Source organism: Pseudoalteromonas sp. NGC95 (assembly GCF_015864705.1).
In the GTDB taxonomy this organism is placed as follows: domain Bacteria; phylum Pseudomonadota; class Gammaproteobacteria; order Enterobacterales; family Alteromonadaceae; genus Pseudoalteromonas; species Pseudoalteromonas arctica.
This window is the reverse complement of record NZ_JADYWR010000028.1, coordinates 1-43,888: the sequence shown is the minus strand read 5'-3', so window position 1 is coordinate 43,888 and position 43,888 is coordinate 1. Positions and strand designations below refer to the sequence as shown.

Below are 43,888 nucleotides of genomic sequence, written 5' to 3'. Positions count from 1 at the left end.
GCGTCGACAACTTGTAATTTAAAGCCTAATGAATAATCTCGTTGTGTTCGTTTGATCGGTGTATTATTTGACTTGGTCATAATAAATCCTAAATGTGTAAACACATTTCAGGACGAGACAAAAAATACAAAAAAGCCTGCACAAATTTTAATTTGTGCAGGCTTTTTTAATGCTTTTATAAAAGCACTACCATTTCTTTTTAGGAGCAAACAGTATATCTAAGTCGTCTTGCTCTTCTTCTGTTTTCTTTTTAAGTGCGCTTGCATTAGAAGCTCTCAGTTCAACACTAATTGCCTCTAAGTAACCCTCAACTTCTAGCCGTTTTGTTGTTACATATTCATCAGAGTAGGTAACTGCGCTGAGTGTTGCCTGCGCTTTTTCAAAGTACTGTCTTGCAGAGCCAACCATACTGGCTGAGCGGGCAGACAAGCCACGTTTTATTTGGCTTTCAATATTAATACGCAGTTGTAGTTTTTCGAGACGTTTATCTTCTAAAACAAAAACTTGGCTATCAATACGACCTTTGCTGTGTTCAGAGCGTAAAATTGAGCGTAATTTTTTAATGCCCTGAATTAGGCCTACAAGTTGTTTGTCATTACTCGGTAGCGTTAAAGCTTCACTGCTATTATCTTGAACTGGATTAGATAAGTGCGTTTTTGCTTCACTTAAGCGGCTTTTAAGTGCTTTAGATGTTTGCGAGTTAGTAACCATTGTATTTAAAGCTTCGTAGATACGGCGCTGTAATGTACGAATTAGATTTTCAGAAAGGGGGATGTTAGCACTATTCATTAGTGCCTCTTCTGTTTCTTCTATTATAGCTTTTTGTTTTGTAAGCTCTTTACGGCGTTCTGCCTCTTGTTTTTCTTTGTGTTGTTGTACAGCACTTACCCAAAGTGCAATCACAATCAATGCAACTATAAGCACTATTATAATAGAAACGATCATGGTGTAATTCTCGGATATATAACCTAATTATTTAATCTTACATTAAATATACGTTAACAGGGTAGCTTTGCGCCGATTAACTTAAAAAATATACCAAAAAATTGATAGGTTGAGCTCTTTATAAACTGCAGTAAGCCTAAGGGCTTATAAACTAAAGCTGAATAATCATCGCTACCTGAAGCATATTTATTATGCTAGCCTTGAGCTCTAATCAGATAATTGCACACCTAAAGACCTAAAGTGCTATTTTACGTAAATAACACTTGGTTTTAAGCGGTATTGCCTTTATAAATAATATGAATAATAACGTTAAAATTTGCAGCCATGAAATTACAACAACTCAGATACATCGTAGAAGTACAAAATCATAAATTAAATGTTTCAGCGACTGCTGAGAGTTTATTTACCTCGCAGCCAGGAATTTCTAAACAAGTACGCATGTTAGAAGATGAGTTGGGTGTGCAAATTTTTGGTCGCAGTGGTAAGCATTTAACGCATGTAACCGGTGCCGGCGAAGATATTATTAATATTTCTCGTGAAATACTCTCTAAAGTAGAAGGTATTAAAGCCGTTGCTAATGAGCATACGCTACCTGATCAAGGTAAGTTAAATATTGCTACAACACATACCCAAGCTCGTTATGCTTTGCCTAACGTAATTCAAGGGTTTATGAAAAAATACCCTGCGGTATCGCTTCATATGCACCAAGGTACTCCACAGCAAATATCGGATGCTGCAGCACGCGGTGATGCCGATTTTGCTATTGCAACAGAAGCACTGCATTTGTATTCAGATTTAGTTATGCTGCCTTGCTACCATTGGAATCGCAGTATTGTTGTCGCTAAAGACCATCCGTTGGCTAAAAAGGCAAATAGTTTAACCGTTGCTGATATTGCTCAATATCCACTTATTACATATGTATTTGGTTTTACGGGCCGCTCAGAGTTAGATAAAGCGTTTAGCGCACACGGGCTTGAACCACACATTGTATTTACCGCAACCGATGCTGATGTTATAAAAACATACGTACGACTGGGTTTAGGAGTTGGTGTTGTTGCTTCAATGGCGATAGATCAAGTAAGCGATACCGATTTAGTGTGTATTGATGCAAGCCACTTATTTGAAGCTAGTACGACCAAAATTGGTTTTAGAAAGGGCAGCTTTTTACGTACTTATATGTATGATTTTATCGAACGTTTTGCACCGCACTTAACTAAAGAGCGCGTGGAGCGAGCAAGCTTATTACGTAACCAAGATGACGTAGATAAGTTATTTGCAGATATAGAGTTACCCGTTAAATAATGTCACTACATTAAACGAATAATAAAAAAGCCGCCTATTTTAAAAATAGGCGGCTTTTTCTTTTTATAGCGAGCTGATTAACATTCGATAATATTAACAGCCAATCCACCGCGAGCGGTTTCTTTATATTTAGTTTTCATATCGTTACCAGTTTCAAGCATGGTTTTAATCACTTTATCAAGCGATACCTTTTGCTCGCCACTGCCACGTATAGCTAAACGTGAAGCGTTAATTGCTTTAATAGCGCCCATTGCATTACGTTCAATACACGGCACCTGTACTAAGCCACCAACAGGGTCGCACGTTAGGCCTAAATTATGTTCCATACCAATTTCTGCTGCGTTTTCTACTTGCACAACATTGCCACCAACAATTTCTGTTAATGCGCCTGCAGCCATAGAGCACGCAACGCCCACTTCACCTTGGCAACCTACTTCGGCACCCGATATAGAGGCATTCTTTTTATATAAAATACCAATAGCAGCAGCGGTTAATAAATAACGCGTGGCTATATCGCGGTCTACTTCTTTCACAAATGTGTGATAGTACATAAGCACAGCTGGTAAAATACCCGCAGCACCATTAGTTGGTGCGGTAACTACACGGCCACCTGCCGCATTTTCTTCGTTTACGGCAAGGGCAAATAAATCAACCCAGTCCATTGCACGAAGCGGGTCGTTACTGACCTCTATATTTAGTTTTAAGTATAAGCTGGGCGCACGGCGTTTTACTTTTAAGCCGCCAGGTAAAATACCTTCGGTGCGCATACCACGGTCAATACAAGCCATCATTACTTTCCAAATATGGAACAATGTGTCTTTTACTTCGTCTTCAGTACGCAGTGTTTTTTCGTTTTTCATCATCAAGGTAGAAACACTAAACCCAGACTCTTTACACATCTCTAGTAGTTCTTTTGCGCTACCAAATGGGAAAGGGGCTGGATTTTCTTCTCTAATATCGAGGGCCGCCTGTTTTTCGTTTTCAAACTCTTCGTCGGTAACAATGAAGCCACCGCCAATAGAGTAATATACTTTGCTGTAAACTTTTTCGCCGTTGTTTGAGGCGATAATTTCCATTGCATTAGAATGCTTAGGCAGTGTTTTACGACGATGAAAAACAATAGCACCTTGTTTTGGAAACTTAGCTTTGTGTGTTTTGTTTAGATAAATAACCTGATCTTTTTCGATGGTTGCTAAAATGTCGTCGACTAAATCGGCATCAATTGTTTCAGGATCGTAACCGGCTAAACCAAGAATTACGGCTTTACCCGAGCCATGGCCAACGCCTGTTTGACCAAGAGAGCCATAAAGCTCTACTTTAATATCGGTAACATTTGCTAATAATTGTTGTTCTTGTAGGTCATTAACAAATAAGCGTGATGCGCGCATTGGGCCAACGGTGTGTGATGACGAAGGGCCAATACCAATACTAAACATATCAAATGCACTGATCATAATGTGTGTCTCTACTTTGTTTTATCAGCACGAAGCTGCTCTTTGAACGGTCGAGCATGATAACGTGGAATTGTGATTGTGTAACTACTAATAACGAAGATTTAAACTGGTAAGGCGAGTTGTTTTGTAAAGTTTTTTATAATGCTTGCAGTCGCACCCCAAAGTAAACCATGCGGCGTTTTAAAACCTTGCAAAATAACCGTTTTCCCAAATCGTTGAAAAGGTAAGGGTTGCCAGTTAGCTTCGTTATTTAATTCAGTAACAGAGAGCAAAAAGCTCGCTTGTACTTCATTATAGTCATTTTCCCAGGTGGTGTTTTTTTTGAGTAAACCCACATAGGGGCTAATACTAAAACCCGTTAAGGTTGAATACTCAGGTAAGTGACCTAATACATTAACGTTGCTTTGGGCAATATTTAGCTCTTCTTTTAGTTCGCGAAGTGCTGTGGTGCGAAGGGTAATGTCGCTTACTTCAAACTTGCCTCCGGGCAAACAAATCTCCCCAGGGTGATGGTGTAAATAAGTAGGGCGTTTACACAGTAAAATATGTGCATGGTTATCTATATCAATAATTGGCAGCATAACAGCGCTAGCGCGTTTTTTACGTGTGTCTTTTAACTGATTTGGCGCAGTTGTAGGGCTTAACAGAAACCGCGCCATAATGTGTTCACTATTCAAAACGACCTACTGTTTTAATAAAGGGAGGATTTTATTTACTTTATCGTAAGTTTCTTGATATTCCAATTCGACTTTAGAATCAGCGACTATTCCGCCACCTGCCCAGCAGTAAATTTGCGCTTTGTGGCACACCAAGGTGCGAATAGTGATACTCGTATCCATATTTCCACATGCACTTAAATAACCAATTGAACCACAATAAATGCTGCGGCGATGCGGTTCTAATTCTTCAATTATTTCCATCGCTCTAATTTTGGGCGCACCGGTGATTGAGCCACCCGGGAAAGCCGCTTTTAGCTGATCGACCGCTGTTTTACCTTCATCAAGTTCTGAGGTTACCGTGCTTACTAAATGATGCACTGCCGGAAAGCTTTCAATAGCAAAAAGGGAAGGGACGTGAACGCTGCCAGGTTTTGCCACTTTGCCTAAGTCGTTACGCAGTAAATCAACAATCATTACATTTTCAGCGCGATCTTTAGCTGATGCTGCGAGTATTTTCGCTTGTTGTTGATCCTCTAGTGCATCTGCTTTTCTCGGCAGTGTGCCTTTAATAGGTTTGGTTTCTACAACGTTATTATTTACAGATATAAAGCGCTCAGGGGAAATTGATAAAATAGCCCCTTGAGGGTGATTTATAAAGCTTGAAAACGGCGCTTTATTTGCCTCACGCAGTTTAATATAAGCTGCCCAAGGGGAGCCTTCAAACTGAGCGTTAAAGCGCTGCGCTAAATTAATTTGGTAACAATCGCCACTTTTTAAATACTCCTCAATTTGAGCAAATTTTGTAGCGTATTCTTTTTTACTCATATTTGATTGCCAGTCGCTGTTTAGGGCAAAGGACTGCGTATTAACTTGGGAGTTAACGTGTGTATTTAAATATTGCTGATAAAGCGCTAATCGATCGGTGTTTGGCTGCGATACATAAAACCAGCTTTGTTGCTGCTTGTCGTAAATAAGGGCATCTAAGTAAAGGCCAATAGCCATTTGGGGAAGATTAATATCTTCGATAGCACGAGTGGGGATGTTTTCAATTGTACGGCCTAGGTCGTAGCCAAAGTAGCCAAGCCAGCCGCCGTTAAAGGGTAAATCGTAACCGGCTTTTGTTTTATCAAGATGCGAAAGCTCATTGTTCATAATTTCAAAGCAGTTATCACTACTTTCTATATTATTTAAAAAGCTTTTATTATTTTTTACTTCAAGGGTACTTTGCGGCTCAATGGCAATAATATCAAAACGGCTGTTTATATGATTACTATTTGCAGAATCTAATAGAATTGCGTAATGCAAATGTGAAAAATGCGCAAAAACGTCAATGCAGTTTTGTGTTATGCCTAATTTAATACAATTTTTTTTATTGTTTAGCATTTACTGCCCCTTTAAGAACTGGCTCGAAACGGGCTGGGAGGGTATCATAAGTCAAATTTTTTGGCAGCAATAAGCTGTAAAAAACAGTGCAAACCACCGTCACCGGTTTGATTTAGATTACGCGACAACGCGTAACGGTAACTTAAGGAACCACTATGAGTACAATTTGTCAGCAAGACTTTATTGATAGCATTGAAGATGCATTGCAATATATTTCGTTCTATCACCCACTTGATTTTGTTCAAGCTCTCGAAAAAGCTTACAACAAAGAACAAAGTAAAGCGGCTAAAGACGCCATTGCACAAATTTTAATTAACTCACGCATGTCGGCTGAAGGCAAGCGTCCACTTTGCCAAGATACCGGTATTATTACCTGTTTTGTTAAAGTAGGTATGGATGTTAAGTGGGATAAAACAGATTTAACCGTTCAACAAATGGTTGATGAAGGTACTCGTCGTGCATATTTGAATCCAGATAACCCTTTACGTGCATCTATTGTTGCAGACCCTGCTGGCACGCGTAAAAACACGAAAGATAATACGCCTTCGGTTGTGCATATTGATTTAGTAGCGGGCGGTAAAGTAGAAGTAATGGTTGCGGCTAAAGGCGGCGGCTCTGAAAACAAAAGTAAAATGGTTATGTTAAACCCGTCAGATGATGTTGCTGAATGGGTAGAAAAAACACTACCAACAATGGGTGCTGGTTGGTGTCCGCCAGGCATGCTAGGAATAGGTATTGGTGGTACGGCTGAAAAAGCGGCAGTAATGGCTAAAGAGTCGTTAATGGACCCGGTTGATATCCATGAACTAATGGAACGCGGCGCAGAAACGACTGAAGAAAAACTGCGTTTAGAAATTTTTGACCGTGCTAATAAATTAGGTATTGGCGCACAAGGCTTAGGCGGTTTAACAACGGTTGTTGATGTTAAAATTAAAACAGCACCAACGCATGCGGCTTCAAAACCTGTAGTAATGATCCCTAACTGTGCGGCAACTCGCCATGTACATTTTACACTTGACGGTTCTGGCCCTGCTAATTTAAAAGCACCTAAGCTAGAAGATTGGCCACAAGTAACATTTGAAGTGGGCGAAGGCACACGTCGCGTTGACTTAAATACACTGACTAAAAAAGATGTTCAAGAATGGAAAATGGGTGAAACTGTTTTACTTTCGGGCACTATTTTAACAGGTCGTGATGCAGCGCATAAACGCCTGCAAGATATGATCAACTCAGGTGAAGGTTTACCAAAAGGCGTAGACTTTGATAATAAATTTATTTATTACGTTGGTCCTGTGGATGCGGTACGTGATGAAGCAGTAGGTCCTGCTGGCCCTACAACAGCCACTCGCATGGATAAATTTACCGATATGATGCTAGAAAAAACAGGCATTGTAGGCATGATTGGTAAAGCTGAACGTGGCCCTGCAACGGTTGAGTCGATTAAAGAGCATAAATCTGTTTATTTAATGGCAGTAGGTGGCGCAGCTTACTTAGTATCTAAAGCGATTAAAAAAGCACGCGTAGTTGCTTTTGAAGATTTAGGTATGGAAGCTATTTACGAATTTGAAGTAGAAGATATGCCAGTGACCGTTGCAGTAGACAGTGAAGGTGCTAATGCGCACACACAAGGCCCTGCAATCTGGAAAGCTAAAATAGAAGAGCTTGATAGCAAGCTAAAATAACGTACGTTATGTTTTTAAAAAGCGAGCCTAGTGCTCGCTTTTTTGTTTTTTAAATAGAGTCATTACCAAGTTTACAGCTCTGACCAGTTTGCGAAAAAGCTCACTTTTTACTGGAAACCTATAGGCAGCAGTACGTGACGGGCAAGCAGCACTTGTATATTAAACTTTACACGCAATAGCTTTGTTACGTTCACGTAAACGTAAGTTGGTGTGGTTGTTCTATTTATAGTTTTTAAAACTTACAAATGACAATTTTGTGAATTTTTTATCTATACAATAGTTTTAATCCGGTTATTTAATTTAAGCTTGATGTTTTCATTGGTTTTATCTTCTGCGAGTATAGCGAACTCGAATATGAAGTGATAAAGTCTCGGCAATTTCCAGCGCGCATACCCTCTCACGGGTTAACTATTTCGGAGTATTTTAAGTGGCTGTGTTTAATCGAGTTGAATTTGATAACCATGAACAAGTGGTTTTTTGTTCTGATGAAGAGTCGGGTTTAAAAGCAATTATTGCTGTACATAATACCAACCTAGGTCCTGCTGTTGGCGGATGTAGAATGTGGGATTATGCGAACGACGAAGACGCTGTTTACGACGTGCTACGTTTATCAAAGGGCATGACTTATAAAAATGCAGTTGCGCGCTTACCATTTGGTGGCGGTAAATCTGTAATTATAGGTAATGCGAAAGAAATTAAATCTGAGCAATTATTCCGTGCATTTGGCCGCCAATTAGAGCGATTAAATGGCAGTTATTACTCAGCAGAAGATGTAAACATCACATGTGCTGATGTAGCTATTATGAATAAAGAAACTAATTACGTACTGGGCCTTGAAGGTAAAAGTGGTAACCCATCGCCATTTACAGCATACGGTACGTTTTTAGGAATTAAAGCAGCGCTACAGCATCAACGTGGTCATCAAAATTTTGCAGGTGTGAAAGTGGCTGTTCAAGGTTTAGGTGCTGTTGCATATGGTTTATGTAAGCATTTAGCCGATGCGGGCGCTGAGTTGTTTGTAACTGACATTAACCAAGTTGCAATTGATCGCGTAGTTAATGATTTTGGCGCGACTGCGGTTGGCATTGATGAAATTTACGACTTAGATGTTGATGTTTATGCACCGTGTGCATTAGGTGCAACTATTAACGATTTAACGATACCGCGTTTAAAAGCGACTATTATTGCAGGCTGTGCTAATAATCAGTTAGCAGAGTCTCGCCACGGTGAAGTTATTCGTGAAAAAGGCATTTTATATGCACCAGATTATGTAATTAACGCCGGTGGTATTATTAATGTTTATTACGAAACAGCGCCAGAAGGTTACAGTTCAGCAGCGTCTAATAAACATGTTGAAGGTATTTTTAATACGTTAGCTGAAATCTTTGCACGTAGCGAAAAAGAGCAAAAATCAACGCATTTAATTGCTGACGAATTAGCGCAAGAGATCATTAAAAACGGTCTGTGATCTAAGTTCTAATTTATATAAAGGTGTGCAATTGCACACCTTTTGTTTATCTGTAAGTTAATGCAATTATTACTGAACAGCGGTACACTTTATTTTTAATTTTGTGCGGCAAATTATGACTCCCTCAACTTCTCTCATGCAGCCTATCGATTTAGATAATTGGCCTAGAAAGCAACACTTTGAATTATTTAAACACTTTTCTCAGCCTTACTTTAATGTGTGTGTGCGTTTAGATGCTCAAGCACTTTACGACTATTGCAAAACCAATCAATTTTCTTTTTTTCAAGCGTATGTATATTGCACCTTAAAAGCGTGCCATGAGTACGATTCAATAATGCTACGTATAATAGATAATCAACCATGGTTACTTAATAGTGTTCGCGCAAGTGTGGTTGAGTTGTCTGAAAACGATACGTTTGTTTTTAGTTATTTTAATAGCGCAAGCGATTTTAAAGAGTTTGCAAATCATGCAAGTGACGTAAGCAAAAAAGCGAAATTACAGCCGTTATTTTCTAATGCATTTGCTCAAACAGAAGGGCAGGCAGATTTAATTCATATATCTGTTTTGCCGTGGCTGAATTTTAGTGCGTTTTCGCATGCATTTAGTGAAGGGCAGAGTTTAGGCATTCCTAAATTTGTATTTGGTCAGTTTGATAAACACACAGGCACAATGCCTTTAGCTATCGATGTACACCATTCATTAATGGATGGTTTGCACGTAGCGAAATTTATAAACACATTGCAGGGTACATTTGATACCTTTTGCAAAAATTAACTTTAAACACATCAGTAACGGCAGTGCAAAGCAGTAAACAATTTATAAGTAATCTATAAGCAATGCGAAGTGAATTACTTTATATTCAAATACATAACCTTGTATGCTTGAAAAGCACGTGTGCTGGACATATTTATATACCATACCTTAGCTCAGGAAATCCCCATGATAAATGGACTGTTAATTGTTGTTTTAATTCTTTTTGTGGTGATTTTCTGGCGTTGGCCATCAATTCAAAACCGATTATGGCGCAGTAAATATAAAGACTTTGCTTTAAATTCGCAGCAAAAAGATATTTTACTGCGTTGCATGCCCATCTATAAAAAAATGACCGACGCCGACAGAGAAAAATTAGAGCGACATATTACGTGGTTTTTAAACGAAAAACGCTTTGTCGGTTGTGATGGCTTAAGGCTAACGTCTGCAATGAAGTTAATTGTTGCCGCCGATGCGTGTGTATTAGTACTTAATAAACCGTGGCCGTTATATAGAAATGTAAAAGAAATTTTATTATATCCAAGTGCTTATTATGCTCCGCAATCAACTCGCGATAGTGCAGGACTTGTGAGTTACCATAATACGGTAAGACTAGGCGAGTCATGGCCTGGCGGCACGCTCGTTTTAAGCTGGCATGATGTACTTGAGGGTAATCGTTTACCAAGCGATGGACATAACTTGGTATTTCATGAGTTTGCGCATCAACTCGATCAAGAAACAGGTAAAACAACGGGCACACCCATTTTAAAAAGCTCAGCAGATTACAAAGAGTGGGGCCGAGTATTTAGCCGTGCTTTCACCCAGTTAAAAAGCCATGTTGCCTATAGCATGCCGCATGTTATTCACAGCTATGGTGCGACTAACGAAGCTGAGTTTTTTGCTGTACTCACCGAAACCTTCCTCGAAAAACCCGCAGAGCTTCGCCGATACGATCCTGAAATTTACAGTATGCTAGTTAATTACTATCAATTTGACCCTATTGTTTGGCATTAAACCTACATAAACCGCGCTTTATCATATAACGCTGGCAAGTTGCGTTTGTTTTTGTTGCAATCATGTGAAATAGTTTTTACTGCAACAATAACAAGCGAGAAACGCATGAAAAAAATGCTTCATACAGTATTGGCGCTGTCGGTGTCATTAGCGATAGGGCAGGTAAATGCCGCTGAAAAAGACGAACAAAAATGGCAAGTAGATTCACCTAAGGGGCAATTTGTTGACGCTGCAATTAGCGTTGAGCAGGGCACATGGATGAATATAGATATTAGCCCTGATGGTAAAACCGTGGTGTTTGACTTACTTGGCGATATTTACACTATGCCAATGAGTGGTGGTACAGCTACAAAGCTCACCTCTGATATTGCATGGCAAATGCAACCACGCTTTAGTCCTAACGGCAAAAGTATTGCGTTTACCTCCGACCAAGGTGGTGGCGATAACATTTGGATAATGGACTTAAATGGTGAAAATCAACACGCTGTTACCGATGAAACCTTTAGATTACTAAATAGTCCTGCATGGAGTCCTGATGGCGACTACTTAGTTGCGCGTAAACACTTTACAGCTAGCCGCTCATTGGGAGCAGGTGAAGTGTGGTTGTATCACAAAGCGGGTGGTAAGGGCGTACAGCTTACAAAACGCGAGAACGATCAAAAAGATTTAGGTGAGCCAATGTTTTCACCTGATGGTCGTTATGTATACTTTTCGCATGATGCAACACCCGGTAAAACCTTTCATTATTCAAAGGATTCTGTAGCGGGCATTTATAAAATTAAGCGCTACGACCGTGAAACGGGTGAAATTGAAACCATAATCGATACGATGGGCGGTGCTATTAGGCCTACACCATCATCAGATGGTAAAAAACTTGCTTATATAAAGCGTGATGACTTTCAAACTAGCTTGTATTTATATGACTTAACTAGCGGTGAGCACACTAAGCTTTACGATAAGCTTGAGCGAGATATGCAAGAAACATGGGCTATTCATGGTGTATACCCAACTATTGCATGGACACCCGATAACGAAGAGTTAGTATTTTGGGCTGGTGGTACAATTCACAAGCTAGATGTTGCAGACAAATCCGTTAAAACCATTCCTTTTAAAGTGCAAACTACTAAAAAAATTCAAAAAGCGGTGCGCTTTACACAAAACTTAGATACTGATGAGTTTGATGTAAAAATGCTGCGTAATGTGCAAGTAAGCCCAGATGGCGAAACGGCAATTTTTGAAGCGCTTGGGCATATTTATAAACGCGATTTAGAGTCGGGTAAAATTAAGCGTTTAACAAAGCAAACTGACCATTACGAATTATTTCCACAGTACTCTCGCGATGGTAAAAAAATAGTTTACACCACATGGGATGACAACAAACAAGGGTCTGTAAGGGTTGCGTCTGTGCGCAGTGGTCGTGGCGATACAATAATTAAAGAGCCTGGCAAGTACGTAGAGCCTACGTTTAGTCCAGATGGGAAAACGGTTGTTTATCGAAAAGCCACGGGGGGCAGTATTTTAAACCCTAAGTGGTCACTTAATCCGGGGGTTTATAGCGTAAGCGCAAAAGGCGGTAAAAGTGAGCTTATTTCAAAAAGTGGTTATCAACCACAATTTGGAGATGCAAACGATCGCGTTTTTATAATGAGTCCTTGGCCAAAACCAACGCTAAGTGTAGTTGAGCTTGAAAGTAAAAAAGTTCGTAAACTGTACGAGTCAGAACATGCGACAGAATTTAGAGTATCACCAGATGGGCAATACCTCGCTTTTGCTGAGCGATTTAAAGTATTTGTAACGCCGTTTGTTCAAAGTGGTAAAACAATTAATATTGGGCCTAAAGACAGTCAATTTCCAATAGAGCAGTTATCAGTGCGTGCTGGTGAAAACATTAGCTGGAGTGCTAAGAGCAACAAACTTTACTGGACATTAGGGCCTGAGCTTTATCATGCAAGCCTTGAAGGGATGTTTGCCATTAACAAAGCTGAAGATGCCGACTTTAAAGTGAAAAGTGGCGATAATATCGGTTTCATTAAAAAAATGGCAGAGCCTAAAGGTATGATTGCGCTCACTGGTGCAAAAATTATAACTATGGACGGCGAAAAGGTTATTGAAAATGGTGTAATTATCACTGATGGTAAGCATATTAAAGCAATTGGTACAGCCAGCGATATAAGCATTCCTAAAGGTGCTGAGGTTATTGATGTAACAGGTAAAACTATTATGCCTGGTATTGTTGATGCTCATGCACATGGCTCGCAAGCAAGTGACGAAATTATACCTGAGCAAAACTGGAAAAACTTTGCAGGTTTAGCGTTAGGTGTTACTACAATTCACGATCCATCAAACGATACCTCTGAAATATTTACCGCAAGCGAAATGCAAAAGGCAGGCATGATTGTTGGCCCGCGTATTTTCTCAACCGGTACTATTTTATATGGCGCAAATATGCCAGGTTATACTTCGCATATTGACTCGTTAGACGATGCTAAATTTCATTTAGAGCGCCTTAAAAAAGTAGGTGCATTTAGTGTTAAGTCGTATAACCAGCCACGCCGAGAGCAGCGCCAACAAGTTATTGAAGCAGGTCGTGAACTTGAAATGATGGTAGTACCAGAAGGCGGCTCATTATTACAACATAACTTAAGTATGATTGTAGATGGACACACAGGTATCGAGCATTCAATCCCTGTAGAGAACATATACGACGATATAAAGCAGTTATGGTCGCAAAGTGATGTTGGCTATACACCAACACTTGTAGTGGCTTATGGTGGCATTTGGGGTGAAAATTACTGGTACGATAAAACTGATGTGTGGAATCATCCACGTTTAAGTAAATTTGTGCCTAAAAATCAATTATTACCACGCTCTATGCGCCGCATTAAAGCGCCCGATCATCACTATAATCACTTTAATAACGCACGCGTTGCTGCTGAGCTGCAAGACCTAGGAGTATTGGTTAACTTAGGTGCTCACGGTCAGCGTGAAGGCTTAGGTGCGCACTGGGAGATGTGGATGTTTGCACAAGGCGGAATGACACCGCTTGAGGCTATACGTGCATCAACACTCGATCCGGCTAAGTATTTAGGGCTCGATAAAAACGTAGGCTCCCTTGAAGTGGGCAAACTGGCAGATTTAATGGTTATAGATGGCGATCCGCTTAAAAATATTCGAGATTCGGATAAAGTAGATTACACCATGATCAATGGTCGCTTATTCAATGCCGAAACAATGAATGAAGTAGGTAAAAAAGAGCGCGAACCACTTTACTTCGAAAAGTTATAATTTATTTTGATCTTTTGAAAGCGGCTACATAGCCGCTTTTTTAGTCTTACTCAACTTATAAGGCTCTATTTTTTTGATTAAATGGTGCAATTAAGGTTGGAAGACGATAATTAATATAATTTTTAGATATTTTTTTTAGCAAATAACGCACATAAAAAAACCGCTTAACGCGGTTTCTTTTAAAAATCATAAATGTTGATTAAACAACACCGCGCGGTAAGCGACAGTCATGATCTTTACGAGCTAAAATTACAATCCAAAGTTCTTCCGCTGTGTAACCTTCTTCGTTTTCGGTAACAACAGTGAATGGCGCTTTTTTCTGTGCTTTAACAGGCGCAGCTGCTTTTGGTTTTTTCGTTTTAGTTGTTTTACCAGAGTTTAACTTTTTAGTAAGCTCTGCTACGTCAGCTAGGCGTAAATTTTTACCGCCATCAATGCTGTACCAACCAGGTTTAGTTGTGATTTCAGGTTTTTTACCATTGGCAGTTTCGTACGCTGCTTCAAAGGCAGATAACACTTCTGTTTTGTCTAGTTTGCTCATCAGAGACCCTATACGTTGTGAACACAGATAAAGAAGAGGTATTTATACCTATTTTAAAACAGTTTTTCAATTTTTTGCGATTTTCCTTCCATTTTAGGGCTATAAACGCCAAAATTTGCACAAAATTCAGTGCTAAGTAAGGTAAGTTATATGCAACGTAGAGAATTTAACCAACTCCTAAATGACATTTTAAAACCTCAATTAATTAAAGATTTTTGCCCAAATGGCTTACAAGTTGAAGGTAAAAACGAAATTAAAAAAATTGTGACGGGTGTAACCGCAAGTCAAGCTTTAATAGATGCTGCCATTGAGCAACAAGCAGATGCTATTTTAGTTCACCATGGTTTTTTTTGGAAAGGGGAATCCCAACCAATAACGGGAATGAAAAAGCGTCGTATAGGTGCGTTATTAGCACACGATATTAATTTATTTGGCTATCACTTACCACTCGATATTCATCCAGCAGTTGGCAATAACGCGCAACTTGCAAAGTTATTAGATATTGAAATTGAAACAGGGCTAGAACCAACTTCAAATAGCGTAGCAATGAAAGGGCGTTTAAAAACACCATTAAGTGGTGAAGATTTTGCAGATAAAATTGCAAAAGTGCTAAATCGAACCCCACTCACAAGTTTAGTACGTTCAACAAAAATTGAAACCATTGCACTGTGCACCGGTGGTGGGCAAGGGTATATTGATTTAGCTGCAGAGCAAGGCATTGATGCTTATTTAACGGGTGAGGCATCGGAGCAAACAATTCATAGTTCTCGTGAGCAAAACATTGATTTTTTTGCTGCAGGGCATCATGCAACAGAGCGCTATGGTGTAAAAGCTCTGGGTGAGTTACTTGCTCAAGAGCATGGTTTTGATGTGACATTTATAGACATAGATAACCCAGTTTAACTAGGCTATCTATTAGTTAACCTGAACGCTACTTGAGATAGATTTATTATCTAGAGTTCATATATGGTCTCCTCCAGTATTGCAAGGTGTCATTCAACGATAGCAGGGACAGGTTTGCTGTCATATATACGGTCTTTTAGTGAAGATTATTACTTCTGACCTTGATGTAATCCGCGCATATTGTCCTGATCAGGTTATCGGTATTTACTACCACTGAACTCTATAGGTTTTCAATATGCAGGTTTGACCTGTTATGTCATCGTTTTAGCCACTTACGCAATTCTTTGAAGAGTATTTATACGGGTGAGTAACTCTCACCTGAAGCGCTAATAGCCCAAGCCATTCTCGCCATCTTGTTGGCATAAGCTACACATGCTCGATTATGCCCTCGAGTTTGAACCAGTCGGTTTATCCATTGACTTAATTTATCATTCTTCGTTTTTGCTCTTGAGACAACAGCTTTTGCTCCTTGGATCAACAGGCACCTTAAGTAGCTATTTCCTCGCTTACTTATCCCAAGTAAAGTATCTCTCCCGCCACTACTGTGTTGACGCGGAACGATACCTAAAGACGCTGAAACATCGCGGCCTCTTTTATAGTTGCTGCCATTTCCAACTTCATTGAAATAGGCGCTTGATACCATAGGACCAAATCCAGGTATTGTTTGGATCCGTTGGCAAATATCATTATTTTTTGCTGTTTCAACTATTAATGTACTGTAAGTTTCAATGCAGCTGTCTAAGTTACTCAATTGTGTTTCTAACTGCTTTAGTACCGCTTTAAATGCGCCTGATAATCCGGTATTTTCATCTTCTAAAATTAGGGGGATACTTTTGCGTATTGTGTTTACACCCTGATTTAAAATAATTCCGTATTCAGCAGTTAAGCCTCGGATTTGATTGCATAGTGCCGTTCTTTGTCTGACCGCTAATTCTCTCGCTTTGTGCTGTGCTTGGTTATCTTGTTGCTCAACTGATTTTATACAGACACTCTTAATATGATGTTGTTTTGAAGCAACGCTAATTGCTATAGCATCGTTATAATCATTTTTATTGCCAACTAAGAAGGCTTTTACATGCTGAGGTGGAATAAGCTTTATCTGATGACCACATTTTCTGATTTCTCGAGCCCAAAAATGAGAAGTTGCACAGGCCTCTAAAGCAACTAAACACGTAGTGTGTTGTTGGAAAAAAGATAACACTTGCGCACGCTTTAACATTTTCTTTTTAACTAAGCGCCCTTGTTCATTGCAGCACACCACATGGAAAAATCTTTTTGCTATGTCTAAACCAATTGTTGTAATCTTCATTTTGGTCTTCTCCCTTTGATTATTGTAACCACTTTAATCATGGCACATAGATGCCGTATAGGGAGGAGACCATTACATCAGGTTAGTTAGACGAAATGAGTTACAGCGCCTCTGGATCTATCCAGCGGCGCAAACTTATCCATGTGTTTCCTACTACTTCGTGACTGTATTGCGTAACCACAAGTAAAGCATGAGCATTGGGAATAAACTGTTTGCTCCATGGAAGTGCAGCAAAATTATGATAATCAGTGGCTGCGGTTATGACTTCAATACCTTGAGCATTAAATAAGTCTTTTGCGCGTGGCATGTGCAGTACAGATGTTACTAGTGCAACTTTAAAGTCGACTAATTTTGATGCCAGTAACTTAGCTTCTTCACCTGTATCCATTGCTTTTGGGTTTTGGGATATACGACTCTTATTAACGCCTAAACTAATTGCCGTTTGATACATAAGCCCGCTATTAGTGATATTTTGATAACCCCCGCCTGACACTATAAGCTTTGCATTAGGGTAGTGCTTTGCTAGCTTTACACCTTCTACTAAGCGCGTTAGCGCACAATTGCCTAATTGATTATTAGCACTGAGTGCAGGGTTTGGGTTTATATCGCAACCTAGTACAACTATTTTGTCTATTTTTGGATGCTTTAGGGTATTAAATGCAAGCGACGCAGGTTCATTATTTTGGATAATTAAATTGGCGATAAAGGGTGTGCTCAATGCAAGTAATACAATTAAGCTTAAAGTAGATAAGAAGAGAGCTGATTTGCGGCCTTTAAATGCGAGTAGGAGCATCAGGCACGCAAATAAACCAAATAGAGGCAGTGGCATAAGTAAGCCACCAATCATTTTTTTAATAACAAACATAAGAGTTAAACGCTGTAGGGTTAATTACAGCGATATTACTCATTATATTGATGATTATCGACCGTTATTTAGCTTACACGTATTTAAAAAGTGACGATAAACAGGGTTATCTTTCATGTCTTTTTTCATCGCTAAATACATAGGACGAGTAAGGCCAAGAGCGCCCAAAGGAATTGATTTAATTAGGCCTTGGCTTTCATAAGGTGTAACTAGCCAATCAGGTAAAGCGGCAACGCCCATGCCGGCACTTACTAGTTGAAAAATAAGTAATCCTTGGTCAACCGTTTTTAACGTACCGTCAAAACGTGCATTTTGAATGAAATGCTTAAATATATCTTGGCGTTCACGCGGGATAGGGTATGAAATAATAGTTTCGTTTTTTAAATCAAGCGCTGTTACATACGCTTTTTTAGCAAGTTCATGATCCGGTGCCACAATAAGCTTCAATTTAAAATCAAATAAGTGCGCGTACTCTAATGTGTCGGGTTCACGTATGTCAGATGTTAAAACTAAATCGAGCTCATCGCTTAGTAAGTCAGGAATAGCGTCGTAACTAAAGCCGCGCTCGTAATCAATTTTTATATCAGGCCAAAAGTTATTAAATTCTTTAATAGTAGGCAATAACCAATGAAAACATGCATGGCATTCCACACTTAAACGCAGTTGAGAAATAGGCTGATTTAAGCTTTCTTTCAAACGGCATTTAGTCGCTTCCATTTTTGGTAATATTTCGTGAGCTAACTCAAGTAATAGCATTCCCTGAGGGGTAAAGCGGACTGGTTGAGTTTTACGCTCAAATAATTGGCAATCTAATTTATTCTCTAAATCTTTGATTTGATGAGATAAAGCAGACTGTGTCAAAAATAACTCTCGTGCTGTATTAACCAAAGATCCTGTTTCTTTTAGGGTTGCTATGGTTTTTAAATGTTTAATACCAATCATCTTTAAAAATTCTCATGGGAAAAGTGAGTTCAGCTCAGATTAACCACATACTACGCCTATATAAAAAACGTTTCAACGTCTAGATGGCTAAAAGTTTGCGATTTATTGTGGTTTATTGCAGTTTGTTGCTATGAATCGCGAAAATATTAAAATTAGTAACGATAAAAGTCATTCAAAAACTGGTTTGATGAGTTTTAGATGAGTTTGCTTCATGTTGTATTTTAAGTATATCGATTGCGGTGTGCTTCACCTCAGTGTGAATTTTGACTATATAAATAACTGTGTGGGGTGGGGAATGGTTACTTTAGGTTGTGGTTTAAAAACTAAAGTCATTTTGCTTTTTAGCTTTAGTTTAATGGATGAGTATATACGTAATACCTAAGCCAGCGACCAACTCGCTGGCTCTTTTTATAAAGGCTTATTAATAAGTAATATGGCTTCTTTGGCTGCGACCGGTTTTGACTTTAAAAAACCTTGGCCATAGTCGCACGCGGTCGATTGTAAAATGGCTAATTGTTCAAGTGTTTCTATCCCTTCAGCAACAACTTCAAGTTTTAATGATTGCGCAAGTGATAAAATGGCTTCAACAAGTGGGTTGGTGGAATCTTGTAGGTGGTCAATAAAACTTTTATCTATTTTTAAAATATGAATAGGCAGTTGGTGCAAGTAGCCCAGTGCTGAATAACCCGTTCCAAAATCGTCAAGGCACAATTTTACTTTTAAAGGTGAAAGACCTTCTATTATTTGAGTGGCGAGTTCTAGATTTTCTATTAAGCCTGATTCGGTAATTTCTAAACATAAAGAACCCAGAGGTAATTGGTATTTATTATAAATAGAATGTATTTGCGCTACAAAATCGAGGCTTGCAAAATGTCGTGACGATACATTAACCGTTACTTTCAAAAAGCGATGACCTTGCTGGTGCCAATTAGAAATCTGCTGAGCGGCTAAATCAAGTAAATGTAAATCAAGATTTATAATTTGCCCTGTAGTTTCAGCTATCGGTATAAAGTCATTAGGTGGTACAAATCCTTTTTTAGGATGATGCCAGCGCACAAGTGCTTCAAATCCGATAACTTCACTTGTGGTAATTGTAAAAATTGGCTGAAAATAGAGTTCAAATTCGTTGTGTTCTATACCGTGTTGCAAGTCGTTTTCGATATCGGCATGGGTTTTAAGTTTTTTACGCATCGTGTTATTAAAAAACTTAACTTGTCCACGCCCGGTGGATTTTGCTTCATACATAGCAGCATCAGCTTGTTGCAGTAATATATAAGCTTTATCGTTTATGTTGTCGGTATAGGCAATACCAATACTAGTAGAAGCTTGAAGTAAGTGGCTATCTACATTTAGAGGTTTTGATAATGCGCTTTTAATTCTGTTTAAAGCTTCATTAACTTGGTTTTTATGTGTGATATTTTCCATGAAAATAGCAAACTCATCACCGCCTAAACGAGCAAATGTATCCGTGCTTCGTACTGTACTTTTAATTAAGTCGCATATTTTTATAAGAAAATGGTCTCCGACCTCATGCCCCAGCGAATCATTAATACTTTTAAAACGATCAAAATCTAGATACAGCAGGGCATGGCTAGTACTTTTTTTAGCACGCGTTAAACGTAAAATAGCATGCTTTATTCTCTCAATGAGTAATGAGCGGTTAGCAAGGCCGGTAAGCTCGTCATGCAATGCTTTATGCTCGAGCTCTTGTCGGGCTAGTTGCCTATCAATTGCCATACTTATTTGGCGACTTACGTAAGTTAGAAGAGCGCTGTCGTGTTCGTTGTATTGCAGTGTTTTATCGTAGCTTTGTACAACAATAACACCGCTTATACGATCACTTGTTTTAAATGGAACACCCAACCAAGACTCTGATTGTCGACCTACCATTTTAAAATCACCGTTATCAATATGACTTTGAAAGGCATCTTTATTGAGTAATAAGGTTTGCTCTGTTTGCAGTAGGTAATATGAAGCAGTGTCTTTTAGCTGTTCTTTAGATATTTTTTGATGTGTTTTAGTGTTTATGCCTTCTTCGACTATATAAACAAGGTCAAGTATATCTACTTTTTTGTCATATAAAGCGATAAAAAAGTTATCAGCACGAAGTAAGTTATTAATAATTGAATGCAAGGCTTCAAAGAAGGTATCTAAGTCGTTAGCTTTGTAGGTTAGGTTAGCTATTTGTAATAAGCTATTTTCTAATTTTTGTGCGTTGTTAAGTTGCTCAACTGTTTTTTGTAAGTTATTTACCGTATTTACCTGGTTAATTTTAGCACTGAGTAAGTGGGCAACTGTTGTAAGAATTTCAAGGTGTGCGTTTGTAAAGTAGCCTTTAATAGGGTGCTCACAATCAATAACACCTAAAACTTGTTCTTTATATATAAGAGGGACGCATAGTTCTGATTGGGCAGGGCGCTCATCTGCGATATAACGGCTATCTTTTGTTACATCATCGATAACTACGGCTTTACCAGTAGTTGCAACAGCCCCAGTAATTCCTTCACTAAAACGTATTACTTTACGTTCGGCTTGATATTTATCACGGGCGTGAGCAATACCCATCGATGCAACTTGATTTAATGTATAAGCATTGTTATCGGCAAGGTAAATAACGCAATCAACAAATCCTAAACGGTTAACAACGTGCGTTGTAACATACTCAAATAGCTCGTCTAGTGTGTCTAGTTGCAATAAGCTTGATGAAAATTGATTAATAATACTCAGTTGATCAGTTTTTATCTCAAGTGCTCTTGAGGCATTATTTTTGTAAGACATAGGCAATTTATATTATTCTTTTTATTTTTAAATACGTAGCTAAGTTAACCTAATCTTGGATTTTGTACAAAATAAAGCGATGAGTGGTTTTAATTGGCTGTAAATTATTATGACGAATGACTTTAATTAATTGTAAGTAATAACAATGGCTAATCCCAATTGAATTGGAGTATTAAGCTTTAATCACACAACTCGGTAATGTCATCAACATATGCATTATTTTTAATAAAATCTTTACTCGAAAACATCATATGCCTATGATCGGATAAATTCAGCCTTGGAACAAAGTAATGACAAGCAATAATACAAACTCTGTAACAACCCTTACTATCACTCGCCCAGATGACTGGCATGTACATTTACGTGATGGCGACCAGCTAAAGGATACTGTACGAGACATTAGCAGATACATGGGTCGCGCTATTATTATGCCAAACCTTGTTCCGCCGGCAACATGTACTGATACCGCTCTTTCTTATCGAGAACGTATTATGGCAGCAGGCCCACAAGGTGCCTTTGAGCCATTAATGGTACTTTACCTTACTGATAAAACGACACCAGATGAAATAAAGAAAGCAAAAGCAACGGGTAAAATAGTAGCTGCAAAGCTGTATCCTGCTGGCGCTACAACCAATTCTGATTCGGGTGTTACATCAGTCAAAAATATTTACCCGGTTTTAAAAGCAATGCAAGAAGTAGGTATGTTGCTGTTAGTACACGGAGAAGTTACTGATTCATCAATTGATATTTTTGACCGTGAAAAAGTATTTTTAGAGACGATTTTAGGGGATGTGGTAAGTGACTTTCCTGAACTTAAAATTGTACTAGAGCATATTACAACTAAAGATGCAGTAGAGTTTGTAGTTAATGCACCTAGCAATGTAGCAGCAACAATTACAGCTCATCATTTGCTTTATAATCGTAATCATATGTTAGCGGGTGGAATTCGCCCACATTATTACTGTTTGCCAATCCTCAAACGTAACATTCACCAGCAAGCATTAATGGCCGCAGCTATAAGTGGAAATAAAAAGTTTTTCTTAGGAACTGATTCTGCACCACATTATAAAGATAAAAAAGAAGCTGCTTGCGGTTGTGCTGGTGCATATACGGCTCATGCCGCTATTGAGCTATACGCTGAAGCATTCGAAGACGCAGGAGCTTTGGACATGCTTGAAGGATTTGCAAGCCACTTTGGTCCTGACTTTTATGAGTTGCCGCGTAATGCCGATACAATAACATTACAAAGAAAACCATGGGACGTACCTGCAAGTTATACCCTAGGCGACTCTGAAGTTGTGCCTATAAAAGCAGAAGATACTATTGATTGGTCTGTTACATAGTTAATATTTTATATTTAAACCAAAAGCCGCTTAATTTTTAAAGCGGCTTTTTTGTTTGTATTTTTGATGTTATTGAAGCGTTGTTTGACAGTATTGCTGTTGTAGAGGGCTTTTATACGCGTTTATAGCAATATATATTACAATAATACTTTATAGTTTTTGCTTGGAAATTAGTCAGTTAAAGGCGATTTGAAACAAATTTATATTTTTAATAAATAATTCCCAATTAATAGAGCGAAAAAAAATATAATGTGTTAATCTTACCTTGCTTTGAGTTTTTATGTATTGAATTTACGGATATTGTGCTGCGTTTAAGGTTACCGGTTAGGTTATTACTTGTTCCTGTACTGTACCTCCATATTTTTGAGCATTGACTCAGGGAGGATATTGCCATAATAATATGGCTGAATTTTAATTATTGACTTACAGGAAAATTTAGTATGTCGGTTACTGGTAAAGTAAAGTTTTTCAACGAAGCTAAAGGCTTTGGTTTCATTGAACAAGAAAATGGTCCTGACGTGTTTGTACATTTCAGCGCAATCACTGGTTCTGGTTTTCGCACTCTTAGCGAAGGTCAAGCAGTGACATTCAGCATCAAACAAGGTCAAAAAGGCCCTGAAGCTGAGAACGTAGAAGCAGCATAATTTATTATGTGAACTCTAGTTCATCTTGGTGAAGCAGGTCTCTGTTTCACCATAATTCCTCTCTATGTACATAATTAATAAAATCCTTCTTTTTAAATCCTTGAACACAAATTTCATATATTCTTAAATCCTCTATTTTAATACAAACCCAAAATTCAATTATCTGAATAACTTATACAATCGAACCACTTTCTATCGCATTTAAAACATCCCTTACAATTTATCCGACTGATCTGATACTTATATACATAAAAATGATGCCAAATAACAATCTGTGTAAATTTTAGTGTAAGTCTTGCTAGTGCAATCAGGTTGAAGTTTTGTACTTTAACTATAAATGGGCAAGGGAACCTCTATAGGCCTCTGATAGCTTATTACGGAAGCGTTAGGCATCATTTATAGTCCATTATTATTAAAGTTGAGCAGCTTTTTGTGATTAACTTTGTTACTAAATAAATTTAACTGTCAAATAGTATTAATGAGCACTCTAAAGCGGTAAATGTAACTCGTCTAATTATCGAAAGCTATTTGGCTATTTCAGGCCTTGCTAAAAGAAACTTATTATTACTATTTATGGGAAACACGTTTTATAAATGGCTTTAGGCATTGCGTGCATAAAGCAAGGTGGGCGGTATTGTAGATTATCCAGTGTTGTTTTTTTGTGCGACAAATGGTTTGTTTTTTCAGATGAAGTGTTATTGGGGAGATAAAATGTGCTGAAATCGTTTAAAAAATAACTTTTGTTATATCTATCTATATTTTTTTTTGTTTTTTTTCAGTGCGAATTCAGCTTTGGCTAAATGTTGCAATAATGTTGTTTTATGTCAGTACAATGCGAATAAATACACCCCTCAAAAGGCTTTAATCGAAATATTAAGCAAAAGCTTAGTTGCAATAATGTTAACAGTTATGTGCTAGTACTTTTGTTTAAGCATTAACTTAGCTATTTATTTGCAGAGATTAGTAAACATCAAGTTGACAGCGCTAATTGCATTTAGCATTATTGGAAGGTTGATATCTATTAAAAGATATCAGGGTTGTTCTCTTCGGAGGATAATTAAATTATAAAAGTAACATTACTTAATTGGTTGGGAACTATGTCTGTTAAAATCAGAAAGAGTCTTGTAGCAACTGCGTTGGTTGGCGCATTTGCATTTGCAAGCAGCAATGTGATTGCAGATCCTTTGAATGACGTGCAAAAAGCAGGTCAACAAATTCAAAAGGCTGCGGTTAAGTCTCAAACTAAAATTGACAATGTATATGGTCAAACTCAGGAGCTAATCGCTGAGTACCGTAGCGTTGTTGATGAGACTGAACTTATGAAAGTGTATAACGATCACGTGTCGCGCTTGGTTGATAGCCAAAACGCGTCTATTGAATCGTTTGATCGTCAAATCGCTACGATTGATAACACGAAACAAAACGTTGTGCCTTTGATGTATCGCATGATCGATACGCTTGAGCAATTCATCAAAGCGGACGTTCCATTTAATCTAGAGACGCGTTTAGGACGTGTTGAAAGACTACGTGAAATCATGGTTTCTGCGTCTGTAACGACGTCTGAAAAATTCCGTCAAGTACTTGAAGCTTACACTATTGAAACAGCATACAGCTCACTTGTATCTGCTTCACAAGGTACACTAGAAGTTGATGGCAAAAGTATTAACGTTGATATCGGTCAGTTAGGTCGTATTACTTACGTTGCTCAGTCTTTTGACTTGAAACATGCTTGGGTGTGGGATAACAACACTAAACAGTGGAAAAAATTAGGTGAAGAATACCTAAAACCTGTTAAAGAAGTTATTCGTATGGCGCGTAAGCAAGCGACATTAGAACTTGTTAAACTACCTATCTTTGGCGCGGAGTAATCAATAATGAAGAAACTATTTAAAGGTTTTGCTGTTGCCGCAGTACTAACTGTTTCTGCAGGTACCGCGTTAAATGCACATGCAAATACTGGAGCTCTAGATAAAATACTTGAGCAAGTAAAGCAAGAGCGTATCTCTGAAGGTAAAATCGATAAGAAACGTGAACAAGAGTTCTTATCAGATCGTGCTGACAAGCAATCTTTACTTAATAAAGCTAAAAGCCAACTTGCTTCTGAGAAGTCTCGTGGTGAAAGCTTAACTAAGCAATATGCACAAAATGAAAACACGTTAGCTGAAAAAGAAGCAGCCCTTCAAAGTGCTCAAGGTACTTTGGGTGAGATGTTTGGTGTTGTACGTCGTGCAGCTCAAGACGCTATCGGTTCTATCGAAGCATCACTAGTTAGTGCTGAGAAACCTGGCCGTGCTGAAATCTTACGTTCATTAGCTGCTGCTAAAGAACTTCCTACAGTTCGCGAACTTGAAGAACTTTGGATTTCACTTCAAACAGAAATGACTGAATCAGCTAAAGTTTCAACTTTTGAAACTGAAGTTGCTGGTCTTGACGGTAACCCGTCAATGAAGAAAGTAACGCGTATCGGTAACTTTAACTTAGTTACAGACGATGGTTACTTAATTTATTCACCAGAAACTAAGTCTATTCAGCCTCTAGGTAAACAGCCTGATAGCTATATTTTAGACGGTATCACTGATCTTGAAAATACATCACCAGATAACTACGCTGGTGTTTATATCGATCCGACTCGTGGTGCTATCTTACGTATCAACACTCAAAAAGCGACACTTATGGAATACTTCCATCAAGGTGGCGTAGTTGGTTATATCATTACAGCTTTACTAGCTTTAGGTATGCTAATTACTCTAATTCGCTTTGTTGACCTTACACTTACTACTAGTAAGATTAAGAGCCAGCTTAAAAATGTTGCTACACCGAATACAAATAACCCACTGGGTCGTATTCTTAAAGTGTACCATGACAACAAGAACCAAGATGTTGAAAACCTTGAGCTTAAACTTGATGAAGCGATTCTACGTGAAACGCCACGCATCGAAGCTGGTATCAACATAATTAAGATTCTTGCTGCAATCGCACCGTTACTAGGTCTACTAGGTACAGTAATCGGTATGATCTTAACGTTCCAAACAATCACATTGTTCGGTACGGGTGATCCGAAGATCATGGCAGGTAACATCTCTCTAGCACTTGTAACTACAGCGCTAGGTCTAATTGCTGCATTACCACTAATTCTACTTCATGCTCTTGTAGCTGGTCGTAGTAAGTCGGTATTACACATCCTTGATGAGCAAAGCGCGGGTATCGTTGCTACTCACGCGGAGAAGGAGAAAGCCTAATGCTAGTCCTGATGGAGATATGGGAATCTATCAGGGATTTTGTTGGCACAGGCGGCCAGGTTTTATACGTGGTCGCGATAGCACTCTTTCTGATGTGGGTTTTAATGATTGAGCGCTATTGGTTTCTACTTGCAGAGTTTCCTCGCACAGCGAAAGAAATTGTAGCAAAGTGGGATGCCCGCCAAGACACTACGTCTTGGTACGCACACAGAATCCGTGAAGCATGGATTTCTGAAGCGTCTGAAAAATTAGATCAGCGTATGTTGTTGATTAAGACATTAGTAGCTGTTTGTCCTTTAATAGGCTTACTTGGTACTGTTACTGGTATGATCTCGGTTTTTGAAACCATGGCCAACCAGGGTACGGGTAATGCACGCTTAATGGCATCAGGTATTTCAATGGCAACAATCCCAACAATGGCTGGAATGGTTGCGGCACTATCTGGAGTATTTTTTAGCTCACGTCTTGAGACAAAAGCTAAAATGGTGAAAGCCAAACTTATTGATAGTATGCCTCATCACTAGAGAGAGAATTAAATATGGCACGTAAACAACGTTTTCGTGAAGAAGAAGAAGCAGCGGTTGATATGACGCCAATGCTTGACATCGTATTTATCATGCTTATTTTCTTTATCGTAACTACATCGTTCGTTAAAGAGGCTGGTATCGAGGTCAATAAACCAAAAGCTGCCCAAGCTACTAAGCAAAAAAATGCTAACATTTTTATTGCTATTCGTAGTAACGGCGAAATCTGGGTTGATAAACAACAAATTGATGTTGAACGTATTTCAGCAAAAATCGAAAGTTTATTAGCAGAACAACCTACTGAAGTTGTGATTATACAAGCTGATAAAGAAGCTAAACACGGCACAGTGGTTAAAGTTATGGACCAGATTAAAGCGACGGGTGACAACCTTAGAATTTCAATAGCTGGAGATCAGTAATGATTCGTTTTCTGTTTTCACTGATTGCAGGTGGGGCAGTTACTTTCGGCTTGTTCTACTTCATGGCCTTCCTCATCTCTGGTGGGGCTGACCGTAATACGGAACAAAAAGAGCAGATCATAGTCGAAATAATGACGAATCCGCCTGAATCTAAGGTGCAGGAGAGGAAGCGTGTTCCGCCTCCTCCTCCACCACCGCCAAAGCAGCCGCCTAAACCGCAGCCGCCACAGCCGGAAAATAATAATCCAAACCCTGGTGCTATGTCATTTAATATGGGTAGCATTGATGTTGGTAGTTCAGCTGGTGGACTAAGTGGTCCTGGTGCATTTGGACGAGATGGTGATGCGACACCTATCGTTCGTATAGAACCAAAATATCCAACGCAAGCAGCACGTGATGGCAAAGAAGGTTGGGTACAACTTTCATTCACAATTGATGAGTTAGGTGGAGTAACTGACGTTGAAGTAATTGACGCAGATCCAAAACGTATCTTTGACCGTGAAGCTAAACGCGCACTGCGTAAGTGGAAGTACCGTCCTAAGATCATTGACGGAAAACCACAGAAACAACCAGGTTTACAAGTTCAATTAGACTTTAAACTTAACCAAGGCAACTAAGGAGGCGAGTAATGAGAAATTTTTCTAAAGTAACTGCTCTTGCAATTCTTATGTCTGTGTCGGGTGCTACTTTAAGTGCATCTGTTTTAGCAGCGCCGGATTACGCAAAGATTGAAGAGCGTAAAAAAGCAAAAACTAAAATCATGGGCGAGCGTACTGGTAAAAAAGTAATTAAAGCATTTGATTTGTACAACGAAGAAAAAGTTGATGAAGCAATTGTTTTGCTTAGAGAAATCGAGCCTTCGAATGACTTTGATAAAGCGACCGTAAATCGTTACCTAGGTAGCATGTACGCTCAAAAAGAAAAGTATGACGAAGCGATCAAGTACTCTAAGCAAGCCGTTGCACCTGATGTTTTAAACTTTGCTGATCAAGAACAAACTCTTAAGTTGTTAGGTGACTTATACGCTGGTACAGAAAAGTTCCAAGAAGCTAAAAAAGCATATGTAGCTTGGATGGACTTTACCGGTGAAGAGGACCCTACGGTTTATACACGTATTGCTCAAGCTAACTATCAGTTAGAGCAATTCCGTGATGTTTTTGAACCAGCAGATAAGGCAATTAAACTTCAAAAAGAACCTAATAAAGGTCCTTACCAATTAAAACTGGGTGCATACTTTGAACTTAAAGATTATGCAAACATGGTTAAGATTGGCGAAGAGATTGTTCGTGTATGGCCTGATGATAAAAAAGCTTGGGTTAGCTTAGGTAAATATTACCTACAAACCGAAGACTATCAAAAAGGTTTAGCAACGATGGAAGTTGCTTACAAGAACGGTTACTTTGAAAATGAAGTTGAGTATAAAGTCTTATCTAACTTTTACTCTCTAAACGAGATCCCTTTTAGAGCAGCTGTAACGCTAGAAAAGGCCGTTAAGAGTGAAAAAGTAAAACGTACAAAGCAGAATGTTAGCGCGATTGCTAGTAACTATCATCGCTCTAAGGATCTAGAAAAAGCTGCTAAGTACTATGAAGAAGCTGCTAAATTTGATGACGACGCTGAACTTTACCGTAAAGCTGGTTCATTACTTTTACAATCTGAGAAATTCAGTGCTGCTGTTGTTCGTTTGAACAAAGCATTAGAGCTTGGCTCTGACAAAAAAGGTACTATTTATTCAGATTTAGCTGAAGCGTATTACTATCAAGGTAAGTATAAGCAAGCATATGCTGCAATTACTAAAGCTATGGATGACCCTCGCACACGTAAGTTTGCAAAAGGTTGGTCTACATATATTAAAGATAAAGCCGCTCGCAACGGTGTTAAAATTTAATTTTAATTAGCTAAAGCAACTTATAAAAAGCCCCTCTGGGGCTTTTTTTATTGGAACTACTATGTATAAAAAGCTCTCTTTTTCATTACTACTGTGCTTATTTTTAGCTGCATGTTCAAAGCAGCCTCAACCTTATGAGTCATTTGAAGACGCACAAGTTGCTTTAAAAACTTTAAACATGGCACTTGTACAACCAGACGCTAAAAAAATCGATAGGATTACTAAAGAGCAATTGGTATTTTCTGATGCGTATTTAGTTAAACGTCATACTATTTATCAGAACCTAATGGGTATGGAGCTTAATCTCAATCAAATTGCACAAGTAAACTACTTGGTTATTGCAGAGCGCTTTCCTGAGCGCTATTTTAATTGGCCGGCTCAAGTAGACGTATTAAAAAACATGCTTGCTTTTGAGGGTTCAAAAAGTACGCCGGATAATATTATTACTTGGCTTAAGTTAACCCAAGATACGCTAGACAGTGCTAAACAAAGCAATTTAAAGCTGAATAAAATTGAGCTCACACTACTACAAAGCTATGTATTGAGTGCGATAGGTAGTAATGACGTTCAACCAGCGCTTAAGAGTCATATAAGAGCTTTTAGCGATTATTTAGCTAGTTACAAGCCTAGAGGTAGTGTTGGTCTGAGAGGCCTGCCAAATGGGTCACAGTGGTATCAGAGCAAACTAAATTACTTTAGTGGCGAAGTACATTCACCGCTAGAGTGGGTTACTATTTTAAATGAAAATATAAAAGTATTAGATCGTGTTGTATTCGACAGTAAATTGTCTATTTCTCATAAAAAATCGTTTTTAGTGCAGTATCTATCGGATGAAAAATTAATTGAAGGTCTTGATTGGCAGGCTGATTATCAAGACTTACCTGCAATGGCGAGCAATATGAACATGTCTGATAAAGATAAAACATTGATGCTTGCAATGATGGAATCAGATATTGGCATTCATTACCATGCGTGGACTTTGCCACAGGCGAAGGTAAACCTTATGAAACGCTTAGAAATCACCCAAGAAGAGGCTCAATATTTAGTTGAAGATATAATACTCTACCCAGGGCAATCATTTAGCTTTATACAACACATTATATAATGATTTGAAAGTGCGCTTATTGTGCGCACTTTGTACACCGTTGGGTTGCGGGGTCTAGTTCAAGTGATTTGGCTGGTATTTTTTCTTCACAGTCGCAGCAGTAGCCATATTGCCCAATTTCTATTTGGCTGACCGCCGCTTCTAATTTAGTCATGCGACTGATCAAAAACGCATACTCAGGACCTAGCTTCTCTGCTGCACAGTCTAACCATTCATTGTTTGCTGTATTATCTAAAATTTGTATTAAATGCTGATGTGTAGGGTAGGCTGATTTAGAAAGCATAGTTAATATATTTAATTTAATTTGTGCTATTTCATCGTTTAGTCTTTTTTGATGATGCATTATCAGTACAACCTTATTAAATTGGCTTCACGTTATACTGATATTATCTAGAGGCTTTAGGTTAGCCGTTATGATTTGAATCAAGTTGCGGTGCTTTGGCGTATTTATTTAATACGCTTGCCACATCTTCTTTACTTTTTAAACGCCTGATTTCATCAAATAAATCGATCGCTTGCGGGTATTGGCGTTTAAGGTAACCTAGCCATTGCTTTGTACGAGAAGCAAAATACTTTTCATCTTTTGCAGGGTCTTGATGAATAGCAGAGTGGATTAAGTGATAAATAATATGCTCCCATTGAAGGCCATCATATTGTTCATTATTTACATGAGCTTTAATTTTTTTTGCTAAATCAGGGTGCGAAAGGGCGCCACGACCAAGCATCAAATCAGTACATCCACTTCGTTTTTGGCAAAGCATTGCGTCCTCAACTTGCCAAATTTCACCATTGGCAACAACGGCAATATTTTTATCTTTTATTATTGGTGGAATTTTTTCCCAATAAGCTGGCGGGTTATAACCATCACGTTTGGTTCTGGCGTGTATAGCTACACTATTTGCGCCTGCGCTTACCACAGCATCAACAATTTCTTGGCTGTTACTGTCGTCATCAAAGCCTAAGCGAATTTTTGCACTTACTTCATGTTTATCATCTACAGCATCTCGGACTGCTTTAATAATCGTATACATGTGGTCAGGATCTTTAAGCAGTACAGCACCCCCTCGACTACGATTAACGGTTTTTGCTGGGCAACCAAAGTTAAGGTCGACCCCATGAGATCCTAAAGCAATTGCTCTTACTGCATTTTCGGCTAACGGATTTGCTTCTTGGCCGAGTAATTGAACACGCACAGGAGTACCTGCTCGCGTAAATCCATTATTATGTAGTTCAGGGCAAAATCGATGAAAAACTTTATCAGGTAAGCATGTTTCAACCACTCTTACAAACTCGGTAACGCACAAATCGAACCCACCAATGTCTGTGAGTAATTGGCGCATTTTAAAATCAACGACACCTTCCATAGGTGCTAAAACAAGTTTCATAAAGTGATTAATTTTGATAAAAAACTGGACGCATAGTTTACCTGTAAATCACACATTGATAAATCTGTAATTACCAACCATATTTAATGTAGAAACCGCAAAAGTAAATATTATGAAAATAAATGAAAGTTTTTATTCTCGTACAGGTCTACTTAAGCATACAAGCAATTTAAAATACATTTTTATTGCTGAGATTTACAATACTTGATTAAAGAGAGTCACAAAATGAATACAGTTAAAAAAAATACAATCGCGTTAACTTTAGGTGCAGTAGTTGTTGGCTCTGCAAGCTTTGTATCTGCAGATGTACAAGCCAACCCATTTGAGTTTCAACAATTAGTGACAGGTTACCAACTAGACGCTAAAGAAGGTAAGTGTGGTGAAGGTAAATGTGGCGGCGATGCTAAAGATGCAAAAGCTAAAACAGAAGGTAAGTGCGGCGAAGGTAAATGTGGCGGCGATGCAAAAGATGCAAAAGCTAAAACAGAAGGCAAGTGTGGTGAAGGTAAATGTGGCGGCGATGCAAAAGATGCAAAAGCTAAAACAGAAGGCAAGTGTGGTGAAGGTAAATGTGGCGGCGACGCAAAAGATGCAAAAGCTAAAACAGAAGGCAAGTGTGGTGAAGGTAAATGTGGCGGCGATGCAAAAGATGCAAAAGCTAAAACAGAAGGCAAATGTGGTGAAGGTAAATGCGGCGGCGATGCTAAAAAAACTAAAAAAGAAGGTAAGTGCGGCGAAGGTAAATGTGGCGGTCGTTAATATCTTATTCTAAATAAGTTATGCTAAAAGGGCCTTAAGGCCCTTTTTTGATAAGTTAGAGGTAGTTATGACACAAATCCAGAGTACAGATTTCGGGATGGTGGGCCTTGGCCTACGACGAGAAATGCTTGATGAACTGCTTGAACACGTACCTAATCAAGTAGATTTTTTGGAAGTTGCGCCAGAGAACTGGTTAAAACTAGGTGGACGCTTTAAAAAGCAATTTAGAACATTAACAGATGCAAATAATTTTGTGTGTCATGGATTATCACTGTCTATCGGTTCACCCGAACCACTGGATGTTGAATTTGTTAAATCTTTAAAAGTTTTTTTTGAAGAGCACAATATAAAAATTTTCAGTGAGCACTTAAGTTACTGCTCTGGTACAGGCCATATGTATGACTTAATGCCTATTCCGTTTACACAAGATGCAATAGCACATGTTGTCCCTCGTATTAAACAAGTACAAGACATACTTGAGCAGCAAATTGCGATAGAAAATGTTTCCTATTATGGCGCTCCTGGACAGCAATTATCAGAGCTCGAATTTACAAATACCATTTTAGAGCAGGCAGACTGCAAGCTTTTACTGGATGTGAATAACATTTATGTGAATTCGATTAATCATGGCTATAACGCACAATCGTTTTTAACTGGGCTGCCTTCTAATCGTATTGCCTATGGGCACGTTGCAGGCCATTATAATGAGGCTGATGACTTAATAGTTGATACACATGGTGCTGATGTCATTGATCCTGTGTGGGAGCTACTGGATAAAGCATATGAAGTGCATGGCGTATTTCCAACCTTGCTTGAGCGCGATTTTAATATCCCTACCATGAATATTTTAACCAAAGAGTTAGATATAATTCATGAGCTACAAGCTAAACACATTACTTCAACGGTTTCAAAACAACGAGCTTAATATAAGCCTTTATAAATATTAAAAGAGTGCCTGGTTATGAGCTTTATTGAAATACAAAACGAATTTATGGCGCATATTCGCGAGCCTAAAAAAAATAAAAAGCCCAGCGGTATCGAAGACAGGCGTATGGCCATTTATCGCGACCTATTTTTTAATAACATTGAAGGTTTTATATCATCAGGTTTTCCTGTATTAAAAACCTTATATACAGACAAGCAATGGCTGGTCCTTGTACGCCAATTTTTTAGCGAATATGATTGTCATTCGCCGTACTTTTTAGATATAGCAGGGGAGTTTATTAATTACTTATCAAGTGATTATAAAATGAAAAGATACGATCCCGTGTTTATGCTAGAACTTGCACATTATGAATGGGTAGAGCTAGATGTATCGATTGCACACGAAGATGAGCAAGAGCAAAAATTACAAACAACAGCGCTTACTAGTTCTGCTTTGTATTTATCGAAAACGGCAAGAAATTTAAGTTATCAATTTCCGGTTCAAAATATTAGCAATCGCTTTAAACCAAAAGAGCCATCACCTCAGCCTAATTATTTTGTTGTATATAGAGATGAAGATGATGACGTTCAATTTCTGGCTACGAATGCGATGACTGCTTTGTTACTATCAATTATTGAGGCAAGTGATGGAGCGACATTTGACGACGTTTGCCAACAGGTATTCGCTCATGCACCACAATTTAATGCAGAGCAAATTGCTCAAGGCGCATTGGTTACCCTTAATGCAATGGTTGAACGCGGTGTAATTGTGACAAAAAATCAAGATTAAGGTCTTTATTGATGATTTTACATCGTCTATTATGGCAGCCTTATTTGTCGTGCTTAATAAAAGGTTGTACCAATGTCAGATGATAAAGACTTTAAAGATCCGTTCAACGCTACTTATTTTCTTGCTTTCTTAGCTGTATTTGCAGGGATTGGTTGTTTAAATGCAATATTAGGCTGGATCACTAGCTTAACTTAAAATGCATAGCGTTTATTAAGGCTGTTGCTTACTTCAGCCTTGAACCACTTTATTTTAATTACCCCCCCATAGTTAATACTTCTTTTATAGTAACGCCAAACTCGCAATTAAAGGTTAGTTAAGGTTATAATCACCTGCTTTGTAATATAAACAATTGAGCAGTTAAAATTATGACTCAAGTAACACCAGCAATTATCAAAAACAGCATAACTACAATTGCTGATTATCCAAAGCCGGGCATCATGTTTCGCGATGTAACCACTTTAATGGCAAATCCAGAAGCCTTTAAAGCAACTATTGACGCGTTTATCGCAGAATATAAAGATCAGGGTTTTACTAAAATAATTGGCACAGAATCACGTGGCTTTATTTTTGGTGCGCCACTGTCTTACGCATTAGGCATTCCGTTTATTCCAGTTCGTAAACCAGGTAAGTTACCACGCGAAGTTATTCGTCAAGATTACTTACTTGAGTACGGTGAAGACACGCTAGAGCTGCATGTTGATGCAATTGTACCTGGCGATAAAGTATTATTAGTTGATGACTTATTAGCAACTGGCGGCACAATTGAAGCCACCGCTAAATTAGTTCATAAACTAGGTGGCAAAGCCACAGATGCTGCATTTGTTGTATCACTACCAGAACTTGGTGGCGAGCAGCGCATCAAAAAAATGGGTATTAAAATCCTAAAATTGGTTGAATTCGAAGGCGAGTAATCGATGAGTTATCAGGTTCTAGCGAGAAAATGGCGTCCTCAAACCTTTCATGAATTGGTTGGGCAGTCTCATGTTAAGCAAGCGCTTGTAAATGCGCTTACACAAAATAGACTGCATCACGCTTATTTATTCACTGGAACCCGCGGTGTAGGTAAAACCACTATTGCGCGTATTTTTGCTAAAAGCTTAAATTGCGACGAAGGTATATCTGCAAATCCGTGTGGCCAATGTAGCAGCTGTTTAGATATAGAAGCAGGGCGCTACATTGACTTACTCGAAATAGATGCGGCTTCTCGTACAAAAGTAGAAGACACCCGCGAAATACTCGATAACGTTCAATATGCACCAACACGTGGACGTTATAAAGTATACCTAATCGATGAAGTTCACATGCTTTCTAAGCACAGCTTTAATGCGCTTTTGAAAACGCTTGAAGAGCCACCAGAGCATGTGAAATTTTTATTGGCGACGACCGATCCTCAAAAACTACCAGTTACTATTTTATCTCGCTGTTTACAATTTAACTTAAATGCCTTGTCGCAAAGTGAAATTAAAACACAGCTTGAACACGTACTTACTCAAGAGCAGCTTAGCTTTGACACTGATGCACTTAGCATTATTTCAAAAGCCGCTGATGGCAGTATGCGTGATGCGCTTAGCTTAACTGACCAAGCTATTGCACAAACAAATGGTGATATTAATAATCAAGCAGTACAAACAATGCTTGGTTTAATGGATACTCATTATAGCCAAAGCTTGCTTGCAGCATTACTTGCACAAGATGGCGTTGCGCTAATGGATGAGATTGCACAGGTGGCAAGTCGTAATCCTAATTATGTTGCATTGCTTGATGATTTAATTGCACTTACGCATTTGACCCAACTAACCCAGTTAGTGCCAGAAGCGGCAGGGCTAGATGAAAAAAATGTAGATTATATTGCTCATGTTGCACAACATACGAGCCCACAACAAATTCAAATTTATTATCAGTTACTGTTAAATGGTAAAAAAGATTTACAATGGGCACCAGAGCCTCGTTTAGGTTTTGAAATGATAATGCTAAGATTATTAGCATTTAAGCCTACAGACGCTCAACAAACTGTACACACAGTAAACGAAGAGCCGGCTCCAAATAAACAAAGCCGCGCAAATGCACTGCGAGATATATTAAATAAAAATAAAACATCGCAAAACACTGTAGCTAGCCAAAGTAGTGCCCCTGTAAATAATACTAAGCCAGTTAGCAATATAGAGCAGCCTAAATCCCTTGAGATAGAGCCTTTACCAAATGTTGCTGCTCAGACATCGAATAATGATGTCGTACAAAGTAATAATGAGCCTGCCCAAGTTGCAGTAGAGCAACCGGTTCAACAAAGTGAAAACGCTTTTGAACAACAGGCTTCAGCTAATGAACAACCACAAACCAATGTTGTTTCGGATGCTCAAGCCCAGCGCCAAAGTGAAGATGAAGCTTACATGCAACATAGTGATGCTGAGCAAACGTTAGCTTCGCAGTTTGACGATATAATGAGTAGCGCTGTAGATCAGGGTTTTAAACCTGCACCTACTGCAAACTCAGAGTTTTCACCAGAGCCCTTAGCAAATCACAATGCAAGTACGCCAATAGCTGAACAAGAAGCGCAGGCGCAATCTGCCATTGCTCGTATTTTACGTGACAGAAACATATCGGGTGCGGGTAGGTTATCAGGCAAGAGTACAAGTACATCTGCAAATAATGTAGCAGTGCAGCCAAGCCAAGCGCCTGCTAAAAAGCCAGAACAGCATCCAAGAATGCCTAAAGCCCAAAGTGTTCATCAAGGTAGTGCAGATACAAGTGCAAGTGAGCTTAATAGCCCTTCAGGTAATGCGTCTGGCGATATCCCTCCTTGGGAAACTGATAGCGAAGGTGAGAGTGAAAAAAAGCATGAGCTCCCAGTAACAGGGGGCCAAACTCAGGCACATAATCACTCCAACATAAAGCCAACTAGTAAGATTGATTTTAAAGCAAAGCACCAAACAATTACTGAAAATCTTGCGCCAGAATTACTTGAGCAAATAAACCCTCAAAAAGCGCCTGAAATAGTGCCAGAGGAAGTAAGTATTCCTGCCCCTGATGATTTTCAAAGCCCAATTAGTGAAATTAGATTTGCACATCAACAAGATGAATGGGCTTATTTAATTAAACGTATGGGACTGGGTGGTCGTATGCGCCAATTTGCATTGCATTCAATATTTACCAAGCAAGGCAACAGTTTACATATAGACGTTGATGAATCACAAAAGCATTTAGATACACCGATGCTTCGCCAAAGATTAGATGCCGCATTGTCGAGTATTTACGAGCATAACGTGTCGTTAAGTATTAATTTTGCTAAGGGAGTTATTGACTCTCCTTATCTTATTCAGCAAAAAATTGATGCAGGTCGTCATCAACAAGCAATCGATGTGATCACATCTGATGAAAACATAGTACAATTTCAGCAAGTATTTAGCGCCGAAATTGACGAAAACAGTATTCAGGCATTGTAATTACTTACAATCGCCCTTATGTTCATGTTAATTAATGTATTAAAAGAAAGAGAGAAAGTTATGTTTAAAGGTGGAATGGGTAACATGATGAAGCAAGCGCAGCAAATGCAAGATCGCATGCAAAAAGCCCAAGACGAAATCGCAACATTAGAAGTTGTTGGCGAAGCCGGTGCCGGTTTAGTTAAAGTAACCATGCTTGGTAACCACAATGTACGTCGTGTTCAGCTTGATGAAAGCCTTATGGAAGACGACAAAGACATGATTGAAGACTTACTTGCAGCAGCATGTAACGATGCTGTACGCCGTGTTGCTGAAGAAACACAAGAGCGCATGGGTAAAGTAACTGGCGGCATGCAATTACCACCAGGTATGAAAATGCCGTTTTAAGTAAATAATGCAACTTTCAGATAGTTTAAATCAGCTTATAGAAGCACTGCGCTGTCAACCGGGCATAGGTCCAAAGTCAGCGCAACGTATTGCTTTTCACTTGCTTGAGCGCGACCGAAAGGGAGGCACTCAGCTGGGCAATGCATTGACTAAAGCAATGACAGCCATAGGGCATTGTCAGTCTTGTCGTACTTTTTGCGAACAAGCTCAGTGCGATATTTGTTTAAGTACAAAACGCCAAGACAGCGGCATATTATGTGTTGTTGAATCGCCTACTGATGTGCTTGCCATTGAGCAAACGGGTCAGTACTTAGGGCTATACTTTGTTTTAATGGGTCATTTATCGCCAATTGACGGTATCGGCCCTAAAGAAATTGGCTTAGACGTTTTAGAGCAAAAACTTGCTCAAGGCGGTATTAATGAGGTTATTTTAGCGACTAACCCTACCGTTGAAGGCGATACTACAGCTCATTATATTGCTCAGCTTTGTCATAAATATAAAGTAGGTGCTTCGCGTATCGCTCACGGTATTCCTGTGGGGGGCGAGCTTGATTTAGTAGATGGTAGAACGCTTATGCATGCTTTTAGCGGCAGGCGTTTAGTTACACAAGACTAACTCTAAGTCACTATTTGAAAAGATATTATAAAAGCCTACATGATTAAATTATGTAGGCTTTTTTGTTTTTAAGGTAAGCTTAGAAACAATCTAATACCAATCCGCAATAATACTTAATCATTTTGCGGGGCTAAACGTGTCGCTACCTGCGTTAAAAAATTCTCATTTAGAACAACTAAATAGCGAATTTTTTGCCTAGCTATCAACACGTTTTTCCGCCCTCAAAATAGATCATTTAATTAAACAAATTGGTATAATATATTTTTGGGCTATGTCTCTAATTAGTAAGGAATACAATGAAAGATAATCAACCCTACCAAGGTACATTACTGGGTAGTAAGCGTTTTTTACCGCTTTTTACTACGCAGTTTTTCTCAGCGATAAACGATAACGTGTATAAGCAATCAGTGCTTATTTTATTGATATTCCAGGCTGCAACGCTTGCTGATGGCGCACTTTATTCAAATATTGCTGCTGGGTTATTTATCCTACCTTTCTTTTTATTTTCAGGGATGGCGGGGCAGCTAGCTGAAAAAACAGAAAAATCCAAACTAATCAGAATCGTAAAGCTATGTGAAATCCCTATTATGGTTGTAGGGGCTGTCTCTATTTTAACGCAGTATGTTTGGCTGATGTTAGCCACCGTATTTTTAATGGGCGTACAAAGTACGTTTTTTGGTCCATTAAAATACTCTATTTTACCGCAGCACGTAGCCCCTAACGAATTAACAAAAGCGAATGGCTTGGTTGAATCAGGCACGTTTGTAGCAATATTAATTGGTACAATTTTTGGCACCTATTATATTACTCAATCAGTAGGGCCTACGCTTATAAGTATTACCGTGTTAGTACTGGCTGTTATGGGTTATGTGAGCAGTCGCTTTATACCCATTAGTGAGGCAAACGAGCCTAACTTAAAATTTACCTATAATATATTTTCATCCACGAAAAACGTATTTTCAGCACTTAATTCGCAAACAGAATCGGTTGGTAAATCAGTCCTCGGGATCAGTTGGTTTTGGTTAATTGGCGCAATTATTTTAACGTCCCTACCAAATTATGTAAAACACACAATGGGCGGCGATGAACTGGTTGTAACTAGCGCGCTTGTTGTGTTTTCACTAAGTATTGCTATTGGTTCGTTATTATGTGAAAAGCTTTCTCGCTCTCGAATAGAATTAGGAATTGTGCCTTTTGGCGCTATTTTAATTACCTTGTTTTTATACTTACTGAGCCAAGAGAGCGTTATTAGCTCTTATTTACCTCAAAACCTTGAATTATTGACGCTTGAGCAGTTATTAAAAACAGGCGACATGTTGTGGCATTTTGTATGGATGGCAGGCATTGGTATTGGCTCTGGTTTTTATACTGTACCGCTGTATGCGCTTATTCAACAGCGTACTGAAGAGTCGAGTCGCTCACGAGTTATAGCGGCTAACAATGTATTAAATGCACTGTTTATGGTGGGCAGTGCTGTTTTAAGTATTGTAACGCTGTCTGTTTTTCAGTGGAGTATTTCAGAGTTGCTACTGTTACTTGCTGGGCTAAACTTGCTTATATCTGTTTATATTTATACCAAAGTACCAGAGTTCTTTTTACGATTTATTATATATATTTTAGCTATTTGTATGTACAGAGTGCGTACAAAAGGTGAAAGTAATATTCCAGATGAAGGCGCTGCCGTTATAGTGTGTAATCACGTGAGCTTTGTCGATTGGATGTTTATTTTAGCAGCATCACCAAGGCCTATCCGATTTATGGTATTTGCCCCTATTTATTATTCGCCAGCCCTACATTGGTTATTTAAAATGGCCAAAGCTATTCCCATTAACAGTGAAAAAACCAATCCAGAAGCGTTTAAAAAAGCGTTTGACGAAGTGGCTGCTGCGCTTAATAAAGGCGAACTTGTTGGTATTTTCCCTGAAGGAAAACTAACCAGCGACGGCTCTATCGATATTTTTCGCCGTGGAATCGAGCGCATTATTGAGCGCTCACCTGTGCCTGTTATTCCTGTGCATTTAGGGGGCCTGTGGGGAAGTATGTTTAGCCGAAAAGCTAAGTGGCAACTACCACGATTAAAATGGTCTTTGGTGTCGGTTGCAGTAGGTACCCCGATTGCTGCTGACAAAGTAGTAGCAGACGATTTGCGTGAGCAAGTATTGGCTTTAAAAGCGCTTCATTCAAAAGATATTGATTAATTTAATGGCTAACTCAATATTGGATACACCAGTAGAGTCACAAATGATTGTTGATGACTTTGTAGCGCCTAAGTGCGACGGGTTTATTGAAATATTATATCAAGATGATGATATTTTACTGATCAATAAACCCAGTGGGTTATTAAGTTTGTCTGGTAAGAATCCGCTTAACTGGGACTCAGTGCATTACCGCTTAGTAAATGGTCAAAAGGGCTTAACAGCTGCATTTGCAGAAGCTAAGTTACCGCATCGGCTAGATTTGGGCACATCGGGCATTATGATTGTTGGATTAAACGCCAAAGCATCAAAGCATCTTAATAAGCAATTTCAGGCACGCACTATTCAAAAGCGTTATGTAGCCATGTTAGAGGGATGCTTGGCTGTTGATGAAGGGCAAATTACTGCGCCAATTGCAAAAGATAAACTGCTTTTTCCGCGTGTTAAAATTTGCCAATCGACGGGCAAAGTAGCGGTGAGTGAATACAGTGTGCTTGAGCGGCTTAAACAGCCGTGCAGAACCTTAGTGCAATTTACGCCCGTTACCGGACGTACCCATCAATTACGAATACACAGCCAGTTTATAGGGCATCCAATTTTAGGCTGTGATTTATATAAAAGTGCGCAAAGTGAGTACATGGCAGGGCGCTTACAATTACATGCCAGCGATTTATATTTTGAACATCCAACAACAGGTGAAATGATTCATATTAATTGTCCGCACCCATTTTAGATAAACGAGATATTCTATTTTTTCGTTTCACCTTTTTTTGATTTTTCCCTTGAAGTTCTAACACCTCACCCCATATTAAGTGCATAACGCAGACACTTTGCAAATTGGAGATATATAAATGACTGCAGCACAAAAAGAAACATTAGGCTTTCAAACAGAAGTAAAACAATTATTAAACTTAATGATTCATTCTCTTTATTCTAATAAAGAAATATTTTTACGCGAACTTGTGTCAAACGCATCAGATGCGGCAGACAAGTTACGCTTTTTAGCGCTATCTCAAGGCGACCTTTACCAAGGTGATGCCGATTTACGTGTTCGTATTAGTGCTGATAAAGAAGCAAATACAATTACCATTTCTGATAATGGTATTGGTATGACACGTGATGAAGTAATAAGCTCATTGGGTACTATTGCAAAGTCGGGTACTGCTGAGTTTTTCAAAAACTTAACGGGTGATCAAAGTAAAGATTCACAATTAATTGGTCAATTTGGTGTTGGTTTTTACTCAGCATTTATTGTTGCTGATTTAGTAACTGTTCGTACACGTAAAGCCGGTGAAACAACCGCTTACGAGTGGGAATCTCAAGGTGAAGGCGAATACACGCTTCAAGAAATTGAAAAAGAAGGCCGTGGTACCGACATTATTTTACATCTTCGTGATGAAGAAAAAGAATTTGCTGACGATTACCGCTTACGTGGCATTGTTACAAAATACTCAGACCATATTTCAACACCTGTACAAATGTTTAAAGCAGAAGTACCAGAGTCTGAAGGCGAAGACGGCGAAAAAATTCCAGCAGTATCAGGTGAGTGGGAAAGCATTAACCGTGCAACTGCATTGTGGACGCGTGATAAGTCAGAGCTTTCTGATGAAGAATACAAAGAGTTTTACAAGCACGTAAGCCACGACTGGGAAGATCCACTTAGCTGGGCACATAATAAGGTTGAAGGTAAAACTGAATACACTAGCCTTTTATACATCCCTAAAAAAGCACCTTTCGATTTATGGAACCGTGAACGTCAAAGTGGCTTAAAGCTTTACGTACAACGTGTATTTGTAATGGATGATGCTGAGCAGTTCATGCCAAGCTACCTTCGTTTTGTGAAAGGTTTACTAGATTCAAACGATTTACCTCTAAACGTATCTCGTGAAATTCTACAAGACAACAAAGTAACGCAAGCTATTCGTAAAGGGTGTACATCGCGCATTATTAAAATGCTTGAGCGTATGGCTAAAAACAAAGCTGACGATTACCAAGTATTTTGGAATGAGTTTGGCCAAGTAATGAAAGAAGGCCCAGCTGAAGATGCGGCAAATAAAGAAGCCGTATGTAAGCTACTACGTTTTTCGTCTACTCATACTGATTCAGAAACGCAAGATGTGTCGCTTGAGCAATATGTTGAGCGTATGAACGAAGGCCAAGACAAAATTTACTATGTAGTAGCTGATACATTTACTTCTGCGAAAAATTCTCCTCATTTAGAGATTTTCCGCAAAAAAGGGATTGAAGTATTGTTACTAAGTGACCGTGTTGACGAGTGGATGATGAGCCACTTAACTGAATTTGCTGATAAGCAACTACAGTCAATCACACGTGGTGATTTAGATTTAGGTAAGCTGGACGACGAAGAGACTAAAAAAGCGCAAGAAGAGTCTGAAAAAGAGATGGCTGGCCTTGTTGAGCGTATTAAAACAGCACTAGGTGATGACGTTAAAGAAGTGCGCTTTACGCACCGCCTAACAGATTCTCCAGCATGTGTTGTAAGCGACGACAACGACATGAGCTCACAAATGCAAAAGCTAATGGAATCTGTTGGTCAAGCAGCACCAGAAGCAAAACCTGTGTTTGAGCTAAACCCAGAGCATCAACTTGTTAAGCATTTGAATGACGAACAAGATGAAGATAAATTTTCACAGTGGTCACATGTTTTATTAGACCAAGCATTACTTGCAGAGCGCGGTACACTTAAAGATCCAACTGGGTTTGTTACTCGCCTAAACAAACTAATGCTTGAACTAAGCAAGTAGTCAGTTAACTATTTAGTTAATAAAAGTATAAATTATATACTTTAAATAAAAGGGAACGTATGTTCTAATGCCGTTCACTTAAGGTGAACGGCTTTTTTATTTCTAGCGTACCGCTGTGGTCTTGGGTTGACTGAACGAGGAAAACTTCGCCCCCTTCGTGGCTCTAGAATGAGGCTTTCTGCCA

38 protein-coding genes are annotated in these 43,888 nt (G+C 38.8%); 27 read left to right on the top strand and 11 right to left on the bottom strand.

Annotated elements, in window-relative coordinates; all coding sequences use genetic code 11:
* Nucleotides 1-186: 186 nt before the first annotated feature.
* A complete protein-coding gene (locus I6E70_RS18470; protein WP_007583833.1) occupies nucleotides 187-945 on the bottom strand; it encodes a hypothetical protein in 759 nt (252 codons plus the stop codon).
* 324 nt (nucleotides 946-1,269) lie between these two features.
* Here I6E70_RS18470 and cysB point away from each other — a divergent pair, with 324 nt between their 5' ends.
* Nucleotides 1,270-2,247: an HTH-type transcriptional regulator CysB gene (gene cysB, locus I6E70_RS18465; RefSeq protein ID WP_002961670.1), complete on the top strand. Its 978-nt coding sequence runs from the start codon at nucleotides 1,270-1,272 to the stop codon at nucleotides 2,245-2,247.
* Nucleotides 2,248-2,324: 77 nt separating this feature from the next.
* Here cysB and I6E70_RS18460 read toward each other — a convergent pair whose 3' ends face one another.
* The 3 genes from I6E70_RS18460 to pabB form a co-directional block, all read right to left on the bottom strand.
* A complete protein-coding gene (locus tag I6E70_RS18460) occupies nucleotides 2,325-3,701 on the bottom strand; it encodes an L-serine ammonia-lyase (protein ID WP_010555091.1) in 1,377 nt (458 codons plus the stop codon).
* 101 nt (nucleotides 3,702-3,802) lie between these two features.
* Complete coding sequence (locus tag I6E70_RS18455; protein ID WP_197189358.1) at nucleotides 3,803-4,378, bottom strand: NUDIX hydrolase; 576 nt, start codon at nucleotides 4,376-4,378, stop codon at nucleotides 3,803-3,805.
* Between the two features lie 6 nt (nucleotides 4,379-4,384).
* Nucleotides 4,385-5,743 carry an aminodeoxychorismate synthase component I gene (pabB, locus tag I6E70_RS18450; protein ID WP_197189357.1) on the bottom strand — a complete coding sequence of 453 codons (1,359 nt, stop codon included), beginning with the start codon at nucleotides 5,741-5,743 and terminating at the stop codon, nucleotides 4,385-4,387.
* 155 nt (nucleotides 5,744-5,898) lie between these two features.
* On the opposite strand from pabB, the gene I6E70_RS18445 reads away from it, so the two are divergent.
* The 5 genes from I6E70_RS18445 to I6E70_RS18425 all read left to right on the top strand — a co-directional run bounded on the left by I6E70_RS18445 (nucleotide 5,899) and on the right by I6E70_RS18425 (nucleotide 13,943).
* Nucleotides 5,899-7,425 (top strand): fumarate hydratase, encoded by a 1,527-nt coding sequence (locus I6E70_RS18445; RefSeq protein ID WP_007583843.1) that lies wholly within the window; start codon nucleotides 5,899-5,901, stop codon nucleotides 7,423-7,425.
* Between the two features lie 427 nt (nucleotides 7,426-7,852).
* The gene (locus I6E70_RS18440) at nucleotides 7,853-8,893 is read left to right on the top strand and encodes a Leu/Phe/Val dehydrogenase (protein WP_197189356.1); all 1,041 of its coding nucleotides are present in this window, start codon (nucleotides 7,853-7,855) and stop codon (nucleotides 8,891-8,893) included.
* A 136-nt stretch (nucleotides 8,894-9,029) separates the two neighbouring features.
* A complete protein-coding gene (locus tag I6E70_RS18435; RefSeq protein WP_197189359.1) occupies nucleotides 9,030-9,668 on the top strand; it encodes a chloramphenicol acetyltransferase in 639 nt (212 codons plus the stop codon).
* Nucleotides 9,669-9,833: 165 nt separating this feature from the next.
* Entirely contained in the window at nucleotides 9,834-10,658 is an 825-nt protein-coding gene (locus I6E70_RS18430; protein WP_002961680.1) for a M90 family metallopeptidase, read from the top strand.
* A 105-nt stretch (nucleotides 10,659-10,763) separates the two neighbouring features.
* The gene (locus I6E70_RS18425) at nucleotides 10,764-13,943 is read left to right on the top strand and encodes an amidohydrolase family protein (RefSeq protein WP_197189355.1); all 3,180 of its coding nucleotides are present in this window, start codon (nucleotides 10,764-10,766) and stop codon (nucleotides 13,941-13,943) included.
* A 199-nt stretch (nucleotides 13,944-14,142) separates the two neighbouring features.
* Here I6E70_RS18425 and I6E70_RS18420 read toward each other — a convergent pair whose 3' ends face one another.
* A complete protein-coding gene (locus I6E70_RS18420; RefSeq protein WP_002961684.1) occupies nucleotides 14,143-14,484 on the bottom strand; it encodes a hypothetical protein in 342 nt (113 codons plus the stop codon).
* Nucleotides 14,485-14,634: 150 nt separating this feature from the next.
* On the opposite strand from I6E70_RS18420, the gene I6E70_RS18415 reads away from it, so the two are divergent.
* A complete protein-coding gene (locus I6E70_RS18415; protein ID WP_010555099.1) occupies nucleotides 14,635-15,387 on the top strand; it encodes a Nif3-like dinuclear metal center hexameric protein in 753 nt (250 codons plus the stop codon).
* Between the two features lie 295 nt (nucleotides 15,388-15,682).
* Here the strand turns inward: I6E70_RS18415 and I6E70_RS18410 are convergent, their stop codons facing one another.
* The 4 genes from I6E70_RS18410 to I6E70_RS18395 form a co-directional block, all read right to left on the bottom strand.
* On the bottom strand, nucleotides 15,683-16,696 hold the full coding sequence (locus I6E70_RS18410; RefSeq protein ID WP_197189354.1) for an IS110 family transposase: 1,014 nt from the start codon (nucleotides 16,694-16,696) through the stop codon (nucleotides 15,683-15,685).
* Between the two features lie 100 nt (nucleotides 16,697-16,796).
* Complete coding sequence (locus I6E70_RS18405) at nucleotides 16,797-17,561, bottom strand: YdcF family protein (protein WP_197189353.1); 765 nt, start codon at nucleotides 17,559-17,561, stop codon at nucleotides 16,797-16,799.
* A 54-nt stretch (nucleotides 17,562-17,615) separates the two neighbouring features.
* A complete protein-coding gene (locus I6E70_RS18400; RefSeq protein ID WP_002961689.1) occupies nucleotides 17,616-18,503 on the bottom strand; it encodes a LysR family transcriptional regulator in 888 nt (295 codons plus the stop codon).
* 408 nt (nucleotides 18,504-18,911) lie between these two features.
* Entirely contained in the window at nucleotides 18,912-21,281 is a 2,370-nt protein-coding gene (locus I6E70_RS18395; RefSeq protein ID WP_197189352.1) for a GGDEF domain-containing protein, read from the bottom strand.
* 290 nt (nucleotides 21,282-21,571) lie between these two features.
* On the opposite strand from I6E70_RS18395, the gene pyrC reads away from it, so the two are divergent.
* The 9 genes from pyrC (at nucleotide 21,572) to I6E70_RS18350 (ending at nucleotide 30,443) form a co-directional block, all read left to right on the top strand.
* Entirely contained in the window at nucleotides 21,572-22,624 is a 1,053-nt protein-coding gene (gene pyrC, locus I6E70_RS18390; protein WP_197189351.1) for a dihydroorotase, read from the top strand.
* A gap of 440 nt (nucleotides 22,625-23,064) precedes the next feature.
* On the top strand, nucleotides 23,065-23,268 hold the full coding sequence (locus I6E70_RS18385) for a cold-shock protein (protein ID WP_002961702.1): 204 nt from the start codon (nucleotides 23,065-23,067) through the stop codon (nucleotides 23,266-23,268).
* Between the two features lie 1,097 nt (nucleotides 23,269-24,365).
* Nucleotides 24,366-25,136 (top strand): DUF3450 domain-containing protein, encoded by a 771-nt coding sequence (locus I6E70_RS18380; protein WP_010553386.1) that lies wholly within the window; start codon nucleotides 24,366-24,368, stop codon nucleotides 25,134-25,136.
* A gap of 6 nt (nucleotides 25,137-25,142) precedes the next feature.
* Nucleotides 25,143-26,507: a MotA/TolQ/ExbB proton channel family protein gene (locus I6E70_RS18375; RefSeq protein ID WP_007583865.1), complete on the top strand. Its 1,365-nt coding sequence runs from the start codon at nucleotides 25,143-25,145 to the stop codon at nucleotides 26,505-26,507.
* The gene (locus I6E70_RS18370) at nucleotides 26,507-27,031 is read left to right on the top strand and encodes a MotA/TolQ/ExbB proton channel family protein (protein WP_002961709.1); all 525 of its coding nucleotides are present in this window, start codon (nucleotides 26,507-26,509) and stop codon (nucleotides 27,029-27,031) included. Before I6E70_RS18375 ends, I6E70_RS18370 begins: the two co-directional genes overlap by 1 nt.
* Before the next feature lie 14 nt (nucleotides 27,032-27,045).
* Nucleotides 27,046-27,450 carry an ExbD/TolR family protein gene (locus tag I6E70_RS18365; RefSeq protein WP_007583867.1) on the top strand — a complete coding sequence of 135 codons (405 nt, stop codon included), beginning with the start codon at nucleotides 27,046-27,048 and terminating at the stop codon, nucleotides 27,448-27,450.
* On the top strand, nucleotides 27,450-28,067 hold the full coding sequence (locus tag I6E70_RS18360) for an energy transducer TonB (RefSeq protein ID WP_007583869.1): 618 nt from the start codon (nucleotides 27,450-27,452) through the stop codon (nucleotides 28,065-28,067). The genes I6E70_RS18365 and I6E70_RS18360 overlap by 1 nt, the downstream gene beginning before the upstream one ends.
* An 11-nt stretch (nucleotides 28,068-28,078) precedes the next feature.
* A complete protein-coding gene (locus I6E70_RS18355; RefSeq protein WP_197189350.1) occupies nucleotides 28,079-29,338 on the top strand; it encodes a tetratricopeptide repeat protein in 1,260 nt (419 codons plus the stop codon).
* 61 nt (nucleotides 29,339-29,399) lie between these two features.
* Nucleotides 29,400-30,443 carry a hypothetical protein gene (locus I6E70_RS18350; RefSeq protein ID WP_197189349.1) on the top strand — a complete coding sequence of 348 codons (1,044 nt, stop codon included), beginning with the start codon at nucleotides 29,400-29,402 and terminating at the stop codon, nucleotides 30,441-30,443.
* 16 nt (nucleotides 30,444-30,459) lie between these two features.
* On the opposite strand, the gene I6E70_RS18345 is transcribed toward I6E70_RS18350, so the two are convergent.
* A complete protein-coding gene (locus tag I6E70_RS18345) occupies nucleotides 30,460-30,786 on the bottom strand; it encodes a TraR/DksA C4-type zinc finger protein (protein ID WP_024590816.1) in 327 nt (108 codons plus the stop codon).
* A 61-nt stretch (nucleotides 30,787-30,847) separates the two neighbouring features.
* Complete coding sequence (locus I6E70_RS18340; RefSeq protein WP_007583877.1) at nucleotides 30,848-31,828, bottom strand: tRNA-dihydrouridine synthase; 981 nt, start codon at nucleotides 31,826-31,828, stop codon at nucleotides 30,848-30,850.
* Between the two features lie 225 nt (nucleotides 31,829-32,053).
* On the opposite strand from I6E70_RS18340, the gene I6E70_RS18335 reads away from it, so the two are divergent.
* The 11 genes from I6E70_RS18335 (at nucleotide 32,054) to htpG (ending at nucleotide 43,704) form a co-directional block, all read left to right on the top strand.
* The gene (locus I6E70_RS18335; protein WP_010553389.1) at nucleotides 32,054-32,587 is read left to right on the top strand and encodes an HvfA family oxazolone/thioamide-modified RiPP metallophore; all 534 of its coding nucleotides are present in this window, start codon (nucleotides 32,054-32,056) and stop codon (nucleotides 32,585-32,587) included.
* A 67-nt stretch (nucleotides 32,588-32,654) separates the two neighbouring features.
* Nucleotides 32,655-33,512 (top strand): HvfB family MNIO-type RiPP peptide maturase, encoded by an 858-nt coding sequence (locus tag I6E70_RS18330; protein ID WP_165725916.1) that lies wholly within the window; start codon nucleotides 32,655-32,657, stop codon nucleotides 33,510-33,512.
* Between the two features lie 36 nt (nucleotides 33,513-33,548).
* Nucleotides 33,549-34,301: an HvfC family RiPP maturation protein gene (locus tag I6E70_RS18325; protein ID WP_007584094.1), complete on the top strand. Its 753-nt coding sequence runs from the start codon at nucleotides 33,549-33,551 to the stop codon at nucleotides 34,299-34,301.
* A 72-nt stretch (nucleotides 34,302-34,373) separates the two neighbouring features.
* The gene (locus I6E70_RS20820; RefSeq protein WP_002962301.1) at nucleotides 34,374-34,496 is read left to right on the top strand and encodes a hypothetical protein; all 123 of its coding nucleotides are present in this window, start codon (nucleotides 34,374-34,376) and stop codon (nucleotides 34,494-34,496) included.
* 170 nt (nucleotides 34,497-34,666) lie between these two features.
* Nucleotides 34,667-35,212: an adenine phosphoribosyltransferase gene (gene apt / locus I6E70_RS18320; RefSeq protein WP_010553391.1), complete on the top strand. Its 546-nt coding sequence runs from the start codon at nucleotides 34,667-34,669 to the stop codon at nucleotides 35,210-35,212.
* A gap of 3 nt (nucleotides 35,213-35,215) precedes the next feature.
* Nucleotides 35,216-37,741, top strand: a complete 2,526-nt coding sequence (dnaX, locus tag I6E70_RS18315) for a DNA polymerase III subunit gamma/tau (RefSeq protein WP_197189348.1) — start codon at nucleotides 35,216-35,218, stop codon at nucleotides 37,739-37,741.
* Nucleotides 37,742-37,801: 60 nt separating this feature from the next.
* Nucleotides 37,802-38,128 carry a YbaB/EbfC family nucleoid-associated protein gene (locus I6E70_RS18310; protein ID WP_002962306.1) on the top strand — a complete coding sequence of 109 codons (327 nt, stop codon included), beginning with the start codon at nucleotides 37,802-37,804 and terminating at the stop codon, nucleotides 38,126-38,128.
* Between the two features lie 7 nt (nucleotides 38,129-38,135).
* Nucleotides 38,136-38,744, top strand: coding sequence for a recombination mediator RecR (recR, locus tag I6E70_RS18305; protein ID WP_008165968.1), 609 nt, complete (start codon nucleotides 38,136-38,138; stop codon nucleotides 38,742-38,744).
* A gap of 296 nt (nucleotides 38,745-39,040) precedes the next feature.
* Nucleotides 39,041-40,942 carry an MFS transporter gene (locus tag I6E70_RS18300; protein ID WP_197189347.1) on the top strand — a complete coding sequence of 634 codons (1,902 nt, stop codon included), beginning with the start codon at nucleotides 39,041-39,043 and terminating at the stop codon, nucleotides 40,940-40,942.
* 4 nt (nucleotides 40,943-40,946) lie between these two features.
* Nucleotides 40,947-41,672: an RluA family pseudouridine synthase gene (locus I6E70_RS18295; RefSeq protein ID WP_197189346.1), complete on the top strand. Its 726-nt coding sequence runs from the start codon at nucleotides 40,947-40,949 to the stop codon at nucleotides 41,670-41,672.
* A 118-nt stretch (nucleotides 41,673-41,790) separates the two neighbouring features.
* Nucleotides 41,791-43,704 carry a molecular chaperone HtpG gene (gene htpG / locus I6E70_RS18290; protein ID WP_197189345.1) on the top strand — a complete coding sequence of 638 codons (1,914 nt, stop codon included), beginning with the start codon at nucleotides 41,791-41,793 and terminating at the stop codon, nucleotides 43,702-43,704.
* Nucleotides 43,705-43,888: the final 184 nt, after the last annotated feature.

Excerpts from the sequence above, each read along its gene's own strand:
- I6E70_RS18430 (WP_002961680.1), top strand. The coding sequence starts at position 9,834 with ATGATAAATGGACTGTTAATTGTTGTTTTAATTCTTTTTGTGGTGATT.
- I6E70_RS18405 (WP_197189353.1), bottom strand. The coding sequence starts at position 17,561 with ATGTTTGTTATTAAAAAAATGATTGGTGGCTTACTTATGCCACTGCCT.
- I6E70_RS18295 (WP_197189346.1), top strand. The coding sequence starts at position 40,947 with ATGGCTAACTCAATATTGGATACACCAGTAGAGTCACAAATGATTGTT.
- I6E70_RS18375 (WP_007583865.1), top strand. The coding sequence starts at position 25,143 with ATGAAGAAACTATTTAAAGGTTTTGCTGTTGCCGCAGTACTAACTGTT.
- I6E70_RS18425 (WP_197189355.1), top strand. The coding sequence starts at position 10,764 with ATGAAAAAAATGCTTCATACAGTATTGGCGCTGTCGGTGTCATTAGCG.
- I6E70_RS18325 (WP_007584094.1), top strand. The coding sequence starts at position 33,549 with ATGAGCTTTATTGAAATACAAAACGAATTTATGGCGCATATTCGCGAG.
- htpG (WP_197189345.1), top strand. The coding sequence starts at position 41,791 with ATGACTGCAGCACAAAAAGAAACATTAGGCTTTCAAACAGAAGTAAAA.
- I6E70_RS18300 (WP_197189347.1), top strand. The coding sequence starts at position 39,041 with ATGAAAGATAATCAACCCTACCAAGGTACATTACTGGGTAGTAAGCGT.
- I6E70_RS18345 (WP_024590816.1), bottom strand. The coding sequence starts at position 30,786 with ATGCATCATCAAAAAAGACTAAACGATGAAATAGCACAAATTAAATTA.
- I6E70_RS18470 (WP_007583833.1), bottom strand. The coding sequence starts at position 945 with ATGATCGTTTCTATTATAATAGTGCTTATAGTTGCATTGATTGTGATT.
- I6E70_RS20820 (WP_002962301.1), top strand. The coding sequence starts at position 34,374 with ATGTCAGATGATAAAGACTTTAAAGATCCGTTCAACGCTACTTATTTT.
- I6E70_RS18310 (WP_002962306.1), top strand. The coding sequence starts at position 37,802 with ATGTTTAAAGGTGGAATGGGTAACATGATGAAGCAAGCGCAGCAAATG.
- I6E70_RS18355 (WP_197189350.1), top strand. The coding sequence starts at position 28,079 with ATGAGAAATTTTTCTAAAGTAACTGCTCTTGCAATTCTTATGTCTGTG.
- pabB (WP_197189357.1), bottom strand. The coding sequence starts at position 5,743 with ATGCTAAACAATAAAAAAAATTGTATTAAATTAGGCATAACACAAAAC.
- I6E70_RS18415 (WP_010555099.1), top strand. The coding sequence starts at position 14,635 with ATGCAACGTAGAGAATTTAACCAACTCCTAAATGACATTTTAAAACCT.
- I6E70_RS18400 (WP_002961689.1), bottom strand. The coding sequence starts at position 18,503 with ATGATTGGTATTAAACATTTAAAAACCATAGCAACCCTAAAAGAAACA.
- I6E70_RS18360 (WP_007583869.1), top strand. The coding sequence starts at position 27,450 with ATGATTCGTTTTCTGTTTTCACTGATTGCAGGTGGGGCAGTTACTTTC.
- I6E70_RS18335 (WP_010553389.1), top strand. The coding sequence starts at position 32,054 with ATGAATACAGTTAAAAAAAATACAATCGCGTTAACTTTAGGTGCAGTA.
- I6E70_RS18385 (WP_002961702.1), top strand. The coding sequence starts at position 23,065 with ATGTCGGTTACTGGTAAAGTAAAGTTTTTCAACGAAGCTAAAGGCTTT.
- I6E70_RS18330 (WP_165725916.1), top strand. The coding sequence starts at position 32,655 with ATGACACAAATCCAGAGTACAGATTTCGGGATGGTGGGCCTTGGCCTA.
- I6E70_RS18350 (WP_197189349.1), top strand. The coding sequence starts at position 29,400 with ATGTATAAAAAGCTCTCTTTTTCATTACTACTGTGCTTATTTTTAGCT.
- I6E70_RS18380 (WP_010553386.1), top strand. The coding sequence starts at position 24,366 with ATGTCTGTTAAAATCAGAAAGAGTCTTGTAGCAACTGCGTTGGTTGGC.
- dnaX (WP_197189348.1), top strand. The coding sequence starts at position 35,216 with ATGAGTTATCAGGTTCTAGCGAGAAAATGGCGTCCTCAAACCTTTCAT.
- I6E70_RS18370 (WP_002961709.1), top strand. The coding sequence starts at position 26,507 with ATGCTAGTCCTGATGGAGATATGGGAATCTATCAGGGATTTTGTTGGC.
- I6E70_RS18410 (WP_197189354.1), bottom strand. The coding sequence starts at position 16,696 with ATGAAGATTACAACAATTGGTTTAGACATAGCAAAAAGATTTTTCCAT.
- apt (WP_010553391.1), top strand. The coding sequence starts at position 34,667 with ATGACTCAAGTAACACCAGCAATTATCAAAAACAGCATAACTACAATT.
- I6E70_RS18340 (WP_007583877.1), bottom strand. The coding sequence starts at position 31,828 with ATGAAACTTGTTTTAGCACCTATGGAAGGTGTCGTTGATTTTAAAATG.
- I6E70_RS18445 (WP_007583843.1), top strand. The coding sequence starts at position 5,899 with ATGAGTACAATTTGTCAGCAAGACTTTATTGATAGCATTGAAGATGCA.
- I6E70_RS18460 (WP_010555091.1), bottom strand. The coding sequence starts at position 3,701 with ATGATCAGTGCATTTGATATGTTTAGTATTGGTATTGGCCCTTCGTCA.
- I6E70_RS18435 (WP_197189359.1), top strand. The coding sequence starts at position 9,030 with ATGCAGCCTATCGATTTAGATAATTGGCCTAGAAAGCAACACTTTGAA.
- recR (WP_008165968.1), top strand. The coding sequence starts at position 38,136 with ATGCAACTTTCAGATAGTTTAAATCAGCTTATAGAAGCACTGCGCTGT.
- cysB (WP_002961670.1), top strand. The coding sequence starts at position 1,270 with ATGAAATTACAACAACTCAGATACATCGTAGAAGTACAAAATCATAAA.
- I6E70_RS18395 (WP_197189352.1), bottom strand. The coding sequence starts at position 21,281 with ATGTCTTACAAAAATAATGCCTCAAGAGCACTTGAGATAAAAACTGAT.
- I6E70_RS18365 (WP_007583867.1), top strand. The coding sequence starts at position 27,046 with ATGGCACGTAAACAACGTTTTCGTGAAGAAGAAGAAGCAGCGGTTGAT.
- I6E70_RS18420 (WP_002961684.1), bottom strand. The coding sequence starts at position 14,484 with ATGAGCAAACTAGACAAAACAGAAGTGTTATCTGCCTTTGAAGCAGCG.
- pyrC (WP_197189351.1), top strand. The coding sequence starts at position 21,572 with ATGACAAGCAATAATACAAACTCTGTAACAACCCTTACTATCACTCGC.